Raw genomic sequence first — 55,728 nt, 5'->3', positions numbered from 1 at the left:
ATCCCATCGTCCTGCTGGGGGTGCGTGAAGTCGTTCAACGCATCGGGCGCTATAAAGTCGTCGGTCAAGCCACCAACTCATCGGAATTGATCGATCAACTGCGCCTGCACAACCCCCGCACCCTGATCACCGACTTCAATATGCCGGGGGATTGTACCTACGGAGATGGCTTCAAGCTCATCGAGTACATTCTGCGTCACTTCCCGGACACCCAGGTCCTCATTCTGACCATGATTTCCAATGGGTTGATTCTTTCCCGGCTTCAGGAACTGGGTGTGGCAGGGGTCATTCAAAAAAACCACCTGCATGATGAAATCGAAAAAGCGCTGAGTGCCATCCGCAAGCGGCGTCGGTACCGAAGCCCGTTGCCGCCACCTACATCCGTGGTGCGCGAAGCAGTGAAGGTCGAGGCCCGCTTCAATCAGCTGTCCCCCAGGGAGCTCGAAGTCGTCCGGCTCTTTGTCACTGGCATGACCGTAGGTGATATCGCGCGGCAACTGTCGCGCAGCAACAAGACAGTCAGCGCCCAGAAGGTGTCGGCGATGCGCAAGCTCAACGTCGACAGTGACCAGGACTTGCTGACTTACTGTATCGAATCCAGGCAGTTTCAGTAACGAGGTTCTGTGCCTGGCGAGGCGTTGCCCAGCCGGTGCGTGGCCCTGATGACACGCGTACAGACGATTGGACCCGCAGCGCAAAAAGCCCAGCTACTCGCTGGGCATCCTATAGGTCTTCAGCCGACGATCATCATTCAAAGCGCTACGCTGGCTTGAGCCAATCTACATTCCGCTCCTGAATGACCAATTTGAGCGAGCGGCCAACTGCATTGGGGTGGCATACCGCATAGTCGCCAACAGGATATAGCCCGTGACGTCCCCACGGCCCTGCCTTGCTTTCCAATTTGATGTCGATCTGGTCACCTTCGATGACTGTCAGATCAAACGCTTTACCGCTCGACGCTTCAGTGATTTTCCAAGCTGTAGGGTCTTGCTGCTCGATGCGCATGGCTTCCACCAGACCATGCGTTGTCGCGAAAACCCCCTTGCCGGAATGTGCTCCGCTGCGCACATAGAGGCGGTAGCCGGCTTCACTGTGCCGGAAGTAGAGCAACAGGGGTAGGGGAGCAGACGATTTCTCGAAAGTGACCAGGCCCATTTCTTGACCGTGGTGCCAATCGTCTTCGGAACAATTCAGTGCACCCAGCGTAGCGGCGCCGTCCACGGCATATCCGGGCGTGGTCAGGGGGCTTGCCAGTACCACATTGTCGTTCGTCATGCTGTCGAAGGTGTTCAACGGGCAATCAGCTGCATGCAGTGTCGCGAGAAAAGAGTGCGCTTTGTGATTCATCGTATACCTCCAGTGTTCATGAATGCACTCAGGAGGCTATGCCGACACGCGCGAGGGGACTAACCGGAACGGGTTCCAGACGCAGGATGCAAAAAGCCCGGCACTTGGCCGGGCTTTCCAGTGAGCGATCAGCGATCAGTTGCCGTAGACCGGCAGCTTCTTGCAGATGGCTTTGACCTTCTCGCGCACGGCGTCGATCACCGCTTCGTTGTTCAGGTCGGCAAGGATGTCGCAGATCCAGCCAGCCAGCTCACGGCACTCGGCTTCCTTGAAACCGCGGGTGGTCACGGCCGGGGTACCGAAACGCAGGCCCGAGGTGACGAACGGAGAGCGCGGGTCGTTAGGAACCGAGTTCTTGTTGACGGTGATGAACGCCTTGCCCAGCGCCGCGTCAGCGTCTTTGCCCGAGATGTCCTGCTTGATCAGCGACAGCAGGAACAGGTGGTTTTCGGTGCCACCGGAAACCACGTCGAAACCGCGCTCGATGAAGACGCTGGCCATGGCCTGGGCGTTTTTCACCACTTGCTGCTGGTAAGCCTTGAACTCCGGCTGCAGGGCTTCCTTGAAGCAGATGGCCTTGGCCGCGATCACGTGCTCCAGTGGGCCGCCCTGGGCGCCTGGGAAGACAGCGGAATTGAGCTTCTTCTCGATCTCTTCGTTCTTGCGAGCCAGGATCAGGCCGCCGCGCGGACCGCGCAGGGTCTTGTGCGTGGTGGTGGTGACGACGTCGGCGAAAGGAACCGGGTTAGGGTAGACACCGGCGGCGACCAGGCCAGCCACGTGCGCCATGTCGACGAACAGGTAGGCACCGACCTTGTCGGCGATGGCGCGGAAGCGGGCGAAGTCCAGTACCTGCGAGTAGGCCGAGAAACCGGCGACGATCATTTTCGGCTTGTGCTCGACCGCCAGGCGCTCGACTTCGTCGTAATCGATCAGGCCGTTGCCATCGATGCCGTACTGTACGGCGTTGTACAGCTTGCCCGACGAGCTGACGGAGGCACCGTGGGTCAGGTGACCACCATGGGCCAGGCTCATGCCCAGGATGGTGTCACCGGCCGACAGCAGGGCCAGGTAGACAGCGGCGTTGGCCTGGGAGCCGGCGTGCGGCTGGACGTTGGCGTAGTCGGCACCGAACAGTTGCTTGGCGCGGTCGATGGCCAGCTGCTCGACGACGTCGACGTATTCGCAGCCACCGTAGTAGCGCTTGCCTGGATAGCCTTCGGCGTACTTGTTGGTCAGTACCGAACCCTGGGCTTCCATGACGGCCGGGCTGGTGTAGTTTTCCGAGGCGATCAGCTCGATATGCTCTTCCTGGCGCAGAGCTTCTTGCTGCATGGCTTCGAAGAGCTCGGCGTCGTACTTGGCAATGGTCAAATCACGGCTGAACATGGCGGTCCTCAAGGATCGGGGGTGAAGTGGGTGGGCATTCTACCCCATTGATCCGCCGCTGGCATATGAAGTGGCATCAAGTCGCGGACCAGTGGGGTTCATGTTGCATCCCGCGCCGTTGCTGGGCTGGGCGGGCATCCGAGTTGACTTTCAGGTCCGGTTTCTGGCGTTGCCTGCGCGTGGTGGCGGGCCGGGCGTGACGGGCCCCGCTGGCGTTTCGGCAGCAGCATGAGGGCAGGGCCAGGGGCGACTCAATTGAACATGAACAACGTCTCATTGGCGAATTGCGCCTCGAACTGATGCGCCGGCATCGGTCGCCCGAACAGGTAGCCCTGTACTTCGTCGCACCCGTGTTCACGCAGAAACTCAAGTTGTTCATGGGTCTCGACGCCTTCGGCGATGACCGCCAGGTTCAGGCTGTGGGCCATGGCGATGATCGCCCTGGCGATCTGCGCATCCTGCTCACCTTCGGGCAGGCCGTCGACGAAGGTACGGTCGATCTTCAACACATCGATCGGGAACTGCTTGAGGTAGTTGAGCGAGGAATAGCCGGTCCCGAAATCGTCCACCGCGATGCTCAGGCCCAGGTTCTTGAGGCTGGCCAGAATCTGCAGCGCTTCGTTTACTTCGCGCATCAAGATGCTTTCGGTCAGCTCAAGCTCAAGACACGCCGGTGGCAGGCCGCTTTCTTCCAGGATGTTGGCGATCCGCGTGCCCAGTTGACCATCGGAGAACTGGCGCGCGGAAATGTTGACCGACACTTTCGGCACACGCACCTTGGCCTTGTGCCAGGCCTTCAATTGTCGGCTGGCTTCGCGCAGTACCCAGTCACCCACGTCCACCACCAGGCCCAGCTCTTCGATGACGGGAATGAAGTCGCCCGGTGGCACCAGGCCGCGGGTAGGGTGCCGCCAGCGTAGCAGTGCCTCGGCGCCGGTCAGGCGCTTGCCGTCGCCGCTGAATTGCGGCTGGTAATACAGAATGAATTCGTTCTGCTCCATGGCATGGCGCAGATCGCTTTCCAGTTCCAGGCGCTCCAGGGCACTGGCGTTCATTTCAGCCTGGTAGAACTGGAAGTTGTTCTTGCCGCGCTCTTTGGCGTGGTACATGGCGGTGTCGGCGTTCTTCATCAATTGGCTCAACTCGCCGCCATCCTGCGGGCTGAGTGCGATGCCGATGCTGGCCGTGACGAAGAACTCGCGGTTCTCCAGCACGAACGGCTTGACCAGGCTGCCCAGGATGTTTTCGGCCACGTGAATGGCGCGGTTCAATGCCAGCTCGCGAGTAGGCCGAGGCTGGAGCAGCAGCGTGAATTCATCGCCGCCCATGCGCGCGACCGTATCGTCCTCGTCCACGCAGGCCAGCAAGCGCAGGGCCATGTCCTTGAGCATGCGATCGCCCGCGGCATGGCCCAGGGAGTCGTTGATGGGCTTGAAACGGTCCAGGTCCAGGAACATCAACACCACCCAGGCCTTCTGCCGCTCGGCCTGCTGCAAGGCGTTGTACAGCCGGTCCTGGAACAACGTACGGTTGGGCAAGTGGGTCAGGGCGTCGTAGTAGGCCAGGCGGTGAATGCGCTGTTCGCTGGCCTTGCGTTCGCTGATGTCGGTAAAGAAGCACACGTAGCTGGCCAGGTCGCCTTCATCGTCCAGCACGGCAGTGATGCCTACCCAGGCCGGGTAGTGATCGCCATCACGGCGCTTGAGCCACACCTCGCCCTCCCAGCTGCCACGCTGGTTGAGCTGCTTGAGGATGTAGCGCAGGTGCGCCTGCTGCTGGTCGTTCATCACCAGCATGCTCGGCAGTTGGTCCAGCACCTCGCTGACTGCGTAGCCGCTGACCCGGCTGAAAGCCTCGTTGGCCTGCACAATGTAGCCGGCAGGGTCGGTGATCAGAATGGCCGAAGTCGAATGCTCGAAAACCGTCGCAGCCATGCGCAGGTCTTTCTCCGCCCGGCGCTGCTGGCTGATGTCGCGACCTACCCCCAGTACGCCCTCGAAACGCTGATCGTCATCCCAGACCAGTACCAGGCGCAACTCGATGGGGATCTTGCGGCCGTCGGCGCGCAGGCAGTCGAACAGGAACAGCTGGGTCGGCAACTGGCCACGCAGTTCGGCCAGTTGAGCCGGATCGTCCATCGCCTTGCTTACCCGCTCCATCAACCCGTAGATGCCAGTGAGCTGGGCGGGGTTGGCGATGATCGAATGCCACCCGTTGGCGAAGATCCAGTCGGCGTGATAGCCCAGCACGCTTTGCACCGAGGGGCTTACGTAGTCGAGCTTGAGCTGGCTGTCGGTGGAGAAGATCACGTCACTGATGCTTTCGGCCAGCATCCGGTAACGCTGTTCGCTGTCGCGCAGCGACTGGCTCGCCTCGATCTGCACGGTCACGTCCTTGCCCACGCCGATGATGCGCGTCACCCGGCCGTCGGCGTCACGCGCCAGCACCTGCTCGCGTATGTCGTAGCAGCGCCAGTTGCCATCGCGGTGCCGGAAACGCAGCTGGCAATGCAGCGGCAAGTCATGGCCGTTGTCGAGCTGCTGTTGGCGCAGGTCCTGGTAATGCGCAGCGTCTTCGGGGTGCAGCAGCAGCTCCCAGAAGCGGTCGCCCATGCGGGCCAGTTCCGTGCGGTCATACCCCAGCGTCTGGCCCAGGTGACGGTTGCTGAAGATCATCCGCTGGCTGTGGATATCCTGGACGTAGAGCTGATCCGGCACGGTACGCACCACGTCCGACCAGAACCGCTCGCGTTCGAGCAGCGAGAGCTCCACTTTCTTGCGGCTGGTGATGTCGCTGATGCTGAGGATCACGGCCTGGTAATTGCGGCGCAATTGCGGCAGGCGCGCTGTCAGCCACAGGTGCAGCTCGCCGCCATGCGCAGCAGGCAGGCGCACCTCGAGCTCCAGGGACGGGCGTTGGTCGATCAAGGCGTCGAGCAACTGCATACCGACACTGTCCTGGCCGTCGCCGCTGTCGTCGATCAGGCGCTGCCAGGCTTGCTGGTGATCTTCGATATGAAGCAGCTGGCGCGCCACCTGGTTGATTTCGGTGATCTTCAGTTGCGCCAGGAGCGAGCGGCGCAGTTGAGGGTCCAGCATCAGGCTGTGCTTGAGTGCGGCGCGGTTGCGCAGGTGATAGCGGTCCAGTTGGCCGGGCAAGCTGGACAGGTCGAGCACGCACAGGGCCACACCTGTGCCTTCGAAGATCTCTTGATAGCGTCGGCGATCTTCCTGCAAGGCCCGCTGGCGGCGGCGCATGTTGACCAGGGCCAGGACCGGGAGCAGGGCGCAGAACAGCACCAGCAGGCATTTGCCTATCAAGGCAGGCAGCAGGTCGTTGCGCGCCTGTTCAGCATCGAACAGGCCGCGCAGTTGCCAGGCACTATTGTCGATGAACGCCAGCATGACGCTCTGCAAGGGCGCGTCGGGGCGCTCGGAGGCCAGGTAGCGTTGCAGCACCTCGCCCGTACGGCTGTTTTCCAGCAGCCACAACAGCTGATCGGCCTCATGCAGATGGCCAGTAAGCGCGCGGTAGTAATCAGGTGACAAGCGCAGCAGCCAATGGCCTTGGCCTGGCGACTGGCTCAGCAACAGGTACACGCTGGCGTTGCTGGGCGCATTGGTAAAGAAATAGGGCCGCTCCTGGTTGAGCCTCAGCACCTCACCGACGACTGCGTGATCGTCGCTGGCAGGTGCACTGTCGGCAACGATCTGCCCGGCTCCGTCTATCCAGACCACGCTGCGCAGCGCGGGCATTCGTTCGCGCAGCGTATCCACCAAGCCGCCAGCTGCCGGTGCCGCCACGGTGGGATAGGGCTGGAGCAGGTTGATGGCCTGCTGCGCCTTGAGCGCCATGTTCAAACCCAGGTGGTCCGCCAGTTCGGTCGTGTCTTCCAAACGCTTGTCGCGCAGCTCGGCCTGGGTAAGGTTGAACTGCGCGAACAGCTGCCACAGCAGCAACCCGAGCAGAATCAGGGCGAGCAGTGCCAGCGCACCCTTGATCGACCCGCGCAGGCTGGCAGCGGGCGCCTTGGACGCGCTACGCGATGACGGCGGTGGAGTGAGTTTGATCAAGCGTCGATCCTGCGATGGGCCTGGCGATGGCAGGGAGGGGTCGGGCATGGCGTATGCTTTTTTTATGAGGTAACCGATGCGCGGTGGCGCACTATAAGCCGACCACTCGAAACCGGCTAGCATGCCTCGCATTATGGCAAAGTGCCAGTGCCATTCATGCTTCCGACCGCTCGCATTCGGCAAGCACGTGCCTGCTGTGCGAGAATGCCGCCCGCTTTACATGACACTGCTTGGGAGATGTTCGGTTTTGGTTACTCATTTTTCCATCAATGGCCTCGATTCCGCCTGTGGGCGCAGCAGTCAGACCCTTGTCAGCTCTGCCGTGACCGAGGACGTATCCTGCAAATCGTGCCAACGCTCGCTGGCCAAGCCCGAGGCGGCCACGTCAACCAAGCGCAAGGCGCCATCGCTGGCCGAGCTGCGCACGTCTGCCAAGGCACCCGTCCCAGCTGCGGTCGTTGCCGACGCACCGCGCCCGGCGGCGGCATCGGTCACGTCCGGCACCTCTGTCAATCGTGTCGCCGCTGCGCAACCTGCGCGCCCGGACGGGTTCTGCGTCAAGTCCGCCTGGGCCGCGCGCCTGGCCGAGCAGGGCGACCGTTGCCGGCTGCCACGGGGCAAGGCGCGCCAGCGTCACGTCTGAACAAGGGCTGCTCGCCAGGCGCGACTACAGGGCAAGGCCGCTGCTGCCGGACCACCGCTTCAGGCCTGCGCCGCCGGCGCGGCGCCTCCTATCAAATACTGCGCGTTGGCGTAGAATGGTCCACTTTGTTCAACGACACCCGACCCCTGGCCGACCCGCTGGGGCGATCGTCGATGTCTTTACCTATCTGAATTAGAGGGCTTGGTTTTGGCTCAATACGTCTACACCATGCATCGGCTGAGCAAGGTCGTGCCGCCGAAGCGGGAAATCCTGAAGAACATTTCCCTGTCGTTCTTCCCTGGCGCCAAGATCGGCGTGCTGGGCCTCAACGGCGCAGGTAAATCGACGCTGCTGCGGATCATGGCGGGCGTCGACAAGGAATTCGACGGCGAAGCCCGTCCGATGCCTGACATCAACGTGGGCTACCTGCCCCAGGAGCCTCAGCTGGACCCGAGCAAGTCGGTCCGTGAGGTGGTCGAGGAAGCCGTCAGCGTCATCAAGGACGCCCAGGCGCGTCTTGACGAGGTCTACGCGGCCTACGCCGAGCCGGACGCCGACTTCGACAAGCTGGCTGCCGAGCAGGCCAAGCTCGAATCCATCCTGCAGGCCGCCGACGGGCATAACCTGGAACGCCAGCTGGACGTCGCCGCCGACGCGCTGCGCCTGCCGGCCTGGGATGCACGCATCGAGCACCTCTCCGGTGGCGAGAAGCGCCGTGTCGCCCTGTGCCGCCTGCTGCTGTCGGCCCCCGACATGCTGCTGCTCGACGAACCGACCAACCACCTGGACGCTGACTCGGTCGCCTGGCTCGAGCGTTTCCTGCACGATTTCCCCGGCACCGTGGTGGCCATTACCCACGACCGTTACTTCCTCGACAACGTCGCAGGCTGGATCCTGGAGCTCGACCGCGGTGCCGGTATTCCCTATGAAGGCAACTATTCGGGCTGGCTGGAAGCCAAGTCCGATCGTCTGGCCCAGGAATCCAAACAGCAGAGCGCCCATGAAAAGGCCATGAAGGAAGAACTGGAGTGGGTGCGCAAAGGCGCCAAGGCCCGCCAGTCCAAATCCAAGGCACGTCTGCAGCGTTTCGAGGAACTGCAGTCGCAGGAATTCCAGAAGCGCAGCGAAACCAACGAGATCTACATCCCGGCCGGTCCGCGTCTGGGCGACAAGGTCATCGAATTCAAGAACGTCACCAAGGGTTATGGCGACCGCGTCCTGATCGACAACCTGTCCTTCGCCATGCCCAAAGGTGCGATCGTGGGCGTGATCGGGGGTAACGGCGCCGGTAAATCCACCCTGTTCCGCATGCTCATGGGCAAGGAGCAGCCGGATTCAGGCAGCATCGAGATCGGTGAAACCGTGCAACTGGCGTGTGTCGACCAGAGCCGCGAGGACCTGGACGGCGCCAAGACCGTGTTCCAGCAGATTTCCGACGGCTCGGACATGATCCGTATCGGCAACTACGAAATCCCGTCGCGCACTTACGTGGGCCGCTTCAATTTCAAAGGTGGCGACCAGCAGAAGTTCGTCAAGGACCTCTCGGGCGGTGAACGTGGCCGTCTGCACCTGGCCTTGACCTTGAAAGAGGGCGGCAACGTCCTGCTGCTCGACGAACCGTCCAACGACCTCGACGTCGAGACCTTGCGTTCCTTGGAAGAGGCGCTGCTGGACTTCCCCGGCGCCGCCATCGTGATTTCCCACGACCGTTGGTTCCTGGACCGCGTCGCGACTCACATCCTGGCATACGAGGACGACTCGAACGTGGTGTTCTTCGAAGGCAACTACACCGAGTACGAAGCCGATCGCAAGAAGCGCCTGGGCGATGCCGCCGCACAGCCGCACCGTGTGCGTCACAAGAAGCTGGCGCAATAAGCCAGCGTCTGCTGCACAGAAATGGGGCCCTCAGGGGCCCCATTTTCGTGCGTGCTTCACAGTTTGTTCGGATTCTGTCCATAGGTCATGAAGGGCTACGGCAGGCCTTCTGGTAGCTGATATCTAGTGGGCCGCGCCTGAGTTGCCGTCTGAGCGGTTTGTATACATTTACATAAAACGCACCAAATTATTTCAATAAAACGACATTTCGCCCTGTTGCAGGGCAATTGCTTCTTGGTACATTCGGGAAAAACCAATAAGTCCAATCCTCTTGGTGAGATGTCTACCATGATCGAATCCGTCGACAATTTCCTTGCACGCCTGCAACAGCGTGACCCTGGCCAACCCGAGTTTCACCAGGCCGTCGAAGAAGTGCTGCGCACCTTGTGGCCCTTTCTGGAAGCCAACCCTCACTACCTGCAAGCGGGCATTCTCGAGCGCATGGTCGAGCCTGAGCGTGCAGTGTTGTTCCGGGTGTCGTGGGTGGACGATCAGGGCAAGGTTCAGGTCAATCGCGGTTACCGTATCCAGATGAACAGCGCCATTGGCCCCTACAAGGGCGGCCTGCGCTTCCACCCTTCGGTGAACCTCAGTGTTCTGAAATTCCTCGCATTCGAGCAAGTCTTCAAGAACTCCCTGACCTCGCTGCCCATGGGCGGTGGCAAGGGTGGGTCTGACTTCGATCCCAAGGGCAAGAGCGACGCCGAAGTGATGCGCTTCTGCCAGGCCTTCATGAGCGAGCTGTACCGTCACATCGGTGCCGACTGCGATGTTCCGGCCGGGGACATCGGGGTAGGGGCGCGCGAGATCGGCTATATGTTCGGGCAATACAAGCGTCTGGCCAACCAGTTCACCTCCGTGCTGACCGGCAAGGGCATGACCTATGGCGGCAGCCTGATTCGTCCGGAAGCCACGGGCTATGGCTGTGTGTATTTTGCCGAGGAGATGCTCAAGCGCCAGGGCCAGCGCATCGACGGCCGTCGCGTGGCGATCTCGGGCTCGGGCAACGTCGCGCAATACGCCGCGCGCAAGGTGATGGACCTGGGGGGCAAGGTGATCTCGCTGTCCGATTCCGAAGGTACCTTGTACGCCGAGGCGGGCCTCACCGACGCGCAGTGGGAAGCGGTGATGACCCTCAAGAACGTCAAGCGCGGCCGCATCAGCGAGCTGGCCGGGCAATTCGGCCTGGAGTTCCGCAAGGGCCAGACGCCGTGGAGCCTGGCCTGCGACATCGCGCTGCCATGCGCGACGCAGAACGAACTGGACGTCGAGGATGCCAAGGCACTGTTGGCCAACGGCTGTATCTGCGTCGCAGAAGGCGCCAACATGCCCACGACCCTGGCGGCTGTGGACATCTTCCTTGAAGCTGGCATCCTCTATGCGCCGGGCAAGGCGTCCAACGCGGGTGGCGTTGCGGTGTCGGGCCTGGAAATGTCGCAGAACGCCATGCGCTTGCTGTGGACTGCTGGCGAAGTGGACAGCAAGCTGCATGGCATCATGCAGTCGATTCACCACGCCTGCGTTCACTATGGTGAAGAGGGCGATGGCCGGGTCAACTATGTCAAAGGGGCCAACATTGCGGGCTTCGTGAAGGTGGCCGATGCGATGCTGGCCCAAGGGGTCGTCTGATCGCGTGAGGCTTGGCAGCCCATCGTCGGCACACCAGTTACAGGCATATTGAGCGGTCTCGCCGGGTCGGCTGCGGTGGGCTGTCAGCCCGCCCCTTCGATCTCGATGATCTCGATAGCCTGTTCACCGACGGGGCGGCGCCATGTCACCTCATCTCCCGGGGCTGCGCCCAGCAAGGCCCTGCCCAGGGGTGAGCCCCAGTTGATCAATCCACGCGCCGCGTCAGCCTCATCTTCGCCTACCAGGCACACCAAGTGTTCCTGGTCCTGATCGTCGATGAACCTGACGCGGCTGCCTATCTGCACTTTTTCGGTGGACAGGGCTGTCGGCACCACTTGGGCACTGTGTACCCGCGCGGCGAAATACCGCAGATCACGCTCGATTTCGGCCAATCGCTGTTTGTCGGCACGCTCGCCCTGAGCCTGCAACTCACTGCGCAACGTATTGAGTTCGGTCAGCCGTTGCTGCAGTTGGCGCAGGCCGTTGGCGGTGACGTAATTGGGCTGGTCGCTGACACGCCGCTCGACGGGTTGGTCGGCCTGGGCGGCGGCCTGGTCTTCGTTGACAAATGCTCGGCTCATGAGTGCCTCCTTGTGCAGAAGACCATCATGGCAGGGGCGGGGTTTCAAGCAATGCCCACCTGCGACGTCTTCAACGCCAGGCGCGGGCAGCGCCGCGGTCTTTCTCCTGCTGCCACTCACGGTCCCGTTCGTCCCAGAAACGCTCGTGGTAGCGCTGCTGTTCGGCCCGCTCCTGCATGGCCTGGCATTGGCGAAAGCCATCGTCCCAGCCGGACTCGTACTGCCGTTCTTGAAGGTAGCGCGGCACGTTCTTGCGAAAATCACCTGCCGGCACGCCCGCGGCCTGACGGCCGCTGCTGCACCCGTCCTCGAAGCCATCGGCGTAGGCAGGGGGAAACCCCTGGCCAAGCATCTGCTCGTGAGTCGTTTCGCACCCCGACAGCAGCATCGCCACGCACAGACCCAACCAGAACCGCCACATAGACCTTGCCCTCATGCCGTCCAGGTGAAGTCTAGAGGGCCAGTTGTGGGCGTGCTGTCAAAACCGTGTCAAAGACTGGTTGAGGCGGGCCACAGGCCGGAACATCGCCGTAAACATGAACGCTTTCACACCAGACCAGACCCTCAGTAGTGATACCACTTCACTTCCAGCATCACCTCGTTCTGCGCCGTGGACAGGTGGCTGAACTGGCGCGAGGCACTCAGGCGCAGCCCCAGGTTCTGGCTGATTTCCCACTGCTGGTTCAGGCTGACGCTACGGCGCACTTCGCCATTGGTGAAGTAATCGCCCTTGGCCTCCAGCGTCATGTTGCCAAGCCCATTGCGCCACAGCAGCCCGCCATTGAAACCTGCGGCAGGTGCGATGAACTGCGCGAAGTCATTGTGGTGTTCTACACGGACTGTACCCAGTGCAAAGCCCAGCAAGTCATCACCCAGCTGCCAGGTGCCACCGGCGCCACCATTGACGTGGCTCACCAGCACCTCGTCATCGTGTTTGCCCGGCACCCGCTCAAGGCCGCCGGCCACTTGCCACGACCAGGGCTTGAGCAGTTCGTTGCGCGGTGTCAGCGAACGAATGGTCGCCAGGTCCAGGCGTTGCACTTGCCAGTCATTGCCTTCGTACTGGCGCACTTTCAGTTGCAAGATCTCGATCTGCGCCCCCAATGGGAAGCCGTAGGCGTTGTCGTTGAGATCATGGTACGCCATGCGCAAGCCATATTCGGCATAGGCGCGGTCTTCGCGCGTGCCCACGCCCAACTGCCAGGTACGCGAGTCATGGCCGTCCTCAGGCAACCCCGGGCGCTCGATGGCCAACGGCGGCGGCGGGTTGGTGTTGATCGCGCGTAGCAGTTCGAAGCTGCGCTTGGCCTGACCGGGGTCACGTTCCTGGCCATTGGCGCGGTAGCGCTCAAGGCGGTAGGCAGCGTCTTGTATCAAGGCCTGCCGCTCGCGGGGCAGGGCCTTGAACGCGGGGTTTTGCAATTGCGCAGTGTCGGCGCTTACGGCCAGCACCTGGCGTTTCTCGTCATGGTCCAGTGGCGCTGCACGCGCCAGCAGTTCGCGCTCGCGCGAGGGGCGGTAGAGTTCACTGGCGACCAAGCCTGATTGTTTCACCGCCTTCACGGTGTCGGTCGGTATGGCGGTCAGCGGGAACTGCGAGGTCAGGTCCAGGCCTGGCCGAGCCACCTGCAGCAACTCCAGCAGGCGATAGGAGCAGTTCTCGTCGAAGAAGAAGTAGTCGAACTGAATCTGTTTCAGTTCCCAGACGTGCTCGACCATGCGGCCTGTTTCTTCCGGCGTGAGGTCTAGCTGGTATTCCCACAGGTCGCGGTTTTCCAGGCTGCGGTATTCCGACAGTTTCTCCTGATAGGGCATCAGCGCGAACAGGCCGGGATAACCACCGGCCAACCCTTTCCAGGCATACAGAATGCTGTTGTCGCTGCCTTCGATGTACGCACCGAAGTTGATCGCGTAGCTGAGCAGCGTGGTGTCGTCACTGCGGGTAGTGGACTGGTCGATGCGCAGCAGCGTGTGCCCGAACATCGACGAGGGGCTGTTCAGGTAGGCAGCCGGGAAAATCAACGCGGCGCTGTGCGGGTCGATCGACTGGTACCAGGTCTTGAATTCCTGGCACTGGGGTTGCGGCAAATCCTGTAGGCCAAGTTGCTCTTTCAGCCAGCGAGTGCGCGCCGGGAATACACACTGAGCGTGCTTGTCGCCCAGGCTTGCCGGGGCATACAGCGCCTGCACCGTCGCTTTCAGCTCACGGTCCGGATGGTGTGCGCCATCGTGGGCAAGGAAGAATGCGTCATCGTCTACGTAGCTGCGCCAGCCACCGAGCTTACCGGTTTCGTAATGGCCCAAAGCAATCCAGTAGGGGGTACTGGCCAGTTGCTGGAGACGGCCTTGATCCAGCATCGGCGCAGCATGAACAGGGGCGCAGAACAACAGCGCCAGAGAGGCAAGGCGTTTGAGCATATCGGGCAACTACTTCCAGACGATGCCGAAGAAAGAGAGACCCGCCCCGGAACCGGGGCGGGAAACGCGCGTTTAGGCTTCGGTAGCGTACTTGGCCAGGCGTGGGTCGTTCTTCAGAACGGCCAGGGTGTTGCTGTGCACGGTTTCAGCATTGACATCGGCGCTGCTGAAGATCTGGTTGAAGTGATCGTGGGTGACCGATGCGAAGTGCGCACGGTCTTCCGGCGCCACGCCCAGTACCACGGCGTAGGTGGTCAGTGCTTCACCCTGACCCATGGCCATGTCTTCGGAAAGCTCGTTCATCATGCCGTTCATGGCGAACCACGATTTGCCGCCGTAGGTCAGTGCAGACTTGGTGGAGCAGCCGTTGGTGCCGGAGGTCATGCCGAAGGTGGCGTTACCGGAAGTGCCGTTGGTGGTGGAAGCCAGGAAGTGTGCCGGAGTGCCGCGCTGGCCTTCGAACAGCATGTTGCCCCAGCCGCAATTCGGGCCGCCTGGCGCGTCGGCCATGGCGTTGAGCGAAGCGACGGTGAACAGAGTACCCAGAAGAATCCGTTTCATAGCATTTATTCTCTATTTGACTTAAACCAAGGGTCAGGTTTCTGGCAACTCGGGTGCCAGGTCGGGAAAGCATTTCACCCACCCGCGCAAGTTGGAGTTTAGGCATGTTCCAAAGGTTGCGTTACCGATTGCGAAAAATTTGCTTGTACAAGACACCGTCGCGCCTGCGACATAAATCCCGAGGAGCCTTGCAACCCGCGCGCAGGCAGCGCCAGAATGCTGCGTATCTGCCCCGCCGAAGTAAGGAAACCCAATGCCCGATCCTGTCGCTGCGCGCCTGCGTCTTGCGCCTGAAGCCCTCACCCGGCGTTTCTCTCCCGAGCAGTTTGCTTTCACCAATACGGACGATCTGGAGCCGTTTCGCGGCGTACTGGGCCAGGAGCGTGCTGTCGAGGCCCTGCAATTCGGCGTGGCCATGCCGCGCCCCGGCTACAACGTATACGTGATGGGCGAGCCCGGTACCGGCCGGTTCTCGTTCGTCAAGCGTTACCTCAAGGCGGAGGGCAAGCGTCAGCAGACCCCATCCGACTGGCTTTACGTCAACCATTTCGACGACACCCGCGAGCCGCGAGCCCTGGAATTGCCATCGGGCAGTGCCGGGGACTTCATCGCTGACATGAACGGGTTGATCGACAACTTGCTGGCGACATTCCCGGCCGTGTTCGAACACCCCTCGTACCAGCAGAAAAAAGGCGCCATCGACCGCGCCTTCAACCAGCGCTACGACCGCGCGCTGGATGTGATCGAGCGCGCTTCGCTGGAAAAGGACGTGGCCTTGTACCGCGATGCCAGCAACGTGGCCTTCACGCCGATGGCAGACGGCAAGGCCCTGGATGAGGCCGAGTTCGCCCAGTTGCCTGAGCACGTGCGCGAACAGTTTCACGAAGACATCGCCCTGCTCGAGGAGCGTTTGAACGAAGAACTGGCCAGCCTTCCGCAATGGAAGCGTGAGTCGAACAACCAGTTGCGCCAGCTCAACGAAGAAACCATTACCCTGGCACTTGAGCCTTTGCTCGCACCGCTGTCGGAAAAGTACGCCGAGAACGCTGCCGTGTGTGCCTACCTGCAATCGGTGCAACTGAACCTGTTGCGCACGGTGGTCGAGCAATTGGTCGAGGACAGCAAGACAGACGCCGTGGCGCGCAAGATGCTCGAGGAGCAGTACGCACCCAGCCTGGTCGTGGGCCATCATCATGACGGCGGGGCGCCGGTGGTGTTCGAGCCGCACCCGACCTACGACAACCTGTTCGGTCGCATCGAGTACAGCACCGACCAGGGCGCGCTCTACACGTCGTACCGGCAGTTGCGTCCGGGAGCCCTGCACCGGGCCAACGGCGGCTTCCTGATCCTGGAAGCCGAGAAAATGCTGGGTGAGCCCTTTGTCTGGGATGCGCTCAAGCGCGCCCTGCAATCGCGCAAGCTCAAGATGGAGTCACCCTTGGGCGAGCTTGGCCGGGTGGCGACCGTCAGCCTTACCCCGCAGGTGATCCCGCTCAACGTCAAGCTGGTGATCATCGGCTCGCGTCAGTTGTATTACGCGCTGCAGGACCACGACCCGGACTTCCAGGAGATGTTCAGGGTGCTGGTGGATTTCGACGAAGACATGCCCATGGTCGACGAGAACCTGGAGCAGTTCGCCCAACTGCTGCGCACCCGTACCAACGAGGAGGGCATGGCGCCCTTGACCAGCGACGCCGTGGCCCGGCTAGCGACCTACAGCGCTCGCCTGGCTGAAAACCAGGCACGGCTCTCGGCCCGGATCGGCGACCTGTTCCAGCTGGTCAGCGAGGCCGACTTCATTCGTCAGCTGGCCAACGACGAAATGACCGATGCTGGCCATATCGAACGTGCACTCAAGGCCAAGGCCACACGCACCGGGCGGGTCTCGCAGCGGGTGCTGGACGACATGCTGGCCGGCATCATCCTGATCGACACTCAGGGCGCGGCCATCGGCAAGTGCAATGGCCTGACCGTGCTGGAGGTGGGCGACTCGGCATTCGGCATGCCCGCGCGTATCTCGGCCACCGTGTACCCGGGCGGTAGCGGTATCGTCGACATCGAGCGCGAGGTAAACCTGGGCCAGCCTATCCACTCCAAGGGGGTGATGATCCTGACCGGCTACCTGGGCAGCCGCTATGCCCAGGAATTCCCGCTGGCGATCTCGGCCAGCATCGCCCTGGAGCAATCCTACGGTTACGTGGACGGCGACAGCGCCTCGCTAGGTGAGGCCTGCACGTTGATCTCGGCCCTTTCGCGCACCCCGCTCAAGCAGTGCTTTGCGATCACCGGTTCCATCAACCAGTTCGGTGAAGTGCAGGCTGTCGGGGGTGTGAACGAGAAGATCGAAGGGTTCTTCAGGCTCTGCGAAGCCCGTGGCCTGACCGGTGAGCAGGGGGTGATCATCCCGCGCGCCAACGTGGCCACGCTCATGCTCGACGAACGTGTGTTGCAGGCGGTCGAGAGTGGCACCTTCCATGTGTATGCGGTCAGCCAGGCAGATGAGGCGTTGAGCCTGCTGGTAGGCGAGGAGGCGGGTGTGCCTGACGAGAAAGGGCAGTTCACCGAGGGTAGCGTGAATGCACGCGTCGTCGAACGGCTGCGCGAGATTGCCGAGATGATCAGTGAGGAAGACATCGAGAAGGCGGAAAAGGAGCGCCTTGAAGAGGTGATCGCGCAAGCCAAGCCTGCTTGAGTCAAGAAACCGGCGCTGGCGGCCAATGGCTACCGTTCGGCGCCGGTTTTCCATCTTGTGCTGACGCTCTTCTATGCTGAACCAAGGACGACATCAGTGTTCAGGATGAAGACAGCCCGTTTGCTGGGCTGAACGGAGCTTTCGGAGGACGCGGCCATGCGCAACCTCAGCCTTACACGTCAGTGCCTGGGCCTTGTGACCCGCATCGAATGCAGTATCCGGCCACTGGCTGGCGATACCGGTATGTGGACGCTGCTGTTCGCCGCCGGCATGGCCGGTGAGCAACCCTCGGCAGTAAAGGCCCAAGGGCCGTTTCACGGGCCGCAGGTGGCCGAGTCCGTGCTCAATGCCATCGTCGACAGCCTGACCCTGCACGGGTATCAGCTCAACGAAGACCCGCCCATCTGGTGCCTGCACCTGCAGGCGCAGTTGCGGCGCATGAACGGCGAGCGCACCAAAAACCTGGGCGACTACCAGTTCCATCCTGAGACCTGAACAGGCCGGGACGGTCATCCAGCTTTTGCTGCATGAGGCGGCTGGCTATACTCGCGGTCGTTTTTCCAGCCACCTACGAGTCCCCATCCTCCATGGAACGTATTCTCGAAAATGCGATGTATGCCTCCCGCTGGCTGCTCGCCCCCATCTACTTCGGCCTGTCCCTGGGCCTGCTGGCCCTTGCGCTGAAATTCTTCCAGGAAGTGGTCCATGTCCTTCCCAACGTCTTTGCCTTGAGCGAAGCCGACCTGATCCTGGTGATCCTGTCGCTGATCGATATGTCGCTGGTCGGCGGGCTGTTGGTCATGGTGATGATTTCCGGCTATGAGAACTTCGTTTCGCAGCTGGATATTGACGAGAGCAAGGAAAAGCTCAACTGGCTCGGCAAGATGGACTCCTCCTCGCTGAAGATGAAGGTGGCTGCGTCGATCGTGGCCATCTCGTCCATCCACCTGTTGCGGGTGTTCATGGATGCCCAGAACATCTCCACCGATTACCTGATGTGGTACGTCATCATCCACATGACCTTCGTGGTCTCGGCGTTCTGCATGGGTTACCTGGACAAGCTCACCAAGCACTAGCCTCGACTTCAGCTGCACGCGGGGGTCTGCCGCGTGCAGCTAGGTGCCTCTCGATATGCTAGGCTGCTCGCCCTTTTCATCAAGGGCGTGGCTGCGCTGCGCCCTGCAGTGGAGCATGACAATGTCCGAGATCAACCTGTCTACCGACGAAACCCGCGTCAGCTACGGCATCGGCCGTCAGCTGGGTGGCCAGCTGCGCGACAACCCGCCGCCAGGGGTGAGCCTGGAAGCGATCGTGGCCGGCCTGACCGACGCCTTCAACGGTGCAGACAGCCGCGTCAGCGAGGCCGATCTGTCGGCCAGCTTCCAGGTTATCCGTGAAGTGATGCAAGCCCAGGCAGCCGCCAAGGCCGAGGCTGCAGCGGCAGCCGGCAAGCAGTTCTTGGCCGACAACGCCAAGCGCGACGGCATCGTCACCCTGGATTCGGGCTTGCAGTACGAAGCGCTGAACACCGGTGAAGGCGCCAAGCCATCGCGCGAAGACCAGGTGCGTGTGCACTACCACGGCACCCTGATCGACGGCACCGTGTTCGACAGCTCGTACGATCGTGGTCAGCCGGCCGAATTCCCGGTTGGGGGCGTGATCGCAGGTTGGACCGAAGCCCTGCAATTGATGAGCGCCGGCAGCAAGTGGCGCCTGTATGTGCCAAGCGAATTGGCCTACGGTGCCCAGGGTGTCGGCAGCATCCCGCCGCACAGCGTACTGGTGTTCGACGTCGAATTGCTCGACGTTCTGTAATACCGCTGGGGCCGCATTGCGGCCCTTTCCCAGCTCGCCAGATGGGTCAGTTCCAGTCTGTCCCCATCGGGCGCAACGCCCGTGCGTAGCAGAACAGAAACAGGTTGCGCACCAGCTCCTTCAGTACCCCAGGCTCATTCGAATTCAGCCCGCGCAGGTCCAGGTCGCCCTGGTCGCGCAGTTCATCCAGCGCCTCTGCTTCGAGCACCGCGCACACCTCACCGGTCTCCCGATGAAGAATGCGCAGGTATGGGTGAGGGCGGTCCAGCCAGGCATCGATCAGATAAGTCATGACTATTCTCCTTGGATAACTTTCCAATGAGAATAATTCTTATTATCAAAATAGCAAGAACCAATTGGCGGATCTGGATGAAATCAGACCTTGCGCACGAATTCCGATTTCAGCTTCATCGCGCCAATACCGTCGATCTTGCAGTCGATATCGTGGTCACCGTCGCACAGGCGGATGTTCTTGACCTTGGTGCCGACCTTGACCACCAGGGACGAGCCCTTGACCTTCAAGTCCTTGATCACGGTCACGGTGTCGCCGTCCTGTAGCACATTGCCGACGGAATCTTTTTTCACCACGTCGTCATTGGCAGATTCGGCTTCGCCGCTGGCCGACCACTCGTGGGCACATTCAGGGCAGATCAGCTGCGTGCCATCCTCGTAGGTGTATTCGGAATTGCATTTGGGGCAGGGTGGCAACGTACTCACTTGGGTTCCTCGAACAGACAGGCGGAAAAAGCCGCCATTGTAGAAGGTCTGGTTTCAGAAGTGATTATGTCCGGACAAAAGTCCGCAGCGGTTCGAGGAACGAACCGCGTGTGGGGAAGGGACGTACCGTTAGTGAGTGCGTGCGACGGCGAACTGGCTGAGTTCGACCAGCGCATCCCGGTATTCGCTGGCAGGGAGCACTTCCAGGCACTCGATGGCGCGCTTGACGTAATCCTGCGCCAGGGCTGCGGTGTACTTGAGTGCACCCGATGCCTCTACCGCAGCGCGGATCTGCTCCAGGTCTTCAAGGCCGCCTTTCTGGATGGCCTGGCGTACCAGCGCTGCTTGCTCGGCAGTGCCCTCGCGCATGGTGTAGATCAAGGGCAGGGTAGGCTTGCCCTCGGCCAGGTCGTCGCCCACGTTCTTGCCCAGTGCCTCGGCGTCACCTTCATAGTCGAGCAGGTCGTCGACCAATTGGAAGGCCACGCCCAGGTGGTCACCGAACATGCGCAAGGCCTCGCGCTGGGCATCGGAAGCCTGGGCCAGGGCCGCAGCACTGTGGGTGGAGGCTTCGAATAGCATGGCGGTCTTGCCGCGGATGACGTCCATGTAGACGTCCTCGGTGGTGCTGGCGTCGCGAACCCGCGACAGCTGCAGCACTTCACCCTCGGCAATGACCCGGGTCGCCCTGGACAGGATCTGCATGACCGGCATCGACCCCAGTTCGACCATCATCTCGAACGAGCGGGAATAGAGGAAATCACCGACCAGCACGCTTGGGGCGTTGCCCCACAGGGCGTTGGCCGTGGAGCGGCCGCGGCGCATGCCCGACATGTCGACCACGTCATCGTGCAGCAGGGTGGCGGTGTGCAAGAACTCGATGGTTGCCGCCAGCAGCCGCAGGTCGTCGCCCCGGTGGCCCAGGGCCTTGCCGCACAGCAACACCAGCAATGGGCGCAGGCGCTTGCCACCGGCCGACGTGATATAGTCGCCGATCTTCGATACCAGCGGCACGCGCGAGGTCAGCTGCTTCTTGATGATCTCGTCGACGGCGCTGAAATCGTCAGCCACCGCACGGTAGAAGGTTTGGGGTTGCATCGGCTGCTCCAGTGAGGTTGCGCGGCATGCTAGGTTGCGGGTCCCGGTGTGTCAAGGCACGGTGCCAGTCGGTCGGGCGCTGCACTTGCAAGCAAAACCTGTGTTGCGTACAATCGCGCACCCTAACTTCCTGGGCAGCACCTGCCTTACGCAATTGCGCCGGGCCGTTCCAGCCCTGTGCAGCCATGCCAGCCAATACTCATCATATAAAGCGCTGGGTGAGCAGGATTATCGGAGAAATACCATGTCTTACGCAGTAATCGTTACCGGCGGCAAGCAGTACAAAGTCGCTGAAGGTGAATTCCTCAAGGTCGAGAAACTGGAAGTCGCCACTGGCGAGTCCGTGACTTTCGATCGCGTTCTGCTGGTCGCCAACGGTGAAGAAGTCACCATCGGTGCTCCAGTTGTTGCTGGCGCTAAAGTAGTGGCCGAAGTCGTTTCGCAAGGCCGCCACGACAAGGTTCGCATCATCAAGTTCCGTCGTCGTAAGCACCACATGAAGCGCATGGGCCACCGCCAGTGGTTCACCGAGATCAAAATCACCGGCATCCAGGCTTAATCCCCTAGATCCCCTGAATTTATTTGGAGAATTGAACCATGGCTCACAAGAAGGCTGGTGGTAGTACTCGTAACGGTCGCGACTCAGAATCGAAACGCCTTGGCGTGAAGATGTATGGCGGCCAGGTTATCAAGCCAGGCAACATCATCGTCCGCCAGCGCGGCACCGAATTCCACCCAGGCTACGGCGTGGGCATCGGTAAAGATCACACCCTGTTCGCCAAGATCGAAGGCGTGATCAAGTTCGAGAAGAAAGGCGAGTTCAACCGCCGTTACGTGAGCATCGTCGCAGCCTAATCGCGACGTCGCTCCAGAAGCCCCGTCATGCGACGGGGCTTTTTCGTTTGTGGTGAGCCTCTTGCAAAGCTGTTTGTATGGGTTGCCGGCGTGGGTTTCTACGGTCGTACGGGGCCGCCGCGCTCATTTTTGCAAGAGCCTCATGTTTATCAGTGTTCAACTCGTCGGAAGGCGAGAGGCGGTTTTTGAATGAAGTTTGTTGACGAAGTATCCATTCGGGTCAAAGCAGGTGACGGCGGTAACGGTTGCATGAGCTTCCGTCGCGAGAAGTTCATCGAGAACGGTGGCCCCAACGGCGGCGATGGCGGTGACGGTGGTTCGGTGTTCATGGTGGCAGACGAGAACCTCAACACCCTGGTCGACTATCGCTACACCCGTCACCACGAAGCTCAGCGCGGCGCCAATGGCGGCAGCACCGACTGCACCGGCAAGAAGGGTGAAGACCTGTTCCTGCGTGTGCCGGTGGGCACCACGGTCATCGATGCCTCCACGCAGGAAGTGATCGGTGACCTGGTCAAGCCGGGGCAGAAGCTGATGGTCGCTCAGGGCGGCTGGCACGGCCTTGGCAACACCCGTTTCAAATCCAGTACCAACCGCGCACCGCGCCAGACCACTCCAGGCAAACCGGGTGATCAGCGCGACCTGAAGATGGAAATGAAAGTGCTGGCCGATGTAGGCCTGCTGGGCCTGCCGAATGCGGGCAAGAGCACCTTCATCCGCTCGGTATCGGCCGCCAAGCCGAAAGTGGCCGATTACCCGTTCACCACCCTGGTGCCAAACCTGGGCGTGGTCAGTGTCGACCGCTGGAAAAGCTTCGTCATCGCCGACATTCCTGGGCTGATCGAAGGTGCCTCCGACGGTGCTGGCCTGGGCATTCGCTTCCTCAAGCACCTGGCGCGTACCCGTGTTCTGCTGCACCTGGTGGACATGGCGCCGCTGGACGAGAGCAGCCCGGCCGATGCCGCCGAAGTCATCGTCAACGAGCTGACCCGCTTCAGCCCGTCGCTGGCTGAGCGTGAGCGCTGGTTGGTGCTGAACAAGGCCGACATGGTCATGGACGACGAGCGCGACGAGCGGGTCAAGGAAGTGGTCGAGCGCCTGCAATGGGAGGGCCCTGTGTATGTGATCTCGGCCATCTCCAAGCAAGGTACCGAAAAGCTCAGCCACGACCTGATGCGCTACCTCGAAGGCCGCGCCGACCGCCTGGCCAACGACCCGGCCTATGCCGAGGAGCTGGCTGACCTCGACCAACGCATCGAGGACGAGGCTCGCGCCCAGTTGCAGGCCCTGGACGATGCCCGCACCTTGCGCCGCACCGGTGTCAAGAGCGTGCACGACATCGGCGATGACGATGACTGGGATGATGATTTCGAGGACGACGAAGACGGTCCGGAAATCATTTACGTGCGCGACTGATCGGTTGCAGTACACTAAACGCCGCTCGCTTGAGCGGCGTTTTTGTATCCACGGTATCTACAGATTCGACATAGGTTGGAAGACGATGCGAAGCAAGGTGACGGGCGCCAGGCGCTGGGTCGTGAAGATTGGCAGTGCGCTGCTGACCGCCGATGGCAAAGGCCTCGATCGCGGCGCCATGGCCGTGTGGGTCGAGCAGATGGTCGCGCTGCGTGAGGCGGGCGTGGAGTTGGTGCTGGTCTCCTCGGGCGCCGTGGCTGCCGGCATGAGCCAGCTGGGCTGGACGTCACGCCCCAGTGCGATGAACGAGCTGCAGGCAGCAGCGTCCATCGGCCAGATGCGCCTGGTGCAGGCCTGGGAGTCGAGCTTTGGCGAGCACGGCAAGCATACCGCGCAGATCCTGCTGACCCATGACGACCTGTCCGACCGCAAGCGCTACCTCAATGCGCGCAGCACCCTGCGCACCCTTGTCGAGCTGGGCGTGGTGCCGGTGATCAACGAAAACGACACGGTGGTGACCGACGAGATTCGCTTCGGTGACAACGACACTCTGGCGGCGTTGGTGGCTAACCTCGTGGAAGCCGACCTGCTGGTGATCCTGACCGACCGTGACGGCATGTTCGATGCCGACCCGCGCAACAACCCCGATGCGCAACTGATCTTCGAAGCCCGTGCCGATGACCCGGCGCTGGACGCCGTGGCGGGCAGCACCGGTGGTGCACTGGGGCGCGGCGGTATGCAGACCAAGCTGCGCGCTGCACGCCTGGCGGCACGCTCTGGTGCCCATACCATCATCATTGGCGGGCGCATCGAGCGCGTGCTCGATCGTCTAAAGGCCGGTGAGCGGTTGGGCACCTTGCTGTCGCCTGAGCGCGGCATGCTGGCAGCCCGTAAACAGTGGCTGGCGGGTCATCTGCAGACCCGCGGCACGCTGGTGTTGGACGAGGGAGCGGTACAGGCGCTGCGCCAGGCCAACAAGAGTTTGCTACCAGTGGGCGTCAAGGCCATCCAGGGCAGCTTCCGACGTGGCGAGATGGTGGTGTGCGTGGGCCCTGACGGGTTGGAAGTGGCCAGGGGCCTGGCTAACTACAGTGCCCTGGAAGCGCAGAAGATCATTGGGCAGTCCTCCGACGCCATCGCGACTATCCTGGGTTATAGCGCCGAGCCTGAGCTGGTGCATCGTGACAATCTGGTGCTGGTATGAACATGCTGAAGAAACTGTTTGTCGTGGCAGCCCTTGGGTTGCCGATGCTTGCTGGCGCCGAGGAAATCGGCCAGGTGTCCACTGTCTTCAAGTTCCTGGGGCCGAACGACCGCATCGTCGTGGAAGCCTTCGACGACCCCAAGGTCGAAGGTGTGACTTGCTACCTGTCGCGGGCCAAGACGGGGGGAGTGAAGGGTGGACTGGGGTTGGCCGAGGATCGCGCCGAGGCCTCGATCGCCTGCCGCCAGGTAGGGCCGATCAGTTTCAAGGGCGAGCTCAAGGATGGCGATGAGGTGTTCAAGGAGCGCACATCGCTTGTGTTCAAGACCATGCAGGTGGTGCGCTTCCTGGACAAGAAGCGCAATACGCTGGTGTATCTGGTGTATAGCGACCGCATCGTCGAAGGCAGCCCGCAGAATGCCGTGACGGCGATTCCGATTCTGCCGTGGGCTCAGTGACGGGTAGGCCTGGTCGATTTCGAGTTGAAAACGTGCAGGTGTCGAGGCACGGGCAACTGACGTGAACCGCATCTAGAGGCTGTCGTTTGCCACGGTGGCCTCGGCATGACACGGGACGGGCCGCTATGGGAGGCGGAACAGTTCCAGCATCTGAGCTTCGCAGCGCCCACTGTCGGGGCCGCTCTGCGGCCCCACAATCTCCGTCAGATAACCACTTCACCCTGATCTTCGCGTACCACCACCTTCACCTCCTCTAGCGGGCTGATGAACTTCCAGTCCGATTCGTCGATATAGATGCCGTTGGGGCCGCTGCCGCCTTCTAGGTCGATGGCCACGTGTGCCGAGACCTGCGGCTTGACGCTCGCCAGAATCGGCACGAACCCTAGCTGCAGGCTGGTCTCCAGCAGTGCCGCCTGGTTGCGTTCGTCGATGTCCGCCGCTTCGTCCAGGTAGTACGGCAGGCGCACACGTCCGGCCAAGTCACGGTCCATCAGGTGCAGCAACAAATACATGTTGGTCAGCGCCTTGATGGTCATGGTCGTACCGTTCGAAGCCGCGCCGTCGATGTCGGCGTGGATGATCGGCTGGCCGTTGACCTTGGTGATCTCGAACGCCAGCTCGAACAGGTCCTTCAACCCCAATTGGTTATGGTTCGCGGCGACCAGGCGCGCCAGGTATTCCTTGGCCTGCTCGTTCCGGTTGTCCTGGTCGGCGTTCTGGGTGAGGTCGAACACCGACAGGGTTTCGCCTTCTTCATACTGGCCGGCACTGTGGATGATCTGGTCGATGTGCTTGAGTGCCTCCTTGTTCGGTGCCAGCACCACGCGGAAGCTTTCCAGGTTCGAGACCTGGCGCCGGTTGATCTCGCGGTTGAACAGGGCAAGCTGGTGCTCGAGGCTGTCATAGTCGCTGCGGATGTTGCGCAGGGTACGGGCAATGTCGGTCACGGCAGCGCGACGCGCCTTGGCCAGGGTCAACGCCTCGTCGGTGCGGTGGGCATAGGCGTTGACCAGCAACTGCAGGCGACGCTCCATGTCGTCCTCGCTGTCGAACTTGGCCACGCCTTTGAGGCGTACCTGCGCGTACAACGCTTCGATCTGGTTATCCACCCGCTGCAGGCTCTGCCAGCTGTCCTGGTAGTCGTTGAGCAATGGCAGCAGGTTGTCCATGGAGTCGTCGATGGCCTCCATGAACGGGGTGCCGAGGGGCAGGTCGGCCGGTAGCAGCTGACGGCGGCGCAGTGCGTCGTCCAGGGTACGTTGCTTGGACTCAAGGTCGCCCAACTGGCGCGCCACCAGTTGCAGTTTGGCCGACAGCTGCTGCACGCGCTCGGTGAACGCATCGCTGGAGCGCTTGAGCTCATCCTGGGCGGCCTCCATCTGTGCGAGCTGTTCGAGCTTGGCAGGCTCTTCGGCGGCCAGGGTCTGGCTGCGGCGGTAGTCTTCCAGGGCTTTCTGGGCGTCGAGTACCTGCTGGTACAGCGCTTCGGTCTGCGCCCTGGAAGCCGAGCGGTCGGCGCTTACTGCCTGCTGGGTCTTGAGCTGGCGCAGCTCCTTGTCCAGGCGCTCCCTCTGATCACGCAGCGCGGCGCGGTCAGCCAGCGCCTGCAAGGCCGGTGGGTCGATGTGGGTCAGGTCGATGGACAGACCCGGCGCCTCGAAACGCTCACCTTTGAAGCGGTCGAGCACCGCTTCAAGGGATTTCACCCACAGGTCGCTGTCGTCCAGCTCGATGCCACGCTCACCCAATGGCAGGCTGAACAGGGCGCCGTTGAACAGGCGCATCAGGCGGTCGACATCCTGCTGCGAGAACTCTTCGCGCAAGCGGGCGTAACTGTTGTTGTCGGCGTGGTCGAGCTGCTGCTTGACCTGCCTGAGGCGTTTTTCCAGGTCGCCAACGCGCTGGTCGAGGTCTTCGGCACTGAACTGACGGGACTGGGCCAGGGCGCCTGCGAGTTCGTCATGGGCATCCTTGGCCGCCAGCAACTGCTGTTCCAGCACCTTGACGTCATCGACCAACGCAAAACGATGGCGTAGCACCGACAGCTCGCCCAGCCAGCGCTGGATGCCGGTGATCTCACGCTCAAGGCGCATCAGCTCCTGGGTGCCCCCGCGTTGATCGTTTTGCAAGCGGTCCTGTTCACCCCGGTAATGCTCGGCCTGGATGACCAGTTCTTCCTTGCGCGCCATGGCGTACTCCTGCCAGGTACCCAGCAGGTTGTCGAGTACCGGCGAAATCCGGTGCAGCTTGCCGCGCAGGATGTCGCGTTGGGCGACGCCGCCGGCCAGCGCCTCGACCAGCGGGCCGGCGGCGACCAGGGCGTTGTAGTCCTGTTCCATGCGTCGCACATCGCGGAAGGCTTCTTCGCAGGCGGCAATGTAGTCGACGCTGCCAGAACGCAGGCTGTGCTCGAAGGCATCGAGGAACAGCTGCTTGAGCTTGGCCGCCGTGATTTCGCGCATGTGCAGCAGGTTGATGAACAGCGCGCGGAAGGTCTTGAGGCTCTGCTCGCTGGTCGAGCGCAGCGGGATCAGGGTCAGGTCCAGGGGCACCGAGGTATGGCCGCCGACCAACAGGCGGCGCAGCTCGTCCGGCTTGAGCTCGTAGGCTTTGATGCCTTTGCTTTCAAGGTTGGTGAACAGCTCTTTCTGGCGCAGACACGTGTCGTTTTTCTGATAGTGCGCCAGGTCCAGCTCGCCCTGGTAGGCGAAGAACTGGTGCCCGAAGCCGCCACCCGGCCCACGGCCGACGACACCGATCACGTGCGGGCCGTGGGGCAGGCTCAGCTCGCAGAGGATGTACGAGGTATCGCTGGCAAAGTAGAAGCGGCGCGACTGCTCCAGGCTGTACTTGCCGAAGCTCATGTCCGACATGCGGGCCAGGATCGGGAACTGCAGGGCGTTGATCGATGCCGACTTGCCCAGGTTGTTGGCGCCGTACACCGACAGCGGATGCTCCAGTGGGAACAAGCCCAGGCTGTAGCCTGCCGTGTTGAGCAATGCGAAGCGGCGGATGCCGTAGCGTTCCTGGCTCATGCGTCGATCTCCTGTTGCTCTTGGCGAATGGCACGAGCCAAGGCCTGCTCTTCGTCTTCCTCAGCCTCGAACGGCGTCAGGTCGAGCGGGTCGTCGGTGTGTTCAGGCATTGGCTCGGCGGGGTCTTCGGCCAGCACTGGCGTGGGCAAGGGCAGGGCGCTGTGCAGCGTTGCCGCCAGGTCCCGGTCCTGCTGCACGGCCAGGCAAACGTCCAGGAACCGGTGCATCGGCGGCAGGAAACGGTAAATGCCACCTTCTTCATGGGCGAAGCCGAGCTGGGTCATACGGCGCAGGATCTTTTCTTCCAGGTCCTCGACGGTCTGCACCTCGGCCTGCACGAACAGGTCCCGGTACTTGTCGAGCAACGAAGGCAATTCGTCGCGGCCAACGCTGCCGCCGTCGAGCACCGCGATCGGGTCACGGCCTTGATCGGCCAGGTGCTCGACCAGGATGAAGGTGAACAGCGACAGGCGCTGCGCCGTCTTGTTGACCTGGGCCGCCGTCATGTCCGGCACGAAGTAGTAGAAACCGCGGGTGTCGCACACCAGCTCGAAGCCCAGGGCCTTGAACAGGCTGCGGTACTGGTCCTGGAAGTTGGACAACTGCGCGTACAGCTCCGGGTCGCGGCGGCTGATGTGGAAACCTTTGAACAGCTCGCGGAAGATCGGTGCGAGCTGGGACAGTTCGGAAAGATCAAGATGCATGGGCTGGGCTCGCGTGGGGTTCTGGGGACGCACTGGGGGCGTCTTCGCGGCTGGAGGTCAGGGCGTACGAACGCAGGCTGACGCGGTGTTCCTGGGTGTCGTAGTCACGGCGCTCGAGGCGCTCGCGGTTGAAGCGTTTTTCCCGTGACAAGCGCGAGAACCAGTACAGCAGTTCGTCGGTGGCGCCTTCGGGCTCCTGCTCCAGCAGCCACACCATCAGGTCTGGCAGCGGCAGCGCCTGTTCACAGCGTTCGGTCATTTCCTTGACCGTGCGCGGTGCGCGAGGCTTGTCGTCGGACGCGCTCTTGTGCGCCTTGGGGAAGCGCGCCGGCTTGGGCTCGAAGCGCGCCAAGGCATAGACATAGGCTTCGACCTGGCTGGCGCTGCCCAGGAAAGTGCTTTGCGGCCGGGTGAACAACGGCATGGCTGCCTGGGGCAGCGCGTCCAGGCCCTTGCGGCGCACCACCGACAGGGCCAGGGCAGCGCCACGGGTCACCGCGTTGTGACGCCGTGCTTCCTCGCGCAGCGGCAGCAGCAGTTCACGGGCATGACGCAGGGTCAGCTGGGCGCTGGTCTGCATCTCCAGAATACGCGCATGGGTGCGCAGCAGCATGTCGTCGTCGACCAGGTGGCCAAGCCGCGCCTGTTCCCCGAGCAGTTTCAGCAGCACGGTCTCGACCTTGCGCACCCCTTGCTCGAAGGCGCCGTCGGCGTTGACCAGCTGGATCATCGGCTCGACGTATTCATCCCAGGTGGCCAGCACTTCGGCATAGCGCTGGCGCAAGGGTATCTGGCGGCTGCTGGTCTTGGCCCGCTCGGCTACGGCCACCAATGCCTGCTCATCGTTGTCGAGCTTTTTCAGCACGTCCCGCACGCGCATGTCCAGGAGCCGCAGTTGCCGCGCCAGATCGTCACTGTCGCGGTTGTCGAAGGCATCCTGGATGTGCCCGGCCAGGCGCTCCAGGTGACGCAGGTAAGCCTCAATCTCCAGGCACAGGCCAAGGCGATGCTCACGGCGCAGATAGGCGAGGAAGTCGTGGATCTGGGCGTTGAGCTCGAAGCGGTTCGGGCTCTTGGCAACGGGCACCAGGATGTCCAGGCGGATCCACACATCGAGCAGTTGGGTGATGTCCTGCGGGGTGCTCTCGATCTGCTGGCGGGCCACATGCTGGCGCAGCTCCACCAGGCTGAGGGTGCCCTGGTCGAAACGCTCGCACAGCGGCTCGATCAGGGCCCAGTGTTCGGCTAGGGCACGCAGGACGCGCTTGGGTTCGATCATCGGCTTGGACTCGTTGCCAAGAAAAAGGGGGCGATTGTACTGCATCCGACGGGTTGGTTCTTATCCCCTTGGCTTGTCGTGCGACAGGCTGATCGAGCCGCCCGCCTGCTGTGGCTTGCCCAGGCAGGCAGGGCATGCGTAAAAAACCGCCGAGCAGATGCGGCACTGGCAGGTTATCGGCGGTAGAATGCGCACCTGTCCCAACCCCCCTCGGATGACCGCCTTGCTTACCGAACAACGTCGCCGCGCCTACCTGTCCGCCATGCAAGTGGTGCACTGGCTGCCGCGCGCCGAGCTGCCGTTCGCCGCGCCGTCACGGCCTGAACTGCTGCTGCCGTTGGCGCCGCCCGAGGACATCGATTTCGAGCCGCCGCCACGCCAGGTACCCGACCAATCGCCTGTCGCCCCCCAGGCCCGTGTCATCGAGCGGCCGAAGATCGAGGTGCCGCGGCCGGGCGCTTCCGCCAAGGCTGCGGCCAAGCCTGTAGAGGCGCCCGAGCAGGCTGCGACACCTCGCCCAGTGCCGGTGCCGCCTCCGCGTTTTGCCTTGCAACTGCTGCGTGCTGGCGATTGCCTGTTACTGGTCGAGCTGGCCACCGGCCAGCCTTTCCAGAGCCGTGACCCGTCCTACCTGCTGCTCAAGGACATGCTGCGCGCCGCCGGCCTGCCCGACGCCCCGCAAATCGTGGGTGAGCCGGTGCGCTGGCCGCTGCTGATGCGCGGCAACATGGACCAGGGCCCGGACGCGGCCCGCGATTTCGTACAGGGTTTTGTCCAGGCTCGCCTGGAGGAAGCGCCCTGCACCTGCCTGTGGCTGGTGGGCATGCCTGCACTGCGCTTTGCCGCCGGCGCCGACGACCAAGCCTATTATCAAACCCTCAAGCTCGACGGCCTGGGCGAGGCCTGGGCCTTGCCGGGCCTGGAACTGTTGATGGACGAGCCGCAGCGTAAAGCGGACGTCTGGAAAGCCATGCGCCAGCTGATGGCGCGCTGGAAACGCGTTGAATGAGTGACTCGATCAGTTTTCGCCCCATGACCGAGGCGGATCTGGATGCCGTGCTGAAAATCGAATATGCCGCGTTCAGCCACCCCTGGACCCGCGGCATCTTTCTGGATGCCCTGAAATCCTATGAAGTCTGGCTGATGTTCGATGGGCAGCAACAGGTCGGCCACGGCGTGATCAACGTGATCATCGACGAAGCCCACCTGCTCAACATCACCGTCAAGCCGGAGAACCAAGGGCGCGGCCTGGGCCTGCGGCTGCTCGAACACCTGATGTCGCGCGCCTACCAGCTCAACGGCCGCGAGTGTTTCCTTGAGGTGAGGGCCAGCAATCCGGCGTATCGCCTGTACGAGCGTTTTGGCTTCAATGAAATCGGCCGCCGGCGCGACTATTATCCAGCTGCGGGTGGTCGCGAGGATGCGTTGGTGATGGCCTGCACGTTGTTCCCGGACTGAGCCAGCGGCAGGGTGCCGCTGCCATGACGTGCAGGGGTGGGCCATGTCGAAGAAACGGAGTGTGGTCGCCGCGCTGCTGCTGGCGGTAAATTCAGTGCCCAGCGGGGCCGTGGCCGATGAGCGCGACCTGTGGATGTTCGCCCAGTGGGCAGGTGACCACCCGACGCGGCCTTTTCGCGACATGCTCGTGCAGGCACGTTTGTACGGTGTTGTGCCGATTCATCAGCTCCTGCGCTCGGCCTCGGACTGGAAAGTGTGCCGGGCATCACCGTTTGCCGTGCCGCCCAAGCAACATTGGCCGGCTGTGCGCGCTACGCTGTCGTTGCTCCGAACACTGGGTGAGCAAGGGGCCTTACCCGATTTTGAAGTGGTCTCCGCCTACCGTGACCCGGGCCTCAACCGCTGTGCCGGCGGGGCGATCGGCAGCGCGCATACACAAGCATTCGCCGTGGATGTCCTGCTGGCGCCTTGGGCCGACCCCAACCCGCTGTGCCGGTTCTGGCAGCAGCACGGCCAGGCATGGGGCATGGGCCTTGGCCGCTACCCGAGCGGTCGCATCCACCTGGACACGGCCGGCTACCGCACCTGGGGCGGCGATGGCAGCGCGGCGTCATCCTTTTGCAGCAAGCCCAGGTGAGTCAGGCAGCCCTGGCATTCCTGTTTCACCCATTCGGCAAACCGCTGGCGCTTGCCTGCATCATTCAGAGGGCAGGGGCTCAACAGGTGGTAGGCCGAGCCATCGCGTACAAAGCCCAGGGGCGCCTGTAACTGCCCTGTATCGAGTTCGTCACGCACCATCAAGGCGGATGCCATCGCGACCCCCAGCCCTGCGCTGGCCGCCTGAATCGACAGGTAAAAGTGCTCGAAGTCGCTGCGCTCGCCAGTGATGGCTGTTTCACCTGTAAGGCGCAGCCAGGTGGCCCAGGCGTCGGGGCGGGTCGCACTGTGCAACTGTCGATGGCCTTGCAGCTTCGGCGACAATGGCGGACGCCCCACAGGGCCAATCCACTCGTCACAGATCTTCTGCTGATGCAGCGTCATGCCCCAATGAAAGTCGTCGCGGCGGATAGCGATGTCGACGCCTGTGCGGGCGAAGTCCAGCGGGCCGCCTGCGGCCACCAGCTGCAATTGAAGATCAGGGTGGGCAGCGTTAAGACGCGGCAGGCGCGGGATCAGCCAGCGCATGGCGATGGTGGGCTCGCAGGAGACGACCAACACCGGATTGTCATCGCTGTCCTTGAGCCGCTGCACAGTGCTTTCGAGCTGTTCGAAGATGGCTTGGGTCGTGGCATGCAGTGCTCGCCCCGCCGAAGTCAGGAACACGGCGCGATTGCGTCGTTCGAACAACGCCACCTCCAGGCTTTCCTCGAGCAAGCGCACCTGGCGGCTGACGGCGCCATGGGTGACGTGCAGGCACTCGGCTGCGCGGATGAAGCTTTGGGTGGTGGCTGCGACGTCGAAGTAGCGCAAGGCGGCCAGGGGTGGAAGCTTCATGGCAGGCAAGGATTCCTGATGGGTGCGGTATGCGCGTATGGAAAAACCAGCCGATACGCGTGATGAAGCACGATGAAAACTCACCGATTTCACGCACTTTAAATCGTTTTTAGGCGCCTGATAAGCGTTCGATAATGCCTGACCTGTGCATGTTCATCGCCTATCGAGAGTCCATGAATGACTGAAATCTTCGCTGTCGCCTTGTTCACCCTGCTAGCGGTCATCAGCCCCGGCGCCGACTTTGCAATGGTCACCCGATGCAGTTATGCGCAAGGGCGCATTGCTGGCCTGGCCGCTGCCGTGGGTATTGGCCTTGGGGTTCAGGTGCATGTGCTGTACACCGTGCTCGGGCTATCGATCATCGTGACTCAGAGCCCGACACTGTTCTTGTGCATGAAGGCCGTTGGTGCGTGCTACCTGCTGTACCTGGGCTATCGGTCCTTGACCAACACTGTGCGCGTGCGTCTTGACGACAAAGGTGCTGCAGGCGGGGCGCTGCAAGCGCTGCGCACCGGGTTTTTGACCAATTGCCTGAACCCCAAGACCATGCTGTTCGTCATCAGTGCGTTCAGCCAGGTGGTGGAGCAGGGCAGCCCGCTGTGGCTCAACCTGGCCTACGGCGCATTCATGTCGCTTGCGCACTGGGCGTGGTTCAGCTTGGTCGCTGTGTTTTTTTCCAACAGCGTATTGCGCAAGGCAATGATCGAGCGGCAAATCATCGCAGACCGGGTGATCGGGGTGGCACTCATTGCGCTGGGGCTGATGGTGGCGATGAGCAGTGTGGGTTGATTGCACCGGCTGCCGAAAACCGTCTGACTTTCTGGCAGGCAAAGAAAAAGGGCTTACCTTGCGGTAAGCCCTTCGTCTTGTTTGGTGGCTACACAGGGACTTGAACCCCGGACCCCAGCATTATGAATGCTATGCTCTAACCAACTGAGCTATGTAGCCGATGGCGCGCATTATTCTCTTGAACGGCCCCCCTGTCAACACGATTTATAAAAAAAATTTACACGCTTTCAAAAACTTAGCGATCGATCGCGTGATGCGTAGTGTTATCCATCCTCTGAAAAGCCCGAATCGTAGGGGTGATCAGCTGCAGTTACGGCCTTTACCTCTTCATACCGCGCATCCGCTTGATCCTATCTGACGCCCACCACAGGCCTGGGAAAATGGCTGCCAGACTGGATCTGGAAAAAAAGGTAGCTATGTATCTATTTGTATCCCGATAATCGGAGCCCAGCTTTCCGACGGAGATCCAGGCCATGGCCATCCCCAGCGCCGCCCCGGCGTCCACTCAAGCGCAGGCGAGCACCGCTACACCGCTGGTGATGCGCATCATCGGCTTCTGCGCCTTGGCGCACCTGATCAATGACCTGATCCAGTCGGTGCTGCCGGCCATCTACCCGATGCTCAAGGCCAATTACGACTTGAGCTTCGCCCAGATCGGCATGATCACCCTGACATTCCAGATCACCGCGTCGCTGCTGCAACCCTGGGTAGGCTTTTTCACCGACCGCCGGCCCACGCCCAATCTGCTGCCCATGGGCACGGTGTGCACGCTGATCGGTATCGTGCTGCTGGCATTCGTCGGCAGCTTCCCGATGATTCTGCTCGCCTCGGCCCTGGTGGGCATCGGCTCTTCGACATTCCACCCCGAAACCTCGCGTATTGCGCGATTGGCCTCCGGAGGCCGCTTTGGCCTGGCGCAATCGACTTTCCAGGTAGGCGGCAACACTGGGTCTGCCCTGGGTCCGTTGCTCGCAGCGGCCATCGTCATTCCGTTCGGGCAAACCCACGTCGCCTGGTTTGGCGTGGCTGCACTGTTCTTTCTCGCCGTGACCCTGATGCTGCGCCGCTGGTACATCGAGCACCTGAGCCAGGCCAAGGCGCGCAAGACGGTACAGGCTACCCATGGCATCTCCCGCGCACGCGTGGTTGCCGCGCTGGTGGTGCTGGGGCTGCTGGTGTTTTCCAAGTACTTCTACATGGCGAGCTTCACCAGCTACTTCACCTTCTACCTGATCGAGAAGTTCGGCGTTTCGGTCGCCAGTTCCCAGTTGCACCTGTTCCTGTTCCTGGGCGCGGTAGCGGCGGGCACCTTCTTTGGCGGGCCCATCGGCGATCGCATCGGGCGCAAGGCGGTGATCTGGTTCTCGATTCTGGGTGTGGCACCGTTCACCCTGGCACTGCCTTACGCGGACCTGTTCTGGACGACGGTACTGAGCGTGGTGATCGGCTTTATCCTGGCCTCGGCATTCTCGGCCATCGTGGTGTATGCCCAGGAACTGGTGCCCGGTAGCGTAGGCATGATCGCGGGCATCTTCTTTGGCCTGATGTTCGGCTTTGGCGGCATCGGCGCGGCATTGCTGGGCTATGTGGCTGACTTGCGCGGTATCGAATACGTATACGGGCTTTGCTCGTTCCTGCCCCTGTTCGGGGTGCTGGCGGTATTGCTGCCGAGCACTGGCAAGCGCTGATGATCAACGGGGCACGGATGCCCCTTGACGCCACAGGCACTGGGGCGATTGACGGTATCGCCTGCTCTGGCCTAGAGTGCCGCCTCTTGCTCACTTTCTGCGTAGTAGCCAAAGCAATGCGCCGTTTCCAGTCCTTGCCCTGTTGCCGTCAGCCTGCCCTGGATGGGCTGCGCCGTGCCTGGCCGAGTGACACCGTGCTCAAGCGCCGCCGCAGCGTCCTGTTTGCCTTCACCTTCTCGCCACACCTGAACTGATCAGCATTTGAACAGCGTCCGCCGTGCTGGTGGGTGCGTTTTTGTCTGCACGTCTTATCGGTTTGCTGGGAGTGGTTCATGAACATGCGTTTGCTGGCGGGCTTGCTGTTCGCCGTTTCGGTCGTGGGATTCAGCCTGGGCGCGACCCTGCCGCTGGTGTCGTTGCGTCTGCACGAGGCTGGCGCAGGCACCCTCGAAATCGGGATGATTTCCGCCATCCCCGCGGCCGGCATGATGCTGTCGGCATTCCTGGTGGATGCCTGTTGCCGGTATTTCAAGCGACGCACGCTCTATTTGCTGTGTTTCAGCCTGTGCACGCTCAGCATCGGCCTGCTGGAGCCTGCATTCGCCTCGTTGTGGGGGCTGGCGGTTTTGCGCCTGGCGTTGGGCCTTGGCATGGGTATCGCGATCATTCTCGGGGAATCGTGGGTCAACGAACTGTGCCAGGAACATAACCGCGGCAAGATCATGGCCCTCTACGCCACCAGCTTTACCGGTTTCCAGGTGCTTGGACCGGCGATGCTGGCGGTGCTCGGTGCCCACAGCCCATGGATCACTGGCGTGGTCACGGCCTGCTATGGCCTGGCGTTGGCGTGCATTGTGGTAACGGTTCCCAATGACCGGGTGCTGCACGCTGAAGACGACAAGAGCTTCGGACTGGCCGGCTTCTTCCGCGTGGCCCCGGCCCTGTGCGTGGCCGTGCTGTTCTTCTCGTTTTTCGATGCGGTGGTGCTCTCGCTCTTGCCGGTGTATGCCAGCAGCCACGGATTTGCTGTGGGCGTGGCGGCACTGATGGTGACCGTGGTGTTCGCAGGGGACATGCTGTTCCAACTGCCGCTGGGCTGGCTTGCCGATCGCGTCGAGCGCACTGGCCTGCACCTGGCGTGCGGGGTAGTAGCCATGGCCATTGGCATAGGGTTGCCCTGGTTGCTGAACATGACGTGGCTGTTGTGGCCGTTGCTGGTGGTGTTGGGCGCGGTCGCGGGCGGTATCTATACCCTGGCGCTGGTGCTGATAGGCCAGCGTTTCAAAGGGCAGGACCTGGTCACCGCCAATGCCAGCGTCGGGCTGTTGTGGGGCGTCGGCAGCCTGGTAGGGCCGCTGATCAGCGGTGCCGCCATGGACGTCGCGCCCCACGGGCTGCCCATGGCACTGGCATTGATGGCCGGTCTGTTCGTGTGCTTTGCACGGCAGTCTCATCGGCGTGAGCAGCCGTCGTGCACACCCTCTGAAAACTAGCAGACTTCCGTGCAGGAACGGCCTTGCAGGTTACTCAAGTGGTTGCCAACTGGCGCCCCGGACGGCCATGCCGAGACCTAAGCGGCATCGATGTTGACCCAATACCGGGTGTGGTAATCGATACGCACCGGCAGGCTGCGGGCCAGTAGCTGCAGGATCTGATTGGTGTCGGCCAGCTGGTAGGTCCCGGAAACCTTGAGGTTCGCCACCGCTGGCGCGCAGCGCAGCAGGCCGGGGCGGTATCGGTTTAGCTCGGCGACGAAATCCGCCAGCGGCATTTGCCGAACGCTGAGTACACCTTCCGTCCAGCCCCAAGGGTCACTGGGCGGCGTGATGGCCTGATGGCCTCCATTGGCCTGCACGCGCAAGGTCTCGCCGGAATGTACCCGCACTGGCGTGGCACCGGTCATCACCGTGGCTTCGCCCCGGCGCACCGCCACCAGTAAGTCGTGATCGCTCTGGCGCACCAGCAGTTGCCCGTCGAGGATGCGCAGGGTGGCCACTCGGGTATTGATGAAGAACGGGCGCTTGTCGGCAGGGTTGCTGTCCAGGCTGACTTCACCGCGCAGAAGCGCCAGGCGGCGTTGGCCCGCCGTGAAACGCAGGTCGATGGCACTGGCGGTGTTCAGTTGGATGCGGCTGCCATCGCTGCCTTGCAGTTGTCGGCGCTCGCCGGTGGCCGTGGCACTGTCGGCCAGCAGCTCTGGCAGGCCCAGCGGCTCACGCGCCATCCACCCAAGGCCGCTGCCGACCACCAGCAAGGCCCCCAGCTTGAGCTGGTCGCGCCGGCTGATGCCTTGGCGTTCGCTGCCTTGCAGGGTACGACGGCTGAGGTCCTTGGGCAGCCCGGCGAGCTCATCGCCCAGGTTGCTGACGCGCTGCCAGGCCAACCCATTGTGAGGGTGCAAGGACAACCACCGTTGGAACTGCGCCTGGGCATCCGGGCCGGGGCTGCCGAAGCGTAGCCTGACCAACCAGTCGATGGCCTGGTCGACACGGGCCTGGGCCGGTGCTTCGTCAGGCGTCGGCATAACGCAACCGGTAGCAAGTCTTGAGCGCCTTGGCCAGGTCGCGCTCCACGGTCGCTTTCGAAACGCCCAGCAGCAAGCTGATCTGGATGATGCTCAGCCCGTCCAGTTGCGCATGCAGAAAGGCTTGGCGAGCACGCGGCTTGAGCTGGTGCAGGGCACGGTCGAGCCGCTCCAGGCTATCGAGGATGACCAGCCTGTGTTCTTCGCTCGGGATGTCGGTTTCGGGTAGATGTGCCAGGCTGTCCTGGTAGGCCCGCTCCAGCGCCCGGCGACGAAACTGGTCGATCATCAGGCCACGGGCGATGCTGCTGAGGTAGGCGCGAGGCTCTTTCAAAGGCGAGGTCTGCCGGGCGCGCAACAGCCGCACGAAGGTGTCCTGGGCCAGGTCGGCTGCATGTTCGCTGCAACCGACGCGACTGCGCAGCCAGCCGCGCAACCACGCATGGTGGGATTGGTAGAGCAGGGCGACCTCGGTCGGTTTGAGCGTGTCGGGAAGCTGCATCGTCGCCACGGTCGGTTCCTGTCAGGTGTGATTGTGAATGGTTCTCAATTCTATGCGGGTAGGGCTGTGGCGAGCAATGCTCCCTCAGGAATTACTTGCGCAAGATCTGGCAGTCGGCCGATGAGTGGCTGGGTTAAGCTGGCATCTCCTCTGGTCGATGGAGCCGCTTCAATGTTGATCGACGCCGAACCTGTCGCCTACCGGCAAGCGGCCGAGTACCTGAGTGGGCTGGATGCGGACTGGGCACGGCACATCGCCGCCGTCGGCCCCTGCCGCCACCGTACTACTCCGGGGCGCGAACCCTTCGAGGCACTGGTGAGGTCGGTCGCTTACCAGCAACTGCACGCCCGTGCAGGCGACGCCATCCTTGGACGACTGCTGGCGCTGTTTGGGCAAGAGGTTTTCCCCACGCCTAACCAATTGCTGGCAGCGGACCCCGCCGCCTTGCGCAGCTGCGGCTTTTCGGCCAGCAAGCTGGGCACGGTGCTGGGCATTGCCCAAGGTCGCCTGGACGGTGTCGTGCCAACCCGCGAGCAGGCCCTGGGCATGACTGACGACGAATTGATCGAGCGCCTGGTGACCCTGCGTGGGGTAGGGCGATGGACGGTAGAGATGCTGCTGATCTACAGCCTGGAGCGTCTGGATGTGCTGCCGGTAGACGACTTTGGCGTACGCGAAGGCTATCGACGGCTCAAGGCTATGGAAAAAGCGCCGACGCCTGCACAGATGCGCGCCTTGGGCGCCGCCTGGCGACCCTATCGCACCATCGCTGCCTAGTACTTGTGGCGGGCCTGAGCGCCTGCCGAACTGCACTTAGCCCGGAAGACGAACATGACAACCTATACCACTCCCGAGCAGCGCTGGCAGGCCGTCGCGGCGCGTGTTGCCGAGGCGGCGGACCATTTCGTCTATGCCGTGCGCACCACCGGTATCTACTGTTATCCAGGCTGCAAGGCCAGGCTGCCCCTGCGTAACAATCTGGAGTTCTTCGAGTCCCCGGCATTGGCCGAGGCAGCAGGCTACCGCGCCTGCAAGCGCTGCGCGGGCCCGCCTGCCATGTCGGCGCGTACGCGGCGCCTGGTCAGCAGTGCCTGTCGCCTGATCGAGGCGTGCGATCTACCGCCCAGCCTGGCGCAGTTGGGCGAGCGCCTGGCCGTCAGCCCGTTCCATTTACATAGGCTGTTCAAGGCGCAAACCGGCCTTACCCCCAAGGCCTATGCCGAGGCCTTCCGCGCCCAACGCCTCAGGACCAGCCTGGGGCAGGGGCAGGGCTCGGTCACCGATGCCATTTTCGAGGCGGGCTACAACTCCAGCAGCCGCTTCTATGCCGGCGCCGAGCAGCGCCTGGGCATGCCACCACGGCAGTTTCGCGCAGGTGGCGCCGGGGTGACCATCCGCTTCGCCGTGGGCCAGTGCTCGCTAGGTGCCATCCTGGTCGCCCAGAGCGAAAAGGGCATCTGCGCGATCTTGCTTGGCGATGAGCCCGAGGCGCTGGTGCATGCCCTGGAAGACCAGTTCTGCAACGCCGAGCTGGTGGGTGCCGATGCCGAGTACGAACGGGTCGTGGCGCAGGTCATCGGGTTCGTCGAGGCGCCGGCGCTCGGTCTGGACCTGCCGCTGGATGTGCAGGGCACCGTCTTTCAGGAGCGCGTGTGGCAGGCGCTGCGTGAAGTACCTGCCGGCTGCCGGGTCAGCTACAGTGACATCGCCCAGCGCATAGGCGCCCCCACGGCGGTGCGGGCAGTGGCCAAGGCCTGCGCGGCCAACCGTATTGCCGTGGCCATTCCGTGCCACCGGGTGGTGCGCCGGGACGGCGACATCAGTGGCTACCGCTGGGGGATCGAGCGCAAACGGCAATTGTTGGCACGCGAAACAGCCCTCTCCTGATGGCCCGAAGCGGCGTAGAATCGCTTGCCAGATCGAATTGCAAAGAGGAATGTTCGATGAGGCGTGTCAGCCTTGCCCGCTTTAGTCACAGCCTGATGCTGTTGCTGGCGCTGATCGTGGCAGCGTCCAACCCAGCCTGGTCGGCGCCGGCCCCTGCGGCGACGGCGCAGGCTGCCGCCGACGCACCGGCACTGGACGAAACCGCGACCGTTGACCAGCTCAGCGACCGGCTGGACCAGATTCGCCAGGGCGTCACCAGTGACGCCAACGATGACCTGCTGGCGCAATTGCGCATGGCGGCCGTGCAGGTCCAGCGCCAGGCCGATGCCTTGAGCACCCAGCGTGCAGCCGATGCGCAGAAGGTGGATGACCAGTTGAAAGTCATCGGCCCGGCGCAGCCGGACGAGCCTGCGCCCTTGACCCAGCAGCGCAAGGCGCTGGAGGCCGAGAAGAAAACCCTGATGGCCCAGCAGAACCAGGCCACCAAGCTGACCCAGTCGGCGCGGGACCTCTCCACGCAGATCGTCAACCTGCGCCGCAGCCTGTTCAACTCGCAGATATCCAGCCGGGCAGCGTCGCCGTTGAGCCCTGCGTTCTGGCAGAGCATGATCCGCCCGACCCAGGACGACGTGGCACGGCTGCATGACCTGCGTGGCGAGATCACGGATGCGCTCGACAGTGCCCTGAGCGCCGAACACCGCTGGCTCTTCTTCGCCAGCCTGATCGCCTCGATCCTGGTATGGACCCTGGTGCGAGGGTTGCTGGAGCGGCTGCTGGCCAGGTCCATGGTGCGCTGGTTGCCAGAGGGGCGCTTGCGTCGCAGTGCCTTGGCCGTGGGCGTAAGCCTGGCGACCCTGGGCACCATTGCCGGCTCGGTATCGTTGCTGCGCTGGGGCGTTGAAAGCAGTGCGCAACTGGGTTCGGACCTGGCCAGCCTGACCGACCACATCCTTGCCCTGGTGGTGTTCAGCGCCTTCATTACCGGCCTTGGCCGGGCACTGTTGATGTTGCAGCGCCCCTCCTGGCGTTTGCCGGCGATTGCGGATGAAGTGGCCGAGGCCCTGGGCTGGTTCCCCAAGGTGTTGGCACTGGCCTTGATGGTGATGATGACCCTGGAGCGGGTCAACAGTGTGATCGGCGTCAGCCTGGCCCTGACCGTAGCGGTCAATGGCCTTACCGCTCTGGTGGTGGCGTTGATTTTCGCCGGCGCCCTGATGGCCTACCGCCGTGCTCGGCGTCGGCATGGTATTGACCGGGCAACGGGCCTGGCCGGTTTGATCCCGTTCGTGATGGTGGTGTGGCTGGCTGCGATCCTGCTATCACTGATCACCGGCTACCTGACCCTGGCCTATTACCTGACCGCCAAGCTGCTGTGGGTCAGCCTGGTCGTCACGTGCGCCTACTTGCTCACGACGTTCCTGAGTGATCTGTGCGAAATGCTGCTCTCGCCTCGCCAACCGGGTGGCCTGGCGCTGGCGTCCACGCTGGGCCTGGCACCACGGCACCAGGCGCAGGCGAGCACGGTGCTGGCCGGCATTGGCCGCACCGTCGTGGTGATCCTGGCCCTGCTGCTGACTTTGATGCCGTCGGGCACCAGCCCCAGTGAACTGTTGCTGAGCTTGGGGGACTGGGACGGCACGGGCGGCAAGCTGCTCGGCAACCTGAACATCGTGCCCCAGGACATCGTGCTGGCCCTCGGCATCCTGGCTGGCGGGATGCTGGCCATTCGTGTGGTCAAGCGCTGGTTGAGTGAACGCCTGCTGCCGGAAACCGACATGGACGCCGGCATGCGCGCCTCGCTGGTCACCCTGGTGGGTTACCTGGGCTTCCTCTTCCTGGCCATGCTGGTGATGTCGACCCTGCACATCAACCTCACCAGCCTGACCTGGGTGGTGAGTGCCTTGTCGGTCGGTATTGGTTTCGGTCTGCAGCAGATCGTGCAGAACTTCATCTCCGGCCTGATCCTGCTCACCGAACGCCCGGTCAAGGTGGGCGACTGGGTGAGCTTGGCGGGTGTCGAGGGAGATATCCGTCGTATCAATGTGCGCGCCACCGAGATCCAGATGTCGGACCGCTCCACTGTGATCGTGCCCAACTCGCAGTTCATCTCCCAGAACGTGCGCAACGTGACCATGGGTAATGCCCTGGGTGTGGTCGGTATTACCCTGACCTTGCCCCTGGACACTGACGCCAACCGGGTCCGTGAGCTGCTGCTGACCGCCTTCCAGGAGCACGAGGCCATCCTCGAAGCACCGGCGCCATCGGTGTCGTTCAAGGACCTGACCAATGCGGGCATGGTAATTGGCGTCAGCGGTTATGTGGCAGGACCGCGGTTGGTGGGCGGGGCCCGCAGTGACCTGCTGTTCACCATACTGGGGCGCCTGCGCGATGAAGGTATCGCCCTGTCGGCGCCGCAGAGCATGGTGCTGCTGCAGGACGGGCAACGCCTGGACGACGCTGAAAAAGACGCGTGACCTATGGGCTGCCTGGCAGCCCATCTTGACGTGCGTACACCACCAGCCGAAGGTGCCGGTCTTCATCGACGGTCAGCGAGGTATGCTCGAACGGCTGGGCCTGTCCATCAATGACCAGTTGGCGCACACCGCTGCAGGGCGCGTGCACGTCGTGGGTGCGCCAGCCGGCCTTGAAGGCTGGCGAGACGTGCTCCAGTTCGTCCACCAACGCGTGGATATCGGCCTCTCGCGTGGCCCGGGCAAAGTCGCGGCGAAAGCTTGCCAGCATCAGCGGGGCCTGGCTGTCCCAGTCGTGCAAGCGCCCATGCACTGTTGGGTCGGTGAACAGCAGCCAGAGCAGATTGCGCCGCTCAGGCGGGTGCGCGGCGAACCCGAACAGTGCGTCGGCAGGCCCATTGGACCCCAGCACATCCCAGCGCAGGTTGAGGACGAAGGCCGCGTGCGGCAGGTCGTGCATCAAACGCCGTACCAGCGACGGCAAGACACACCAGGTCTTGCCTGGCTCAGCGGGTGGACGGGCATGTGCCAACAGGAACAGATGGCGACGCTCGGCGGCATCGAGTTTCAATACCCGCGCCAGGTTGTCCAGAAAACTGGCCGACACGCCGATGTCGCGGCCCTGCTCCAGCCAGGTGTACCAGGTCAGTCCGACACCCGCGAGCGCGGCAACCTCTTCGCGTCGAAGCCCAGGTGTGCGCCGGCGGCCGCCGCTTGGCAAACCGACGTCCTCGGGCGACAGGCGCTCGCGCCGCGAGCGCAGGAAGTCGGCCAGATCGGATCGTGTACGTTGCAGCGTTCGCATGGCGTGTCTCGTTGCTTTGAGTAATAGCATAAACGGTTAAATTGTAATGGGTTATGGGCCATCCCAGAATGCCTGTGTCTAAATTCTGGAAAGGCACGATGAACGCCAATACTCCTCTCCCGTTAACGCCCCCACATCGCCTTGGAAGCCCGCCGTGGGTAGGTCTGTCGGTACTTTTGCTGGCAGGCTTCGTGACGATCTTCGACCTGTTCGTGGTCAACGTCGCCATCCCGAGTCTGCAGACCGGGTTGAACGCAAGCTTCGCGCAAATCGGTTTCATCGTGGCCGGCTATGAGCTGGCGTTCGGCGTGTTGCTGATTACCGGGGGGCGCTTGGGGGACGTATTTGGCCGTCGCCGGTTGTTCATCGTCGGTATGGCAGGGTTTACCGTGGCATCGGCGTTATGCGGCCTGGCGCCCAGTGCTGCTTTTCTGATCAGTGCGCGGGTTGTACAGGGGCTGGCCGCCGCGCTGTTGTTCCCTCAGGTCTATGCTTCGATCCGGGTCAACTTCGATGCCCAGGACAGCCGCCGCGCGTTCGGCTTGCTGGGGATGACGCTGGGGCTGGCTGCCATAGCGGGGCAGGTGCTGGGCGGCTGGATGGTGCATGCTGACCTGTTCGGATCAGGCTGGCGCAGCATCTTTCTGATCAATGTGCCTATTGGGTTGCTGGCCATCGTGGCGGCGCGCTATATCCCCGAGAGCCGCGCCCCCCAGCGCCCGGACCTGGACTGGGCAGGCGTGGCGCTGGTCAGCCTGGGCCTGGCATTGCTGCTTGTGCCGCTGATCGAAGGACCGGGGCAGGGGTGGCCTGCCTGGAGTTTCTGCGCGCTCGGCCTGGCACTGGCCTTGCTCGCGCTGTTCAAGCGACAGCAGGAACGGCGACGAGCGACCGGCAACTTGCCATTGGTGGATATGCAACTGCTGGCGCAGCGTCGCTTTGCACTGGGTGCGCTACTGGTGCTGGTGGTCTATTCCACATCCAGTTCCTTCTTTCTGTGCTTCGCCTTGTTGATGCAAAGCGGGCTGGGTCTGGATCCCTTCAGGGCCGGCAGCATCTTCGCACCCTGCAGTGTTGGTTTCGTGCTGGCATCGCTCGCTGCCCCGCGGCTGGTTGCGCGCTGGGGAATACGTGCCATCGTGGCAGGGGCATTGCTGTATGCCCTATCGATCGGGTTGCTCATTGCCCAGGTGCAGACGGCAGGCGCGCAGTTGGTAGCCGTTCGGCTGATCCCGGTACTGATCGTGGTGGGGGCGGGCCAGGGGTTGGTGATGACCCCTTTGCTCAACCTGGTGCTGGCCTTGGTTGACGAAGCGAAAGCGGGCATGGCCTCGGGCGTGATCTCAACCGTGCAGCAGGTCGGTGCGGCGCTGGGGGTGGCCGTAGTTGGGATTTTCTTCGCGGCGGCCCTGCCAGGGGCGGAGGGCTCATTCGTTCAGGCCGGTCAGTATGTGCATGGGTTTGTGGCTGGCATGCTCTACAACCTGGGTGCCGCAGTGATGGTGATCGCCTTGCTGGTGATGCTGGCAGGCGAGCAGCGGTCTGGGGGAGGTGAGTAGGCACAATGCACCGGTGCAATGCTCTTGCTTTTTCCGGGCTTGAATAAAAACAGGAGCGTTCGGCAGGCCCTCGATTGGGCTACTGAACGCTCCTGCTTGTTTACGCCGTGGTTGTCAGCGGATCAGACGTTGAAGCGGAAGTGCATCACGTCGCCATCTTTGACGATGTAATCCTTGCCTTCCAGACGCCACTTGCCGGCTTCCTTGGCGCCGCTCTCACCCTTGTACTGGATGAAATCGTCATAGGCCACGACTTCGGCACGGATGAAGCCTTTCTCGAAGTCGGTGTGGATCACCCCGGCCGCTTGTGGGGCGGTGGCGCCTACGCGCACGGTCCAGGCACGTACTTCCTGCACGCCGGCCGTGAAGTAGGTCTGCAGGTTCAGCAACTCGTAACCGGCACGGATTACACGGTTCAGGCCAGGTTCTTCCAGGCCCAAGGCCTCGAGGAACATGTCCTTTTCCTCACCGTCGTCCAGCTCGGCGATTTCCGCTTCGATCTTGTTGCACACCGGTACGACCACAGCACCTTCTTCTTCGGCGATGGCCTTCACTACGTCCAGGTGCGGGTTGCTCTCGAAACCGTCCTCGGCGACGTTGGCGATGTACATCACCGGCTTGCTGGTCAGCAGGTGGAAGCTGCGGATCAGGGCCTTTTCGTCGGCGCTCATGTTCTTCATCAGGCTGCGCGCTGGCTTGCCTTCGGTGAAGTGCGGGATCAGCTGTTCCAGAATGGCCTTCTGCGCCAGGGCTTCCTTGTCGCCACCCTTGGCGTTGCGGGCCACTTTCTGCAACTGCTTTTCGCAGCTGTCGAGGTCGGCAAAGATCAGTTCGAGGTCGATGATCTCGATGTCGCGCTTGGGATCGACGCTGTTGGAAACGTGAATCACGTTCTCGTCTTCGAAGCAGCGCACCACGTGGGCGATGGCGTCGGTTTCGCGGATGTTGGCGAGGAACTTGTTGCCCAGGCCTTCGCCTTTCGAAGCACCGGCCACCAGGCCTGCAATGTCGACGAATTCCATGGTGGTGGGCAGAATGCGGTTGGGCTTGACGATTTCAGCCAGCGCATTGAGGCGCGCATCGGGCATGGGCACGATACCGCTGTTCGGCTCGATGGTGCAGAAAGGGAAGTTCTCTGCCGCGATGCCAGACTTGGTCAGGGCGTTGAACAGGGTGGACTTGCCGACGTTGGGCAGGCCGACGATGCCGCAATTGAAACCCATGGGTATTCCCCTCTCTAAAGGAAATCAGGCCTTCTGGCTGTGCAGCTCGCGCATCGCCTTGGCGAAGTCGCCAGCGAGCACGTCCGGCAGCACACCGAGGGCAAAGTCGATGCTGGCGTCGAGCTTCTCCTGCTCGGCACGCGGTGCGCGGCCCAGGACGAAGTTGGAGACCAGCTTGGCATCGCCTGGATGGCCAATACCGAGCCGCAGGCGATGGAAGTCGTTCTGGTTGCCGAGCTGCGCGATGATGTCGCGCAGGCCGTTGTGCCCACCATGGCCGCCGCCGCGCTTGAGCTTGGCAACGCCGGGAGGCAGGTCGAGTTCGTCATGCGCCACCAGTATGGCCTCCGGCTTGATCCGGAAGAAATTGGCCAACGCCGCCACGGACTGGCCGCTACGGTTCATGTAGGTGGTGGGGATCAGCAGGCGAACATCGTTGCCCTGATGGCTGAACTTAGCCGTCAGGCCGAAATATTTCTTGTCAACGGTCAGCGAGATGCGCTGGGCGCTGGCAATGCGTTCAACGAAAAGAGCCCCTGCGTTATGCCGGGTCTGTTCGTATTCGGGGCCGGGGTTACCCAGGCCGACGATCAACTGGATGGCGGTCACGTCAGGGGCTCTTCCTTGGAGTTGGTGGGTTACAGGGCGCGCGGCACTGTAACCCGATCAACGCCGGCGTGCGAGTGGATTACTCGGCAGCGCCTTCTTCCTCAGCTTCAGCGGACACGCGTGGGGCGTGAACGTTGGCAACTGCTTTGTCATCACCGTGGGCCAGAGCGACGAACTCTACGCCTTTAGGCGCTTTCAGGTCCGACAGGTGGATGATGGTGCCGATTTCAGCATTGGCCAGGTCGACCTCGATGAATTCAGGCAGGTCTTTGGCTTCGCAGGAAACTTCCAGCTCCGACTCAACGTGCGAAATTTCGCCGCCTTTCTTGACCGGGCCTTCTTCGTTGATGAAGTGAACCGGTACCTTGGCGGTCAGTTTCTGGCCAGCAACGACGCGGATGAAGTCGGCGTGCATGATGAACTGCTTGGCCGGGTGGCGCTGCATGGCCTTGATGATGACGTTCTGCTTGACGCCGTCGACGTTCAGTTCGATGACGTGGCTGAAGGCAGCTTCGTTTTCGAACAGCTTGGTGATTTCCTTGGCCACGATGGTCAGGGATTGAGCTTCTTTATCACCACCGTAGACTACGGCTGGGATGCTGGCGGAGTGACGCAGGCGGCGGCTCGCACCTTTCCCCAGGTCAGTACGCACTTGGGCGTTCAGATTGAAATCAGTCATTTTGTTTCTCCAAAATAGCCCCCCGAGGGCGTTTGCGACCAGCGCCAACGGGGATGGCAAAAAAGCCCCGCCCCAGCGGATGTGCTGGGGCGGGGCGCTTTTCGTCAGCGTGCGTTCCGCTTAGCGGAACATCGCGCTGATCGATTCTTCGTTGCTGATGCGGCGAACCGCTTCGGCGACAACCGGTGCGATATCCAACTGGCGGATACGGTCACAGGCTTGAGCAGCGGCGGACAGTGGAACGGTGTTGGTCACCACCAGCTCGTCCAATACCGACTTCTCGATGTTCTCGATCGCGCGGCCCGACAGGACAGGGTGCGTGCAATAGGCGTAAACCTTGGCAGCGCCGTGCTCTTTCAGGGCTTTGGCCGCATGGCACAGGGTGCCGGCGGTGTCGACCATGTCGTCTACCAGGATGCAGGTGCGCCCTTCGACGTCGCCGATGATGTGCATCACTTCGGAGTGATTGGCCTTTTCACGGCGTTTGTCGATGATACCCAGGTCGACACCCAGGGACTTGGCGACAGCGCGTGCGCGCACGACACCACCGATGTCCGGGGAGACGATCATCAGGTTCTCGAAACGCTGGTCTTCGATATCGTCGACCAGTACGGGCGAGCCGTAGATGTTGTCGACCGGGATATCGAAGAAACCCTGGATCTGGTCAGCGTGCAGGTCGACGGTGAGTACACGGTCGATACCCACGACAGTGAGCATGTCAGCGACGACTTTGGCGCTGATGGCTACACGTGCCGAACGCGGACGGCGGTCCTGGCGGGCGTATCCGAAGTAAGGAATCACGGCGGTGATTCGGGAAGCTGAGGAGCGGCGGAAGGCGTCGGCCATCACTACCAGTTCCATCAGGTTATCGTTGGTCGGTGCACAGGTCGGCTGAATAATGAAGACGTCTTTACCGCGGACATTTTCATTGATCTCAGTGCTGATTTCGCCGTCGGAGAATTTACCGACAGAGACGTCACCGAGAGGGATATGCAGCTGACGTACGACACGCCGAGCCAGATCGGGGTTAGCGTTCCCCGTAAAGACCATCATCTTGGACACGCGCAGTACCTGAAGGCTGAGGGTATACCTGGATGAGTATAAGGAAAATGGCAGGGGCGGCTGGATTCGAACCAACGCATGGCAGGATCAAAACCTGCTGCCTTACCGCTTGGCGACGCCCCTGTATCTGTTGCTGCGAGCGCTAGGCACTCGACTTCTTGACCAGACTTTGCAGCTTGCGATGCAACATCGAAATATTGCTTCCTTTCGCCACAAACCCTGTTTGGGTCGCTGAAAGAAGGGCCAGAACTTTATCAGCTTCGGCTTTGCTTGGGAAGGCCCCAAACACACAACTTCCAGTTCCGGTTAGTCGAGCCTCTGTGAACTTCCCCAGCGAATTCAGCGCGTTGCGAACTTCCGGGTAATTCTGCTCTACCACCGGTTGGCAGTCATTTCGACTGTTTCCCTTGGGAACGGGGCGCATCTTAAGGGGGAGAGAATCACGTGTCAACTGCGGATGTGAAAAAATTTCTGCTGTGCTTACAGACACTTGCGGAACTAGCACCACATACCACGGCTGTTCCGGATCGACCGGCGTGAGCTGTTCGCCCACCCCCTGGGCAAAGGCGGCATGCCCGCGCACGAATACCGGGACATCGGCACCCAGGCCGAGGCCCACGGCCGCCAGGCGATCTTCATCCCACTCCAGCTGCCACAAGTGAGCAAGGCCAAGCAGGGTGGTGGCGGCATCCGAGCTGCCGCCGCCGATGCCGCCGCCCATCGGCAGCACCTTGTTCAGCCAGATGTCCGCGCCCAGGGGCGTGCCCGATTGGGCCTGCAGTTGGCGAGCGGCACGCACGATCAGGTTGCTGTCATGGGGCACGGTATCGAGGTCGCTGTGCAGGCGGATGACACCGTCTTCCCGCACGGCGAAGCTCAGCTCGTCACCGTGGTCGAGAAACTGGAAGACCGTTTCGAGTTCGTGGTAGCCATCGGCACGGCGGCCAATGATGTGCAGCCACAGGTTCAGCTTGGCCGGCGCGGGCAGGGTGAGCGCTTGCATCGACTCAGTGTCCTAGCTGGCGGGGCTGCCAGTCCTTGACCACCAGGGTCACGTCCAGGTCCTTGCCGTGTAGCTTGAGGCGTTCGGGCAGCCAGTAACCGTTGTGCTCGGCATAGCTCAGGTACTCGACCTGCCAGCCGTCCTGTTCGAGGCTGGCCAGGCGGCTGTCGCCGTCGAGGGTCAGCTTGCTCTTGGTATCCGGTGCTGGCAGGCCGCGCACCCACCAGACCAGGTGGGAAACGGGCAGCTTCCAACCCAGTTGTTCTTCCAGCAGCGCTTCGGGGCTGGTGGCTTCGTAGCGGCCCTGGTTAGCCACTTCCAGCACCACGGCGTCAGGCCGGCCGGTCAGGCGTGCGGCCCCACGGCCCAGTGGCCCGGCCAGGCGAATGTCGAAATAGTCCTGGCGCTGCAGCCAGAACAGGGTGCCACTGCCTGAGTCGCGTGGGGCACGGATGCCCACCTTGCCGTTGATCTGCCAGCCGTCGAGGCTGCTCAACTGCTGTTTGTGGGCACGCCACTGCTGCGGGTCGCCGTGGCCCTGCAGGGCCTCGCGGCTGCCGATGCCGGCGCAGCCGGCCAGGAGGGCGATGAGGGTGAAGGTAACGAAGTGGCGCAATAGCATGGTCTTAAAGGGTCTCGGATCCGGTCAGGCGTAGGAGGGTCTTGCGCAGCACAGGGCTGTCGGCCTGGGCTTCGAAGCCCTTGGCCCACACTTGGCGAGCTTCGCGCCGCTTGCCGTTGGCCCAGAGCACCTCGCCCAGGTGGGCGGCGACTTCATGGTCGGGGAAGCTGGCGAAGGCCTGACGCAGGTAATCCTCTGCTTTGTCGAGGTTGCCCAGGCGATAGTTCACCCAGCCCAGGCTATCGAGCACCGCCGGATCGTCCGGGGTCAGCTGATGAGCCTTGTCGATCAGGGCCTGGGCTTCGGCGTAGCGGGTGGTGCGGTCGGCCAGGGTATAACCAAGGGCATTCAGGGCCATGGCGTTTTCCGGCTCACGGGCAATGATGGCGCGCAGGTCCTTTTCCATCTGGGCAAGGTCATCGCGCTTTTCGGCGAGCATGGCACGGGTGTAGAGCAGGTTGAGGTCGTCCGGGTAGCGCTGGATGGCTTGTTGCAGCACCTGGCTGGCCTGGGCGTCCTTGTTGTTATTGCTGTAGCTTTCCGATTCGATCAGGAAAAGCTGAATCGCGTAGTCGGGCTGGGCCTCGCGGGCTTCGGCCAACAGGCGAGAGGCTTCGGTGCCGCGGCCGTTGGCGATCAGGATGTCGGCCTGACGCAGTTGCGCGGCCAGGTAATCGGGCCCTGGCCCTACCAGGGCGTATTGGCGCAGGGCACCTGCCGGGTCGTGGCGCTCTTCGCGGATACGGCCAAGGTTCAAGTGCGCGGCATCGGTGTTGCTGTCGCGTTCGACCAACTCCTGCAGGTAGCCTTCGGCTTCGTCCCACTCCTTGTTCTCAAGGCACACCAGTGCCAGGGAATAGCGCAGCTCATCGTCCTCGGGATACTGCTGGACCAGGCTGACGAATTCACCCTTGGCGTCGGCAATGCGGTCCTGTTCGACCAAGGTCCGGGCATAGGTGAGCCGCAGGCGCTTGTCGTCGGGGTTGTCGCGAATCGCCTTGCGCAGCAGGGGGAGGGCTTCAGGGCCACGGTCCAGGGCTTGCAGCAAGCGAGCGCGCAGCAGGATGGGTGCGATTTCGCCGTTTTGTGGCGCGTGCGATTCGAGCAGCTCAAGCGCCTCTTCGGCCTTGCCGTCCTGGTTCAGCAGCAAGGCCTTGCCGAAGATCAACTGACCGTTGTCGGGGTACTTGGCCAACAGGCGTTCGAAGCTTTGTAGCAGACCGTCGCGTGTGCTCTGGTCGGTTTCGGCAGCCGACAGGGCCAGAAAATCGAAATGGGTATCGCCCTGGCCTTGCAGGACTTTTTCCATATAGGCCATGGCATCGTCATAGCGGCCTGCGCGGGCCAGCTGGATGGCGGCGGCGCGTTGCGCATCGAGGTTCTGCGGGTCGTTGCGGGCCCAGATGAGGGCGTTGTCTAGCGCCGGTTCATCGGCGCCCAGGTATTCGGCAATGCGGTAGGCGCGCTCGGAGACGCCTGGGTCCTGGGTTCGCGCGGCCTCGTCGGTGTAGTTGGCCAAGGCGATGTCGAAGCGATTGCGTTGCCCGGCGAGCTCGGCTACCAACAGGTTATAGAGCGTATCCTGCTTGAACGAGCCGTACACCATGGGCTTCTCGGCTTCGGGTTTGCCGACGTCGGCGGCAGCCGGCTCGGCCTTGTGCGCGGGCAGGCTCTGGCAACCCTGGAGCAGGGCGAAGGCAAGCAGCAATGCGTAGGGTCTGTTCATAGAGGGCTTATAAGGAGACTCACCGGCGGTTGGGGCATGATGACACAAGCGCGGTGGCAAACCCACCGGGCCAAGGTATGAAGCGGATCCTTCGCTTATGAAGACCGCGACATTAGGATGTGGTTCGGCTTGCAGCGCGGGAGGTGGCCAGGTCGGCGGACTACGGACCTGTGCGTGGCCATCGCGCAAGGGCTTGCTGCTGGCAAGCCCGCAGTATACCCGCCTCCATCCTAGTGCCCATGCCATGCCCATGCTTTTGCATCTGCTTTTGCTTCTAAGTGCGCGGTAGCTCAGGCGCCGCAGATCGCGACTTCAGGAGGCCGAGCGCAGGGCTTGCGCAGGGAGGTGACTGGCATGGATGCCCGTCAAGCGCTGGCCCCCAGGATGGGGCCTGCAGCGCGGTCCTCCCGGGAGCAAGCCCGGAGCGAGGGGACCCCGGAGCGTAGCGTAGTGGCCGGATGATAGGAGCAGGCGGTTTTTGCTTACTTTTTGACAAGACAAAAAGTGAGCCGCCGTAAGGGCGGAAGGGTGATTGTGCGCCACCTGCACCAATGAATACCAACTTGCTGTATGCGCCCACGCTTTGAAGTTTGAAGTTTGAAGTCTGGTTGGATTGGTGTGGGTATTGATAGAGCGCATAGTCCATTTGCGATGGGGACGCTTAATCACCTTTTCGCCCTTACGGCGAGTTACTTTTTGTCAAACGCCACAAAAAGTAACCAAAAAAGGCTGCGCTCCGTTCATACGGCCCCTACGCTGCGCTTCGGGGTTCCCTCACTCCGGTCTTGCTCCCGGGAGGACCGCGCTGTAGGCCCCATCCTGGGGCCCAGCGCTTGACAGGCATCCATGCCTGTCACCTCCCTCCGCAAGACCTGCGTTCGGCCTTCTGAAGTCGCGAAGATCAAAAGCAAGATCAAGATCAAGATCAAGATCAAGATCAAGATCAAGATCAAGATCAAGATCAAGATCAAGATCAAAAGCAAGATCAAAAGCAAGATCAAAAGCAAGATTAAACGCTATGGAGTAAGGGGGAGTCAGTATTGAACTCAAGAGTCATGAGAGGTTGTGTTGGAAGCACGTGCGCAGCGCAAGGCCCGATAGCGACCTTGAACGTGAAGAAGTTGTAGCTCGGTGCAAGTCAGGCGCGCGTACTGTCGCCTTGAGCACCCCATCAAGGGGCGGGTAATAGCTGAATAACTACAACCTTGGAGGCCAGCGCCGGAAGTCCACAGCGTATCGGCAAGATCACCTCGACCCCGCCACACTATCGCCTCGATAGCGAACGGTGGTTGTCCTGCAACCTGCGAAAGAGGACAATTATCGGCTTCCTGTCACAACCAGCGATCTTGCATGGCCTTTCTTGCACTTGGTATCAACCATAAGACTGCCTCGGTAGACGTACGCGAGCGCGTGGCGTTTACCCCGGAGCAGCTGGTGGACGCCCTGCAGCAGCTCTGCCGCCTCACCACCAGTCGCGAGGCAGCGATCCTGTCCACCTGCAACCGCAGCGAGCTCTACATCGAGCAGGACCAACTGTCGGCCGATGCCGTGCTCCAGTGGCTGGCCGACTATCACCGCCTCAGCCTCGACGAACTGCGTGCCAGCGCCTACGTGCATGAAGAACACGACGCCGTCCGGCACATGATGCGCGTCGCCTCCGGCCTCGACTCACTGGTGCTCGGCGAACCGCAGATCCTCGGCCAGATGAAATCCGCCTATGCCGTTGCCCGCGAGGCCGGCACCGTCGGGCCGCTGCTCGGGCGCCTGTTCCAGGCCACGTTCAGCGCCGCCAAACAGGTCCGTACCGACACCGCCATCGGCGAAAACCCCGTGTCGGTCGCTTTCGCGGCCGTCAGTCTGGCCAAACAGATCTTCAGCGACCTCGCCCGCAGCCAGGCACTGCTGATCGGCGCCGGCGAGACCATCACCCTGGTCGCTCGCCACCTGCACGAGCAGGGCGTACGCCGCATCGTGGTGGCCAACCGTACGCTCGAGCGCGCCAGCACCCTGGCCGAACAGTTCGGCGCACATGCCGTGCTGCTCGCCGATATCCCCCAGGAACTCGCCAACAGCGATATCGTCATCAGCTCCACCGCCAGCCAGTTGCCGATTCTGGGCAAGGGCGCCGTCGAAAGCGCCCTCAAGCAGCGCCGACACAAACCCATCTTCATGGTCGATATCGCCGTCCCGCGCGACATCGAGACCGAAGTGGGCGAGCTCGACGATGTGTACCTGTATACCGTCGACGACCTGCATGACGTGGTTGCCGAAAACCTCAAGAGCCGCCAGGGCGCTGCCCAGGCCGCCGAAGAACTGGTGGCGGTGGGGGCCGAGGATTTCATGGTGCGCCTGCGAGAGCTGGCCGCTGTCGATGTGCTCCGGGCCTACCGCCAGCAAAGCGAGCGGCTGCGTGATGAAGAACTGCAAAAGGCCCAGCGCTTGCTGGCCAATGGTGGCAACCCTGAAGACGTATTGGCCCAATTGGCGCGCGGCCTGACCAACAAGCTCCTGCATGCGCCCAGCGTGCAGCTGAAAAAGCTCTCGGCCGAGGGCCGCCTCGATGCGCTGGCCATGGCCCAGGAACTCTTTGCCCTCGACGAGGGCTCCACGGACAAATCCCTGCAATGAAAGCGTCGCTGCTCAATAAACTGGACATTCTCCAGGACCGCTTCGAAGAACTCACCGCCTTGCTCGGTGATGCCGAGGTCATTTCCGACCAGACACGTTTTCGCGCCTATTCCCGCGAATATGCCGAAGTCGAGCCGGTGCACACGGCCTATCAGCAATGGCGCAAGGTTCAGGACGATCTTGAAAGCGCCCAGGCGCTGCTCAAGGACAGCGACCCGGACATGCGTGAAATGGCCGTGGAGGAAGTGCGTGAGGCCAAGGACCAGTTGGTGGCGTTGGAGTCGCAACTGCAGCGCATGTTGCTGCCCAAGGACCCCAACGACGGGCGCAACGTGTTTCTCGAGATTCGCGCCGGAACGGGTGGCGACGAAGCGGCGATCTTTTCGGGCGATCTGTTTCGCATGTATTCGCGCTACGCGGAAAAGCGCGGCTGGCGGCTGGAGATCCTTTCCGAGAACGAAGGCGAGCACGGCGGGTACAAGGAAATCATCGCCCGCGTCGAGGGCGAGAACGTGTACGGCAAGCTCAAGTTCGAGTCCGGCGCGCACCGTGTACAGCGCGTCCCCGAAACCGAATCCCAGGGCCGCATCCACACCTCGGCCTGCACCGTGGCGGTTTTGCCGGAGCCGGATGAACAAGCGGCCATCGAGATCAACCCAGCCGACTTGCGCGTGGACACCTACCGCGCGTCCGGCGCGGGCGGTCAGCACGTGAACAAGACCGACTCGGCCATCCGCATCACGCACTTGCCCACAGGCATTGTCGTCGAATGCCAGGAAGAGCGTTCCCAGCACAAGAACCGTGCGCGCGCCTTGTCCTGGTTATCGGCGAAGTTGAACGACATGCAGACCAGCGCCGCTCAGAACGCCATCGCCAGTGAGCGCAAACTGCTGGTGGGCTCCGGGGATCGCTCCGAACGCATCCGCACCTACAATTATCCACAGGGTCGGGTCACGGACCATCGCATCAATCTGACCTTGTACTCGCTGGACGACGTGCTCGCCGGTGGGGTCGATGCGGTGATCGAGCCCCTGCTGGCCGAATACCAGGCCGACCAACTGGCTGCACTGGGGGACTGATGACCATCATCGCCAGCCTGCTGCGCAACGCGCAGTTACCCGACTCGCCTACCGAGCGCCTGGATGCCGAGCTGCTGCTGGCGGCGGCGCTGGGCAAACCGCGCAGTTATTTGCACACCTGGCCAGAACGT

The 55,728-nt window shown here is 62.3% G+C and carries 52 protein-coding genes and 2 tRNA genes (2 of these 54 cut by a window edge); 28 read left to right on the top strand and 26 right to left on the bottom strand.

Going from position 1 to position 55,728, the window contains the following annotated elements; genetic code table 11:
* Positions 1–614: the 3' portion of a response regulator gene (locus MOP87_RS17635; protein ID WP_027915484.1), read on the top strand. Its footprint begins 34 nt before the window's first position; the window shows 614 of its 648 coding nt (coding positions 35–648); its start codon lies beyond the left edge, outside the window; it ends in the stop codon at positions 612–614.
* 145 nt (positions 615–759) lie between these two features.
* Here the strand turns inward: MOP87_RS17635 and MOP87_RS17630 are convergent, their stop codons facing one another.
* The 3 genes from MOP87_RS17630 to MOP87_RS17620 form a co-directional block, all read right to left on the bottom strand.
* Positions 760–1,347, bottom strand: coding sequence for a hypothetical protein (locus MOP87_RS17630; RefSeq protein WP_242809860.1), 588 nt, complete (start codon positions 1,345–1,347; stop codon positions 760–762).
* 135 nt (positions 1,348–1,482) lie between these two features.
* Positions 1,483–2,736 carry a serine hydroxymethyltransferase gene (gene glyA, locus MOP87_RS17625; RefSeq protein WP_023533265.1) on the bottom strand — a complete coding sequence of 418 codons (1,254 nt, stop codon included), beginning with the start codon at positions 2,734–2,736 and terminating at the stop codon, positions 1,483–1,485.
* Positions 2,737–2,987: 251 nt separating this feature from the next.
* Complete coding sequence (locus MOP87_RS17620) at positions 2,988–6,857, bottom strand: bifunctional diguanylate cyclase/phosphodiesterase (RefSeq protein ID WP_080992812.1); 3,870 nt, start codon at positions 6,855–6,857, stop codon at positions 2,988–2,990.
* 199 nt (positions 6,858–7,056) lie between these two features.
* On the opposite strand from MOP87_RS17620, the gene MOP87_RS17615 reads away from it, so the two are divergent.
* The 3 genes from MOP87_RS17615 (at position 7,057) to gdhA (ending at position 10,956) form a co-directional block, all read left to right on the top strand.
* Entirely contained in the window at positions 7,057–7,452 is a 396-nt protein-coding gene (locus MOP87_RS17615; protein WP_028688085.1) for a hypothetical protein, read from the top strand.
* A gap of 207 nt (positions 7,453–7,659) precedes the next feature.
* A complete protein-coding gene (gene ettA, locus MOP87_RS17610; protein ID WP_023533201.1) occupies positions 7,660–9,327 on the top strand; it encodes an energy-dependent translational throttle protein EttA in 1,668 nt (555 codons plus the stop codon).
* A gap of 288 nt (positions 9,328–9,615) precedes the next feature.
* Positions 9,616–10,956, top strand: a complete 1,341-nt coding sequence (gdhA, locus tag MOP87_RS17605) for an NADP-specific glutamate dehydrogenase (RefSeq protein WP_104926733.1) — start codon at positions 9,616–9,618, stop codon at positions 10,954–10,956.
* Between the two features lie 83 nt (positions 10,957–11,039).
* On the opposite strand, the gene MOP87_RS17600 is transcribed toward gdhA, so the two are convergent.
* The 4 genes from MOP87_RS17600 to MOP87_RS17585 all read right to left on the bottom strand — a co-directional run bounded on the left by MOP87_RS17600 (position 11,040) and on the right by MOP87_RS17585 (position 14,516).
* Positions 11,040–11,537, bottom strand: a complete 498-nt coding sequence (locus tag MOP87_RS17600) for a GreA/GreB family elongation factor (protein WP_027915479.1) — start codon at positions 11,535–11,537, stop codon at positions 11,040–11,042.
* Between the two features lie 70 nt (positions 11,538–11,607).
* Positions 11,608–11,958 (bottom strand): hypothetical protein, encoded by a 351-nt coding sequence (locus tag MOP87_RS17595; protein ID WP_027915478.1) that lies wholly within the window; start codon positions 11,956–11,958, stop codon positions 11,608–11,610.
* A 143-nt stretch (positions 11,959–12,101) separates the two neighbouring features.
* Complete coding sequence (locus tag MOP87_RS17590) at positions 12,102–13,955, bottom strand: DUF4105 domain-containing protein (protein ID WP_242809859.1); 1,854 nt, start codon at positions 13,953–13,955, stop codon at positions 12,102–12,104.
* Between the two features lie 72 nt (positions 13,956–14,027).
* Positions 14,028–14,516, bottom strand: a complete 489-nt coding sequence (locus tag MOP87_RS17585; RefSeq protein ID WP_023533283.1) for a DUF3015 domain-containing protein — start codon at positions 14,514–14,516, stop codon at positions 14,028–14,030.
* A gap of 253 nt (positions 14,517–14,769) precedes the next feature.
* On the opposite strand from MOP87_RS17585, the gene MOP87_RS17580 reads away from it, so the two are divergent.
* The 4 genes from MOP87_RS17580 to MOP87_RS17565 all read left to right on the top strand — a co-directional run bounded on the left by MOP87_RS17580 (position 14,770) and on the right by MOP87_RS17565 (position 19,023).
* The gene (locus MOP87_RS17580) at positions 14,770–17,208 is read left to right on the top strand and encodes an ATP-binding protein (RefSeq protein WP_027915476.1); all 2,439 of its coding nucleotides are present in this window, start codon (positions 14,770–14,772) and stop codon (positions 17,206–17,208) included.
* Between the two features lie 156 nt (positions 17,209–17,364).
* The gene (locus tag MOP87_RS17575) at positions 17,365–17,703 is read left to right on the top strand and encodes a hypothetical protein (protein WP_027915475.1); all 339 of its coding nucleotides are present in this window, start codon (positions 17,365–17,367) and stop codon (positions 17,701–17,703) included.
* Positions 17,704–17,795: 92 nt separating this feature from the next.
* Positions 17,796–18,284, top strand: a complete 489-nt coding sequence (locus tag MOP87_RS17570; protein ID WP_003247486.1) for a TIGR00645 family protein — start codon at positions 17,796–17,798, stop codon at positions 18,282–18,284.
* Between the two features lie 121 nt (positions 18,285–18,405).
* Positions 18,406–19,023: an FKBP-type peptidyl-prolyl cis-trans isomerase gene (locus MOP87_RS17565; RefSeq protein ID WP_027915474.1), complete on the top strand. Its 618-nt coding sequence runs from the start codon at positions 18,406–18,408 to the stop codon at positions 19,021–19,023.
* Between the two features lie 46 nt (positions 19,024–19,069).
* Here MOP87_RS17565 and MOP87_RS17560 read toward each other — a convergent pair whose 3' ends face one another.
* The 3 genes from MOP87_RS17560 to MOP87_RS17550 all read right to left on the bottom strand — a co-directional run bounded on the left by MOP87_RS17560 (position 19,070) and on the right by MOP87_RS17550 (position 20,838).
* On the bottom strand, positions 19,070–19,315 hold the full coding sequence (locus MOP87_RS17560; RefSeq protein ID WP_027915473.1) for a hypothetical protein: 246 nt from the start codon (positions 19,313–19,315) through the stop codon (positions 19,070–19,072).
* 83 nt (positions 19,316–19,398) lie between these two features.
* Positions 19,399–19,740, bottom strand: coding sequence for a zinc ribbon domain-containing protein YjdM (locus MOP87_RS17555; protein WP_027915472.1), 342 nt, complete (start codon positions 19,738–19,740; stop codon positions 19,399–19,401).
* A gap of 129 nt (positions 19,741–19,869) precedes the next feature.
* Positions 19,870–20,838 carry a polyprenyl synthetase family protein gene (locus MOP87_RS17550; protein ID WP_027915471.1) on the bottom strand — a complete coding sequence of 323 codons (969 nt, stop codon included), beginning with the start codon at positions 20,836–20,838 and terminating at the stop codon, positions 19,870–19,872.
* A gap of 244 nt (positions 20,839–21,082) precedes the next feature.
* Between MOP87_RS17550 and rplU the strand changes: the two genes are divergently transcribed.
* The 5 genes from rplU (at position 21,083) to MOP87_RS17525 (ending at position 24,771) form a co-directional block, all read left to right on the top strand.
* A complete protein-coding gene (gene rplU, locus MOP87_RS17545) occupies positions 21,083–21,397 on the top strand; it encodes a 50S ribosomal protein L21 (protein WP_023533254.1) in 315 nt (104 codons plus the stop codon).
* 38 nt (positions 21,398–21,435) lie between these two features.
* Entirely contained in the window at positions 21,436–21,693 is a 258-nt protein-coding gene (gene rpmA, locus MOP87_RS17540) for a 50S ribosomal protein L27 (protein WP_023533198.1), read from the top strand.
* A 189-nt stretch (positions 21,694–21,882) separates the two neighbouring features.
* Entirely contained in the window at positions 21,883–23,109 is a 1,227-nt protein-coding gene (gene cgtA / locus MOP87_RS17535; RefSeq protein WP_242809858.1) for an Obg family GTPase CgtA, read from the top strand.
* Between the two features lie 85 nt (positions 23,110–23,194).
* Positions 23,195–24,313, top strand: a complete 1,119-nt coding sequence (gene proB / locus MOP87_RS17530) for a glutamate 5-kinase (RefSeq protein WP_028688090.1) — start codon at positions 23,195–23,197, stop codon at positions 24,311–24,313.
* On the top strand, positions 24,310–24,771 hold the full coding sequence (locus MOP87_RS17525) for a CreA family protein (protein ID WP_023533236.1): 462 nt from the start codon (positions 24,310–24,312) through the stop codon (positions 24,769–24,771). Before proB ends, MOP87_RS17525 begins: the two co-directional genes overlap by 4 nt.
* A gap of 203 nt (positions 24,772–24,974) precedes the next feature.
* On the opposite strand, the gene mksF is transcribed toward MOP87_RS17525, so the two are convergent.
* Genes mksF through mksB form a run of 3 tightly spaced genes read right to left on the bottom strand, consistent with a single transcriptional unit; the run spans position 24,975 to position 29,789 of the window.
* Positions 24,975–27,806, bottom strand: a complete 2,832-nt coding sequence (gene mksF, locus MOP87_RS17520) for an Mks condensin complex protein MksF (RefSeq protein WP_242809857.1) — start codon at positions 27,804–27,806, stop codon at positions 24,975–24,977.
* The gene (gene mksE / locus MOP87_RS17515; RefSeq protein WP_027915467.1) at positions 27,803–28,510 is read right to left on the bottom strand and encodes an Mks condensin complex protein MksE; all 708 of its coding nucleotides are present in this window, start codon (positions 28,508–28,510) and stop codon (positions 27,803–27,805) included. The genes mksF and mksE overlap by 4 nt, the downstream gene beginning before the upstream one ends.
* Entirely contained in the window at positions 28,500–29,789 is a 1,290-nt protein-coding gene (gene mksB / locus MOP87_RS17510) for an Mks condensin complex protein MksB (protein WP_023533191.1), read from the bottom strand. The genes mksE and mksB overlap by 11 nt, the downstream gene beginning before the upstream one ends.
* 223 nt (positions 29,790–30,012) lie before the next feature.
* Here mksB and MOP87_RS17505 point away from each other — a divergent pair, with 223 nt between their 5' ends.
* From MOP87_RS17505 to MOP87_RS17495, 3 genes are all read left to right on the top strand, one after another.
* A complete protein-coding gene (locus tag MOP87_RS17505) occupies positions 30,013–30,798 on the top strand; it encodes a hypothetical protein (protein ID WP_027915466.1) in 786 nt (261 codons plus the stop codon).
* The gene (gene rimI, locus MOP87_RS17500) at positions 30,795–31,247 is read left to right on the top strand and encodes a ribosomal protein S18-alanine N-acetyltransferase (RefSeq protein WP_023533216.1); all 453 of its coding nucleotides are present in this window, start codon (positions 30,795–30,797) and stop codon (positions 31,245–31,247) included. Before MOP87_RS17505 ends, rimI begins: the two co-directional genes overlap by 4 nt.
* Before the next feature lie 133 nt (positions 31,248–31,380).
* Complete coding sequence (locus MOP87_RS17495) at positions 31,381–31,884, top strand: D-Ala-D-Ala carboxypeptidase family metallohydrolase (protein ID WP_033695098.1); 504 nt, start codon at positions 31,381–31,383, stop codon at positions 31,882–31,884.
* On the opposite strand, the gene MOP87_RS17490 is transcribed toward MOP87_RS17495, so the two are convergent.
* Positions 31,824–32,741 carry a LysR substrate-binding domain-containing protein gene (locus MOP87_RS17490; protein ID WP_088523231.1) on the bottom strand — a complete coding sequence of 306 codons (918 nt, stop codon included), beginning with the start codon at positions 32,739–32,741 and terminating at the stop codon, positions 31,824–31,826. The two genes, MOP87_RS17495 and MOP87_RS17490, sit on opposite strands and share 61 nt — an antisense overlap.
* A gap of 177 nt (positions 32,742–32,918) precedes the next feature.
* On the opposite strand from MOP87_RS17490, the gene MOP87_RS17485 reads away from it, so the two are divergent.
* Positions 32,919–33,530, top strand: a complete 612-nt coding sequence (locus MOP87_RS17485; RefSeq protein WP_059183631.1) for a LysE family translocator — start codon at positions 32,919–32,921, stop codon at positions 33,528–33,530.
* A gap of 82 nt (positions 33,531–33,612) precedes the next feature.
* On the opposite strand, the gene MOP87_RS17480 is transcribed toward MOP87_RS17485, so the two are convergent.
* Positions 33,613–33,689, bottom strand: a tRNA-Met gene (locus MOP87_RS17480).
* 314 nt (positions 33,690–34,003) lie between these two features.
* Here MOP87_RS17480 and MOP87_RS17475 point away from each other — a divergent pair.
* The 3 genes from MOP87_RS17475 to MOP87_RS17465 all read left to right on the top strand — a co-directional run bounded on the left by MOP87_RS17475 (position 34,004) and on the right by MOP87_RS17465 (position 36,711).
* The gene (locus MOP87_RS17475; protein ID WP_059183632.1) at positions 34,004–35,218 is read left to right on the top strand and encodes an MFS transporter; all 1,215 of its coding nucleotides are present in this window, start codon (positions 34,004–34,006) and stop codon (positions 35,216–35,218) included.
* Between the two features lie 116 nt (positions 35,219–35,334).
* On the top strand, positions 35,335–35,472 hold the full coding sequence (locus MOP87_RS17470; protein ID WP_165919232.1) for a hypothetical protein: 138 nt from the start codon (positions 35,335–35,337) through the stop codon (positions 35,470–35,472).
* A gap of 78 nt (positions 35,473–35,550) precedes the next feature.
* Positions 35,551–36,711 carry an MFS transporter gene (locus tag MOP87_RS17465; protein ID WP_088523234.1) on the top strand — a complete coding sequence of 387 codons (1,161 nt, stop codon included), beginning with the start codon at positions 35,551–35,553 and terminating at the stop codon, positions 36,709–36,711.
* 77 nt (positions 36,712–36,788) lie between these two features.
* Here the strand turns inward: MOP87_RS17465 and MOP87_RS17460 are convergent, their stop codons facing one another.
* Together MOP87_RS17460 and MOP87_RS17455 are read right to left on the bottom strand one after the other, a co-directional pair.
* Entirely contained in the window at positions 36,789–37,742 is a 954-nt protein-coding gene (locus MOP87_RS17460) for a FecR domain-containing protein (RefSeq protein WP_242809856.1), read from the bottom strand.
* Entirely contained in the window at positions 37,729–38,244 is a 516-nt protein-coding gene (locus MOP87_RS17455; RefSeq protein ID WP_027915459.1) for a sigma-70 family RNA polymerase sigma factor, read from the bottom strand. Before MOP87_RS17455 ends, MOP87_RS17460 begins: the two co-directional genes overlap by 14 nt.
* A gap of 171 nt (positions 38,245–38,415) precedes the next feature.
* Here MOP87_RS17455 and MOP87_RS17450 point away from each other — a divergent pair, with 171 nt between their 5' ends.
* The 3 genes from MOP87_RS17450 to MOP87_RS17440 are packed head-to-tail and all read left to right on the top strand — an operon-like array spanning position 38,416 to position 42,605.
* Positions 38,416–39,021, top strand: a complete 606-nt coding sequence (locus MOP87_RS17450) for a DNA-3-methyladenine glycosylase 2 family protein (RefSeq protein WP_242809855.1) — start codon at positions 38,416–38,418, stop codon at positions 39,019–39,021.
* Between the two features lie 54 nt (positions 39,022–39,075).
* The gene (ada, locus tag MOP87_RS17445) at positions 39,076–40,131 is read left to right on the top strand and encodes a bifunctional DNA-binding transcriptional regulator/O6-methylguanine-DNA methyltransferase Ada (protein ID WP_028688098.1); all 1,056 of its coding nucleotides are present in this window, start codon (positions 39,076–39,078) and stop codon (positions 40,129–40,131) included.
* 56 nt (positions 40,132–40,187) lie between these two features.
* Positions 40,188–42,605, top strand: coding sequence for a DUF3772 domain-containing protein (locus MOP87_RS17440; protein WP_242809854.1), 2,418 nt, complete (start codon positions 40,188–40,190; stop codon positions 42,603–42,605).
* A 1-nt stretch (position 42,606) separates the two neighbouring features.
* On the opposite strand, the gene MOP87_RS17435 is transcribed toward MOP87_RS17440, so the two are convergent.
* Positions 42,607–43,407 (bottom strand): helix-turn-helix transcriptional regulator, encoded by an 801-nt coding sequence (locus MOP87_RS17435; RefSeq protein WP_242809853.1) that lies wholly within the window; start codon positions 43,405–43,407, stop codon positions 42,607–42,609.
* 98 nt (positions 43,408–43,505) lie between these two features.
* Between MOP87_RS17435 and MOP87_RS17430 the strand changes: the two genes are divergently transcribed.
* Positions 43,506–44,966, top strand: a complete 1,461-nt coding sequence (locus MOP87_RS17430; protein WP_242809852.1) for an MFS transporter — start codon at positions 43,506–43,508, stop codon at positions 44,964–44,966.
* A 122-nt stretch (positions 44,967–45,088) separates the two neighbouring features.
* Here the strand turns inward: MOP87_RS17430 and ychF are convergent, their stop codons facing one another.
* The 8 genes from ychF to MOP87_RS17390 form a co-directional block, all read right to left on the bottom strand.
* Positions 45,089–46,189: a redox-regulated ATPase YchF gene (gene ychF, locus MOP87_RS17425; RefSeq protein WP_027915453.1), complete on the bottom strand. Its 1,101-nt coding sequence runs from the start codon at positions 46,187–46,189 to the stop codon at positions 45,089–45,091.
* Positions 46,190–46,213: 24 nt separating this feature from the next.
* Positions 46,214–46,798, bottom strand: a complete 585-nt coding sequence (gene pth / locus MOP87_RS17420; protein ID WP_027915452.1) for an aminoacyl-tRNA hydrolase — start codon at positions 46,796–46,798, stop codon at positions 46,214–46,216.
* 79 nt (positions 46,799–46,877) lie between these two features.
* The gene (locus tag MOP87_RS17415) at positions 46,878–47,477 is read right to left on the bottom strand and encodes a 50S ribosomal protein L25/general stress protein Ctc (RefSeq protein WP_027915451.1); all 600 of its coding nucleotides are present in this window, start codon (positions 47,475–47,477) and stop codon (positions 46,878–46,880) included.
* 120 nt (positions 47,478–47,597) lie between these two features.
* The gene (locus MOP87_RS17410; protein WP_003247410.1) at positions 47,598–48,539 is read right to left on the bottom strand and encodes a ribose-phosphate pyrophosphokinase; all 942 of its coding nucleotides are present in this window, start codon (positions 48,537–48,539) and stop codon (positions 47,598–47,600) included.
* A gap of 48 nt (positions 48,540–48,587) precedes the next feature.
* Positions 48,588–48,662: transfer RNA gene (locus MOP87_RS17405), tRNA-Gln, on the bottom strand.
* A gap of 19 nt (positions 48,663–48,681) precedes the next feature.
* Complete coding sequence (gene ispE / locus MOP87_RS17400) at positions 48,682–49,542, bottom strand: 4-(cytidine 5'-diphospho)-2-C-methyl-D-erythritol kinase (RefSeq protein ID WP_242809851.1); 861 nt, start codon at positions 49,540–49,542, stop codon at positions 48,682–48,684.
* Positions 49,543–49,546: 4 nt separating this feature from the next.
* Positions 49,547–50,164, bottom strand: coding sequence for a lipoprotein insertase outer membrane protein LolB (lolB, locus tag MOP87_RS17395; RefSeq protein WP_023533208.1), 618 nt, complete (start codon positions 50,162–50,164; stop codon positions 49,547–49,549).
* A gap of 4 nt (positions 50,165–50,168) precedes the next feature.
* Positions 50,169–51,890, bottom strand: coding sequence for a tetratricopeptide repeat protein (locus MOP87_RS17390; protein ID WP_027915449.1), 1,722 nt, complete (start codon positions 51,888–51,890; stop codon positions 50,169–50,171).
* Positions 51,891–52,736: 846 nt separating this feature from the next.
* Between MOP87_RS17390 and MOP87_RS17385 the strand changes: the two genes are divergently transcribed.
* The 4 genes from MOP87_RS17385 to prmC form a co-directional block, all read left to right on the top strand.
* Positions 52,737–52,934, top strand: coding sequence for a hypothetical protein (locus MOP87_RS17385; RefSeq protein WP_242809850.1), 198 nt, complete (start codon positions 52,737–52,739; stop codon positions 52,932–52,934).
* Between the two features lie 306 nt (positions 52,935–53,240).
* Entirely contained in the window at positions 53,241–54,518 is a 1,278-nt protein-coding gene (gene hemA / locus MOP87_RS17380) for a glutamyl-tRNA reductase (protein WP_027916625.1), read from the top strand.
* Positions 54,515–55,597 carry a peptide chain release factor 1 gene (gene prfA, locus MOP87_RS17375; protein WP_027916624.1) on the top strand — a complete coding sequence of 361 codons (1,083 nt, stop codon included), beginning with the start codon at positions 54,515–54,517 and terminating at the stop codon, positions 55,595–55,597. The genes hemA and prfA overlap by 4 nt, the downstream gene beginning before the upstream one ends.
* Positions 55,597–55,728, top strand: partial view of a peptide chain release factor N(5)-glutamine methyltransferase gene (gene prmC, locus MOP87_RS17370; protein WP_242809849.1) — the beginning only. The gene runs 699 nt beyond the window's last position; only the first 132 of its 831 coding nucleotides appear in the window; the start codon lies at positions 55,597–55,599; the stop codon falls past the right edge of the window. Before prfA ends, prmC begins: the two co-directional genes overlap by 1 nt.

This window comes from Pseudomonas sp. I3-I5 (assembly GCF_022699445.1).
GTDB lineage: Bacteria > Pseudomonadota > Gammaproteobacteria > Pseudomonadales > Pseudomonadaceae > Aquipseudomonas > Aquipseudomonas fulva.
The sequence above is the reverse complement of the archived record's forward strand: the minus strand, read 5'-3'. Positions and strand labels throughout refer to the sequence as shown.

Coding starts and splice junctions, on each gene's coding strand:
- MOP87_RS17580 (WP_027915476.1), top strand. CDS start 14,770: ATGCCCGATCCTGTCGCTGCGCGCCTGCGTCTTGCGCCTGAAGCCCTC.
- MOP87_RS17550 (WP_027915471.1), bottom strand. CDS start 20,838: ATGCAACCCCAAACCTTCTACCGTGCGGTGGCTGACGATTTCAGCGCC.
- MOP87_RS17460 (WP_242809856.1), bottom strand. CDS start 37,742: ATGCCGACGCCTGACGAAGCACCGGCCCAGGCCCGTGTCGACCAGGCC.
- proB (WP_028688090.1), top strand. CDS start 23,195: ATGCGAAGCAAGGTGACGGGCGCCAGGCGCTGGGTCGTGAAGATTGGC.
- MOP87_RS17440 (WP_242809854.1), top strand. CDS start 40,188: ATGAGGCGTGTCAGCCTTGCCCGCTTTAGTCACAGCCTGATGCTGTTG.
- MOP87_RS17590 (WP_242809859.1), bottom strand. CDS start 13,955: ATGCTCAAACGCCTTGCCTCTCTGGCGCTGTTGTTCTGCGCCCCTGTT.
- prfA (WP_027916624.1), top strand. CDS start 54,515: ATGAAAGCGTCGCTGCTCAATAAACTGGACATTCTCCAGGACCGCTTC.
- MOP87_RS17390 (WP_027915449.1), bottom strand. CDS start 51,890: ATGAACAGACCCTACGCATTGCTGCTTGCCTTCGCCCTGCTCCAGGGT.
- rpmA (WP_023533198.1), top strand. CDS start 21,436: ATGGCTCACAAGAAGGCTGGTGGTAGTACTCGTAACGGTCGCGACTCA.
- MOP87_RS17560 (WP_027915473.1), bottom strand. CDS start 19,315: ATGACTTATCTGATCGATGCCTGGCTGGACCGCCCTCACCCATACCTG.
- mksB (WP_023533191.1), bottom strand. CDS start 29,789: ATGATCGAACCCAAGCGCGTCCTGCGTGCCCTAGCCGAACACTGGGCC.
- ada (WP_028688098.1), top strand. CDS start 39,076: ATGACAACCTATACCACTCCCGAGCAGCGCTGGCAGGCCGTCGCGGCG.
- MOP87_RS17485 (WP_059183631.1), top strand. CDS start 32,919: ATGACTGAAATCTTCGCTGTCGCCTTGTTCACCCTGCTAGCGGTCATC.
- rimI (WP_023533216.1), top strand. CDS start 30,795: ATGAGTGACTCGATCAGTTTTCGCCCCATGACCGAGGCGGATCTGGAT.
- MOP87_RS17575 (WP_027915475.1), top strand. CDS start 17,365: ATGCGCAACCTCAGCCTTACACGTCAGTGCCTGGGCCTTGTGACCCGC.
- MOP87_RS17475 (WP_059183632.1), top strand. CDS start 34,004: ATGGCCATCCCCAGCGCCGCCCCGGCGTCCACTCAAGCGCAGGCGAGC.
- MOP87_RS17630 (WP_242809860.1), bottom strand. CDS start 1,347: ATGAATCACAAAGCGCACTCTTTTCTCGCGACACTGCATGCAGCTGAT.
- hemA (WP_027916625.1), top strand. CDS start 53,241: ATGGCCTTTCTTGCACTTGGTATCAACCATAAGACTGCCTCGGTAGAC.
- rplU (WP_023533254.1), top strand. CDS start 21,083: ATGTCTTACGCAGTAATCGTTACCGGCGGCAAGCAGTACAAAGTCGCT.
- lolB (WP_023533208.1), bottom strand. CDS start 50,164: ATGCTATTGCGCCACTTCGTTACCTTCACCCTCATCGCCCTCCTGGCC.
- cgtA (WP_242809858.1), top strand. CDS start 21,883: ATGAAGTTTGTTGACGAAGTATCCATTCGGGTCAAAGCAGGTGACGGC.
- MOP87_RS17620 (WP_080992812.1), bottom strand. CDS start 6,857: ATGCCCGACCCCTCCCTGCCATCGCCAGGCCCATCGCAGGATCGACGC.
- MOP87_RS17450 (WP_242809855.1), top strand. CDS start 38,416: ATGTTGATCGACGCCGAACCTGTCGCCTACCGGCAAGCGGCCGAGTAC.
- ychF (WP_027915453.1), bottom strand. CDS start 46,189: ATGGGTTTCAATTGCGGCATCGTCGGCCTGCCCAACGTCGGCAAGTCC.
- MOP87_RS17455 (WP_027915459.1), bottom strand. CDS start 38,244: ATGCAGCTTCCCGACACGCTCAAACCGACCGAGGTCGCCCTGCTCTAC.
- MOP87_RS17465 (WP_088523234.1), top strand. CDS start 35,551: ATGAACATGCGTTTGCTGGCGGGCTTGCTGTTCGCCGTTTCGGTCGTG.
- MOP87_RS17435 (WP_242809853.1), bottom strand. CDS start 43,407: ATGCGAACGCTGCAACGTACACGATCCGATCTGGCCGACTTCCTGCGC.
- MOP87_RS17525 (WP_023533236.1), top strand. CDS start 24,310: ATGAACATGCTGAAGAAACTGTTTGTCGTGGCAGCCCTTGGGTTGCCG.
- MOP87_RS17385 (WP_242809850.1), top strand. CDS start 52,737: ATGCCTGTCACCTCCCTCCGCAAGACCTGCGTTCGGCCTTCTGAAGTC.
- MOP87_RS17470 (WP_165919232.1), top strand. CDS start 35,335: ATGCGCCGTTTCCAGTCCTTGCCCTGTTGCCGTCAGCCTGCCCTGGAT.
- MOP87_RS17490 (WP_088523231.1), bottom strand. CDS start 32,741: ATGAAGCTTCCACCCCTGGCCGCCTTGCGCTACTTCGACGTCGCAGCC.
- MOP87_RS17495 (WP_033695098.1), top strand. CDS start 31,381: ATGTTCGCCCAGTGGGCAGGTGACCACCCGACGCGGCCTTTTCGCGAC.
- MOP87_RS17600 (WP_027915479.1), bottom strand. CDS start 11,537: ATGAGCCGAGCATTTGTCAACGAAGACCAGGCCGCCGCCCAGGCCGAC.
- mksF (WP_242809857.1), bottom strand. CDS start 27,806: ATGAGCCAGGAACGCTACGGCATCCGCCGCTTCGCATTGCTCAACACG.
- MOP87_RS17565 (WP_027915474.1), top strand. CDS start 18,406: ATGTCCGAGATCAACCTGTCTACCGACGAAACCCGCGTCAGCTACGGC.
- MOP87_RS17570 (WP_003247486.1), top strand. CDS start 17,796: ATGGAACGTATTCTCGAAAATGCGATGTATGCCTCCCGCTGGCTGCTC.
- ispE (WP_242809851.1), bottom strand. CDS start 49,542: ATGCAAGCGCTCACCCTGCCCGCGCCGGCCAAGCTGAACCTGTGGCTG.
- mksE (WP_027915467.1), bottom strand. CDS start 28,510: ATGCATCTTGATCTTTCCGAACTGTCCCAGCTCGCACCGATCTTCCGC.
- glyA (WP_023533265.1), bottom strand. CDS start 2,736: ATGTTCAGCCGTGATTTGACCATTGCCAAGTACGACGCCGAGCTCTTC.
- MOP87_RS17430 (WP_242809852.1), top strand. CDS start 43,506: ATGAACGCCAATACTCCTCTCCCGTTAACGCCCCCACATCGCCTTGGA.
- MOP87_RS17415 (WP_027915451.1), bottom strand. CDS start 47,477: ATGACTGATTTCAATCTGAACGCCCAAGTGCGTACTGACCTGGGGAAA.
- MOP87_RS17595 (WP_027915478.1), bottom strand. CDS start 11,958: ATGTGGCGGTTCTGGTTGGGTCTGTGCGTGGCGATGCTGCTGTCGGGG.
- MOP87_RS17585 (WP_023533283.1), bottom strand. CDS start 14,516: ATGAAACGGATTCTTCTGGGTACTCTGTTCACCGTCGCTTCGCTCAAC.
- gdhA (WP_104926733.1), top strand. CDS start 9,616: ATGATCGAATCCGTCGACAATTTCCTTGCACGCCTGCAACAGCGTGAC.